This is a genomic window from Pseudomonas cavernicola (genome assembly GCF_003596405.1).
Classification (GTDB): domain Bacteria; phylum Pseudomonadota; class Gammaproteobacteria; order Pseudomonadales; family Pseudomonadaceae; genus Aquipseudomonas; species Aquipseudomonas cavernicola.
Window position 1 is genome coordinate 512,501 of the sequence record NZ_QYUR01000002.1, and the last position, 57,671, is coordinate 570,171.

Below are 57,671 nucleotides of genomic sequence, written 5' to 3' on the forward strand. Positions count from 1 at the left end.
GCCAAGACGGATAAAGGTTTTGCCTTCAAGCGTGAGCTGACCAAGCCTGCCGTGCGCGCTACCTATGCTCACGGCGTGATCGACAGCTCACTGTTTCTTTCGGCTAAACGCGCCGGTATGTCGCACAACCTGACCATGGATCTGGCCAACGTGTTTGGCTACGACATCGACTTCGCCCAAGACATCCGCGAAGGCGACGAATTTGAGGTGATCTACGAAGAGAAAGTTATCAACGGCAAGCAGGTCGGCGCCGGCAACATCCTCGCCGCACGCTTTATTAACCGCGGCAAACCCTTCACCGCCGTGCGCTACACCAACAAACAAGGCACAACCAGTTACTACACCGCTGACGGCAACAGCATGCGCAAGGCCTTTATCCGCACGCCCGTAGATTTCGCCCGCATCAGCTCACGCTTTTCCATGGGCCGCCGCCACCCGATTCTGAACAAGATTCGCGCACACAAAGGTGTCGACTACGCTGCGCCGCGCGGTACGCCAATCAAAGCTGCCGGTGATGGCAAGGTACTGCTAGCCGGCCGCCGTGGTGGCTACGGCAATGCCGTGATCATCCAGCATGGCAATAGCTATCGCACCCTTTATGGGCACATGCAGGGTTTTGCCAAAGGCATCCGCACTGGGGTAAACGTCAAGCAAGGGCAGCTCATCGGCTACATCGGCACCACCGGTCTATCCACGGGGCCGCACCTGCACTACGAATTCCAGGTCAACGGTGTACACGTAGATCCGCTCGGCCAGAAAGTGGCCATGGCTGACCCGATCTCGCGCAATGAGAAGCAGCGCTTCCTGCAAATGAGTAAACCAATGATGGCACGCATGGACCAGGAAAAAGCCACCATGCTGGCCCTGAACAAGCGTTAAACACGATGCCGCGCTATTTAGGGGTGATGTCCGGAACCAGTCTGGATGGCCTGGACATTGCCCTGATCGAACAGAGCGACCACCCCACCCTGCTTGCGACCCATTACCTACCCATGCCTACCGAGCTGCGTGCTGAGCTGCTCGCCTTATGCGCATCGGGTCCGGATGAACTGGCACGCGCCGCCATCGCTGAGCAGCACTGGGTACACCTGGCCACGCAAGGCATCAAGACACTACTTCGCCAATCAGGCCTGCAGCCCAGCGATATTCGCGCCATTGGCAGTCACGGTCAGACCGTGCGCCATGAGCCGGCGCGCGGCTTCAGTATCCAGATCGGCAACCCGGCGCTCCTCACCGAGCTGACGGGCATCAGCGTGATTAGTGACTTTCGCCGCCGCGATCTGGCGGCCGGCGGCCAAGGTGCCCCCTTGGTACCCGCCTTCCATCAAGCATTGTTCGATGACGGTCGCAGCCGGCGGGCCGTTCTCAATATCGGCGGTTTCAGTAACCTCAGCCTGCTCGAACCCAAGCAGCCGGTACGCGGCTTCGACTGCGGGCCAGGCAATGTGCTGCTGGATGCCTGGATTCAGCGCCAGCAGGGCCAGAGTTTCGACCGCGACGGTGCCTGGGCGGCCAGCGGCCAAGTAGCGCCGTTATTGCTGCAGGCATTGCTCCGTGATCCGTTCTTCCAAACCCAGGGCCCGAAAAGCACTGGCCGCGAACTGTTCAACCTAGACTGGCTGGATCGGCATCTGACGAGCCTGCCAGCCTTTGCACTCGAGGATGTACAGGCGACCCTGCTGGAGATGACCGCACACAGCATTACCGACGCCCTGAAAGCCGCACAGAAAGACACCGAACAGCTGCTGGTGTGCGGCGGCGGTGCACATAACGGTGCGTTGATGGCGCGTCTGGCCCAACTGTTGCCCGCCTGCAAGGTCAGCAGCACCGCCGACTATGGCGTACCGCCGGACTGGGTCGAAGCCATGGCCTTCGCCTGGCTCGCGCATTGCTGCCTGGAAGGCATTCCGGCCAACCGCCCGAGCGTTACCGGTGCGAGCGGCCTGCGAGTGCTCGGCGCAATTTATCCCGCCTGACTCGGCTGCCAGTTTTCCAGCATGCAGAAACGACAACGCCGCGCATTAGGCGCGGCGTCATGCTGTACAACCAATCGCTTAAATCGAGAAGGATGACCCACAGCCGCAGGTGGTGGTCGCATTCGGATTCTTGATCACGAAACGCGAACCTTCCAGCCCTTCCTGATAGTCCACTTCGGCACCCGCCAGGTACTGGAAACTCATCGGGTCGACCACCAGGCTCACGCCTTCGCGCTCGACGATGGTGTCATCATCGGCCACTTCTTCATCGAAGGTGAAGCCGTACTGGAAACCCGAGCAACCACCGCCCGTGACGAACACACGCAATTTCAGACGTGGATTGCCTTCTTCATCGACAAGGTTCTTAACCTTGCTCGCCGCGCCCTGCGTGAATTGCAAGGGAGTGGGTGTGAAGGATTCGACGCTCATGCTGCCTATCTCCCGGCTTTAAGCCGTCACGGTACGTTGGGACGCTGCATTATCCGCTTCCCCTAGAAAAACGGTCAACTATTGTGCAGTTTCTGCGCCGACCGGCAACTCCAATGATTCACGCCGAACCACTGAAAAGACCGCACGTTCACCATTCCGCCGTCATGCAGCGCCAGCCATAGGGCTCGCGCGACATGCTCTGCGGATGATTGCAGCGCCTCTAGCCTTGCCTCAAGGCAGCAATGCTGCGTGGGACAGACCGAGGCGCTCATCCAGGCCAAAGAGGATGTTCATGTTCTGCACAGCCTGCCCGGAAGCGCCTTTGACCAGGTTATCGATGACTGACAGCACCACCACCAGATCGCCACCCTGTGGCCGATGCACCGCAATCCGGCAGACGTTGGCACCGCGCACGCTGCGGGTTTCTGGGTGACTGCCGGCCGGCATCACATCAACGAAAGGCTCATTGGCGTAGCGCTGCTCGAAGAGTTGCTGAAGATCGACGGACTTGTCAGCCACTGTGGCGTACAGCGTGGAGTGGATGCCGCGGATCATCGGCGTCAGGTGCGGCACGAAGGTCAGCCCCACTTCACCACCCGCCGCGCGGCGCAGGCCTTGGCTGATTTCCGGCAGATGACGATGGCCATTCACCGCGTAAGCCATCATGCTTTCGCCGGCCTCACAGAACAGCGAACCGACCTTGGCACCACGGCCAGCGCCACTGACGCCCGATTTGCAGTCGGCAATCAGCCGCGAGGTGTCGGCCAGACCGGCTTCCAGCAACGGCAAGAAACCCAGTTGGGTCGCGGTCGGGTAGCAGCCAGGCACGGCGATCAAACGCGCCTGCTTGATCTGCTCACGATTGACTTCCGGTAGACCGTAGACCGCTTCCGCCAGCAACTCTGGCGCGCCGTGCGGCTGGCCGTACCATTTTGCCCACTCCTCGGCATCTTGCAGACGGAAGTCAGCGGACAAGTCGATCACCTTGGTACCGGCGGCCAGCAACTCACCGGCCAGCGCATGGGCGACGCCATGAGGCGTGGCGAAGAACACCACATCGCAAGCAGCCAGGGTTTGCGTATCCGGCACGCTAAAGGCCAGCGAATCGTAGTGGCCGCGCAGGTTCGGGTACATCTCGTCGACCTTCATCCCGGCCTCGGAGCGCGAGGTAATCACTACAACCTCAGCCTGCGGATGCTGAGCCAACAGACGCAGCAGCTCTACCCCGGTGTAGCCCGTGCCGCCGACGATACCGACCTTGACCATAACGCGCCCCTTCAACAAGCCATTGGAAAGCTGTCGATGATAAGGCCGCATCGACCATGGGCCAACTGCCAGGATGACGTACGGGCATAACAGCCACTACTATCGGAGCACTTTTAGTTGGGATGCACGTAATGCTCTACCTATGGATTAAGGCACTGCACATCATCGCCATGGTCTGCTGGTTCGCCGGTTTGTTCTACCTACCCCGTTTGTTCGTTTACCACGCCATGAGCGGGGACAGCGCCAGCCGCGAGCGCTTCTGTGTGATGGAACGCAAGCTCTACCGCGGCATCATGCTGCCGTCGATGCTCGCAACCGTGCTCTTCGGCATCTGGTTGCTACTGCTCAACCCAAGCTTGCTGAGCCGGGGCTGGATGCATGCCAAGCTGACGTTAGTGTTGCTGCTGATCGGCTATCACCACGCCTGCGGCGCCATGCTCAAACGCTTCGCGCAGGGCGAGCAAACCCGCAGTCATGTGTTCTATCGCTGGTTCAACGAAGTACCGGTGCTGTTGCTGCTCGCCATCGTGATCCTGGTGATTGTGCGGCCGTTTTGACCCTGCCGACTTAACTACTGCATGAGGTAACGCCATGTCCCTGCCCGCCCTACTCGACCAACGCTTGCGTTTACCGGTGGTCGCTGCGCCGATGTTTCTGGTCTCCAACCCGCAACTGGTACTCGCCTGCTGCCAGACCGGAATCGTCGGTAGCTTTCCGGCGCTTAACCAGCGCGAGAGCAGCGGCTTCAAGGCCTGGCTGGAAGAGATCGAAGCCGGGCTGCAGGCGGATTCTGCGCCCTATGCGGTCAATCTGATCGTCCATCAGAGCAACCCGCGCCTACAGGCCGACCTGGCCATCTGCGTCGAACGCAAAGTGCCAATCGTGATCACCAGCCTTGGCGCGGTGAAGGAAGTCGTGGATGCCGTGCATAGCTACGGCGGTCTGGTATTCCATGACGTCACCACCCGTCGGCATGCCGAGAAGGCCGCCGAGGCTGGCGTCGACGGTTTGATCGCCGTGGCCGCTGGCGCCGGCGGGCATGCCGGGACCTGGAGCCCGTTCGCACTGATCGCCGAGATCCGTCAGTTCTTCGACAAGACCCTGCTGCTGGCTGGCTGCCTGAATCACGGTCACGAAATCCTTGCCGCCCAGTTGCTCGGCGCCGACCTCGCCTACCTCGGTACGCGCTTTATCGCCACCCAGGAAAATGACGCATCACTGGCCTACAAGCAGATGATCCTTGACGCCAAAGCCGCCGATATCGTGCACACCCCAGCCGTTTCCGGGGTACCGGCCAGCTTTATGCGCCAGAGCCTGGCTCAGGCCGGCTTCGACCTGGCGCGCCTGCAGGACAAGGGCGAGTTGAACTACGGAGAGAAACTCAAGCCAATCAGCGACGAAGCCAAGGCCTGGAAAACCGTGTGGTCGGCCGGTCAAGGGGTCGGCAATATCCGCGACTTGCCCACAGTGGAGGAGTTGGTGAGCCGTCTCGACACCGAATACCGCGCCGCCCAGACACGCTCCGCTCAGCTTGGCCAGCGCTGGCCGCGATGAACCGACGCCGCCTACTCGGCCTCGGCGCGCTGGATCTGCTGGGACTCTGGGCGGCCCGACCGAACGATCACGGCCGCCCCCCACAGTGACTGCTTCGCCCAGCTGAATAGCCTGCTCAGACGCGAAGGCGGTACCGCCCCCTGCTGGTCGTCGACCTACAACGCCTGGACGGCAACGCCGAGGGGCTTGGCTACGATGATTTATACGGCCGCAGCGCAAACCAAGAGCGGCTGATTGGCCCGGCCGGCACCGCCCTGGCAGCCGACGACTGGGTGTTCCTTCGCCCACAGCTGTCGGAAGGCTTGCTCGACGATTTCAGCGAACTGCGGTTATTGCGCCATAATCGCCTGGTCGGTCGCTGGTTGCCTCAGAGCATTGGCTAAAGCATCGGTTGAGTTTATGCCGCAGGCCGCTTGTCTCGTAGCCTGCGCGCCTATTACGCTGTGCCCGACCGTCTTTCTCTCGCTGACAAGGAAGCCCGCATGACTGATGCCCGATTCAAGATCGTCTTCACCGGCGAACTAATGCCCGCGGTGACACTCGACACCGTCAAAGACAACCTCGCCCGCCTATTCAAGAGCGATCGCAGCAAGATTGACGGGCTATTTTCTGGTAACGCCGTGGCGCTCAAGCGCGATCTAACTGAGAGCGAAGCGGATAAGTATCTGGCCGCGCTCCAGAATGCGGGGGCTAAAGTCCGCAAGGAGCCCGATCTTGCCGCCAGCCTGAGCCTGGTGGAAACCGATGGCCACCGCACCAGCGCGCCAGAAAGTGTGCCGGGCAGTGACAGCATGACCTGCCCCAAGTGCGGCCACGAGCAACCCACGTCCGTTGACTGCGAGGCCTGCGGCATCGTCATCGAGAAATACCTCGCCCGCCATGCGCAACTGGCCGGAACCACCACTGCACCCTCCAGCCAGGCCGTCCCGGTCGTCGCCAGCACTACCGACCCTTCGCCGTACGCCACGCCGCAAGCCCAGGTTGGCGAAGTGCTACCGGAGTTTGGCGAGCTCAATGTCTTCACCACCGATGGCCGGATCGGCCGCCTGCGCTATTTGGCCTGGTACCTGCTGCTGTCCCTGGGCGCTGTCGCCCTGTTCGCCATCGCCGCCATGGGGTTCGCCATGTCGCAGATCATCGGTGGCGTGCTGATCGCGGCAGTGACTATCGGGATGGTCGTAGTTGCGGTGCAAATGAGCGTGCAACGCTTGCACGATATCGGTTGGTCGGGTTGGCTCTTACTGCTCAGCATCGTGCCGATTATCGGTAGCGTGTTCTCCCTGTTGATGCTGGTGGTTCCCGGCAGCACAGGCGCCAACCGCTTCGGCCCGCCACAACCAGCGAATAGCACGGCCGTCAAAGTGCTGGCCGCGCTCTGGCTGGTGCCGATCCTGGCACTGCTGATTGCAGTTTTTGTCGGCGGCATTGGCATGTTCAGCGAGTTGGGCGGCGAACTCGGCCTGCCCAGCAGCTACAGCGAATCGGCCAGCGACACCGCCGAGGGCTACAGCGATTACAGCGATGCGGCTGAACCCGCCACATCTGCGGATGCAGCCGATGCTGAAGCGGCCGGCGCTGCAAGCGACTCTAGCGAAGAATAAACGCCTCGTCTGGCAACCCGACACGACCGGCGCTAACAAGGCCGGTTCGGTCACGGAGAACCCGCATGCCCCGTTATGCCCTGATTACCGGCGCCTCCAGTGGCATCGGTCTAGCCCTGGCCGAAGCGCTGGCCCGTCGCGGCCGCAACTTGATTCTGGTGGCCCGTCAGCGCGACGCCCTGGAAAGCATTGCCTGCGAGTTGACTCAACGGTTTGGCGTTGAGGTGCTGTTTCGCGTGTGTGACCTAGGCGAACCGATGCAACTCTCCGGTCTGCTGCATGAACTGGGGCAGGGCGAGCGGCAGATCGACTTGCTGATCAACAATGCCGGGGTCGGCACCTCCGGCCCCTTCCTCGACCAGGACTGGGGTCGTGAACAGCAGTTGATCGAGGTGAACATTCTGGCCCTGAGCCGCCTCTGCCACGCCCTGGGCAATGCCATGGCACTACAGGGTGGCGGGCAGATCCTCAACGTTGCGTCGGTAGCCGGCTTCCAGCCCGGCGCCTGGATGAGCAACTACTACGCCAGCAAGGCCTATGTACTGCACTTCTCCGAAGGCTTGCGTGAAGAGTTGAAGAGTCGGGGCATCAAGGTCTCGGTACTCTGCCCCGGCCCCACTCGCACCGCATTCTTCCGTGGTGCGCAGATGGATGTCAGCAGGCTTGAGGACAGCAAATTGATGATGGGCGCAGAAGAGCTCGCGCTGTTCACCGTCAAAGCGCTGGAGAAAAATCGCGCGATCATTATTCCCGGCTGGCGCAACCGTCTGCTGGCACTCAGCCCGCGCCTGGCGCCGCGCTGGCTGGTGCGAAAACTCTCGGCCGCGATCAACAAACCCTTCGCCGGGCGCTAAGCCCAGCGCTCCTCCAAAGGTGCCTGGTTCTTTAACCAGCCGGCACCGTACGCCCAGCCGCCCACGCCCGTAGCTCCGCCAAGTCCTCCACCATCACCACCGACAGCGGTGCCGTGCTCTTGATGTTGCGTAGCAGCAAACTCTGATCCACCGTCTGCTGCTGGGCTTGCCCGGCGTACAACGCACTGACCACCACCTGCTCGATTTCCGCCCCAGAGAAACCTTCGCTGGCTTCGGCCAGCTGCGTCAGATCGAAGCTCGTCGGCTCCAGTTCACGACGCGCCAGATGAATACGGAAAATCTCCGCCCGCACAGTCACATCCGGCAAATCGACGAAGAACAGCTCATCGAAACGCCCCTTACGCACCAACTCCGGCGGCAGCCGGTCGATGGCATTCGCGGTCGCCACCATGAACACCGGCGCCTTGCGCTCGGCCATCCAGGTCAACAGCGTGCCGAGGACGCGCTGACTGACGCCGCCATCCTGCTCGCCGCTGGCCAGCCCCTTCTCCACTTCATCCATCCACAACACACAAGGCGCCATCTGCTCGGCCAACTTGAGCGCTTCGCGCAAATTGCGCTCAGTCTCGCCAAAAAACTTGTTGTACAGGCAGGCGAAATCCAAGCGCAGCAACGGTAAGCCCCACAGCCCGGCCACCGCTTTCGCCGCCAGACTTTTACCGCCGCCCTGCACGCCCACCAGCAGCATGCCTTTGGGCAAGTCGGCACCTTTGCCTTCGAGGAAGATGTCTTGCCGCTCGGCCAACCAGCGCTTGAGGTTGCTCAGCCCGCCAACCTCGGCGAAACGCGCGGTGTCGTACTCGAAACTGAGCACGCCTTCCAGATCGAGCAACTGGAACTTGGTCTTGTTCAACTCCGGCAAGTCTTCCTGGGTGATCGCGCCATCGTCGCAAATCACCCCGCGCGCCAAGGCTCGTGCTTCCGCGTGGCTCATGCCGCGCAGGTTTTTCACCACCTGCTGCAACGTGCGATTGTCGGTGCGCACCCGTGCGCCGCGATTGCGCTCGCTCCAGCGCGTCGCCTCCTCACGCACAATTGCCAGCAACTCATCTTCCGCAGGCAACGCCAGGGTGAAACGCGCGGCATAACGCTGTACTTCCGCCGGCAATTTCAGCGCATGCGAGACCAGCACCACGGTTGGCTTGTGCTGCGCCTCGGCCATGGCGATTTCCTTGAGCAGGCGCACCAACTTGGGGTTATCCACCAGAAACGGATGCAGGTCGCAGAGCACATAGAGGTTCGGTTGCGGGTCGTGCTTGATCAGCTTGAGCGCCGCTTCCGGCTCGGTGGTCGGCTGCTCCCCATGCTGCTCAGCACCGAAGCCCAGGCGCTGCATACCCTCGGTCACCGCCCAAGTGAACAGGCCTAGGCCGCGCTTGACCGCCAGACTGGTGAGTGTCTCCAGCACCCGCGGCTCATCCCAGGACTCGATCACCACCAGCTTGACCTTGGAGTCGAGCACCAAGCCCAGATCATGAATATCGTTTTTCACACCCACTCCTTGTGAATACCGGCTAAGGCTGGCCGGGCTTACCACGCACCGTTAAACTCGGCGCTTCTTATCGCAAGCCGGAGAGCTGTCCGTGGACTGTCTGTTCTGCAAGATCGTCGCTGGGGATATTCCCGCGCGCAAGCTTTATGAAGACGACCAGGTGTTCGCCTTCCACGATATCGGCCCGCAGGCCCCCGTGCACTTTCTGGTGATCCCGAAACGCCATATCGCCACTCTCAACGACCTGACCGAAGCGGACAAGGCGCTGACCGGCCATATGCTCTTCACCGCCCAGCGCCTGGCCAAGGAACTGGGCTGCGAGCCCGGCTTCCGCGTGGTGATGAACTGCAACGCGCAAGGCGGGCAAACCGTTTACCACATTCACATGCACGTGCTCGGTCAGCGCCAGATGCACTGGCCGCCGGGCTAATGCGACGGATTTTAACCCTCTCGCTCACAATGCTGCTGTCGCTGCCGGCCTTCGCTTATAAGGCCGGCGAGACTTTTCACGATGTCCTCACGGATATCGGCCCGGGCCCGGAACTGGTCGTGGTGCCGGCCGGGCGCTTTCTGCTCGGTGATAGCAGTGGCCGTGGCAACTATAACGAGCGCCCGGCGCAGCCCATCGAGATCCGCCACTCCTTCGCCATTGGCCGCTTCGAACTGACCTTCGCCGATTGGCAGCGCTATGCCCGCGCAACCGGCAAAGCATTACCGGATAACGAAGGCTGGGGGCTGTCCGAACACCGCCCCGTCATCCATGTCTCCTGGTTCGAGGCCCAGAGCTACTGCCAGTGGCTGTCCAACGTCAGCGGCCAGCACTACCGCCTGCCCACTGAGGCGGAGTGGGAATATGCCGCCCGCGCCGGCAGCACCAGCTATTACTGGTGGGGCGAACAGCTGGACAGCCCGGAAGATCAGCCGCGCGCACATTGCCGCGGCTGCGGCGCACCACGCAGCATTCAGCACAAGAGCGCACAGGTTGGCCAGTTCGCCGCCAATGCCTTTGGTCTCTACGACACCGCCGGGAATGTCTGGGAATGGACGGCTTCACGCTTCGTCACGCCCTTCGATGGCAGCGAACAGCGCTCGGCCACGTTGCTCGAACAAAGCCCCAGGGTGGTGCGCGGTGGCGCCTGGAATAGTGGCCCGGCTTACTTGCGCAGCAGCCTGCGCGACCTCAAGCAGCCACAGCACAAGGACTACGCCGTGGGCTTGCGGGTGCTGCGCGAGCTGCCCTGAGCTGAGGCTCTGTTGACGTTTACGAGTGCACCGCGTTGCCGCGCCAAAGCCCGCCAAGCTAGGCGCGGGCCCCAGGCCGCAGGCCGCAGGCCGCAGGCAATGGTCATTCCCTTGGCAAGGCCCGCAACGACGCATGGCGGGCTTTGACGCACAACCCGAAGGGACGGGGCTGTCTTGTCGCAGGCCTGCGTTTCTCGTCGTTCATTTGGAATAACCAAACTTCTCTCCTCGCGCCTTGCCCTGCGACAAGACAGCATCCGTCGCGGCATGCTCGTAAACGTCAACAGAGCCTTCCCAAGACCGCTCCAGGGGATTGGGGTAAACTGCCCGCGTAGACTTTTCCGGAGGCGCCTTTATGGCTACCGAACGCCACTACTCACCCGTCGACCGTCTGTTGCTGCAAGCCGATGCGGCGCTGCGCACGCTGCTGCCATTCAGCGGCCAGCCCTACCGTCCGTCACCGGCCCTGGTGCAACCCGAAGCCGAGCTGAATGCCGAAGACGCTCGGCATGTCGCCGGGCTGATGCGCATCAACCATACCGGCGAGGTCTGCGCCCAGGCCCTCTATCAAGGCCAAGCGCTGACCGCCAAGCTGCCGCATGTGCGCACCGCGATGGAACATGCGGCCGATGAAGAAGTGGATCACCTGGCTTGGTGCGAGCAACGTATCCGCCAGCTGGGCAGCCATCCGAGCGTGCTCAATCCGTTGTTCTATGGCCTGTCCTTTGGCGTCGGCGCAGTCGCCGGCCTGATCAGCGACCGAGTCAGCCTGGGCTTTGTCGCCGCGACTGAAGATCAAGTGTGCAAACACCTGGACGAGCATCTGACCCAACTGCCGATCAAAGATGAAAAGTCCCGCGCCATTCTCGAACAGATGCGCAGCGATGAAGCGCAACACGCCGCTAGCGCACTCGAGGCCGGCGGTTTTCGTTTCCCGGCGCCGATCAAGTTCGGCATGAGCTTGCTGGCGAAGGTGATGACCAAGAGCACCTACCGTATTTGACTACTCAGTCGGGGCAAAACCTACCCCGGCGGCCCTACTCCACGGTGCCCCCGACACCTTCCTTAGCTAGCCATATAGCGCCTAGGAAAATTCTGATTTTCAGGTAAGAGCGCTTAGCCATCTCTGGCGAACACTACAATTCCCCTCCGGCTTCACAACCCCTTCCGGAGGCTTACCTTGTCATCTTTTCCGTTTACCCGAAAACTTCTGCTTCCTCTGCTGCTCGCCCTCCCCCTGCAAACCTTCGCCTCATCCGATGCGCATTGGACCTATCAAGGCGATAACGGCCCCGACCATTGGGGCGAACTGGGAGGCGCGCTTGAAAACGCCCAATGCGCCAAGGGCCATGCCCAGTCGCCGATCGACATCAACATGCAGCAGGTACAGCACCAGAAAGTTGTCGCCGACGACCTGCACATCAACTACGAACGCAGCTCGCTCAAGCTGGCCAACAATGGCCATACCATCCAGGCCACTCTCGATGTGAACAATACCCTCACCTATAAAGGCGAGGCCTATCGCTTGCTGCAGTTCCACTTCCACACTCCGAGCGAACACCAGTTCAACCACCAGAGCTACCCGATGGAAATGCATCTGGTGAATCAGGGCAAAAACGGGCAGCTACTCGTGCTCAGCCTTCTCATCGAGGAAGGCAAGAAAAACCACGAACTGGCCGCCTTGTGGGAAGCCCTGCCGAGAATCAAAGGGAAAACCGCCGTCCTTAATGAGAAGACCGCGCCCGACCTCGGCAAATTACTGCCAGAACACAGCAAGCATGCGTTCTATCAAGGCTCGCTTACTACCCCGCCTTGCACCGAAGCCGTGCAATGGGTGCTGTTCGAACAGCCGATCGAACTGTCGCACCAGCAGATAGAGCAATTCCGCCAGCTGTTCCCGGACAACCATCGCCCAGTACAACCGCTCAATGGGCGGGAAGTGGACGAGGACTGATTACCCCGACCGAACCCTCGCTCACAAAAAAGCCCGCTCTCGCGGGCTTTTTTGTGAGCGGAAAACGGGAAACTCAGCGCGGCATGTTGCGCGCGGATACTATCTCCAGCATTTCGTGCTTGACCCGAGTCGTCACCAGCTCGCGTTGCTCGCTGGAAAGATTCTGCGTGGCGTCGCCGAACAGGTAGTTATCCAGCTCGAACTCCTTGAGCAGCATCTTGGTGTGGAACAAGTTCTCTTGGTACACGTTGACGTCGGTCATTTGATAGGCCGCCTGCGTGTCCTCGGACAGGTAGTTCTGGATCGAGTTGATCTCGTGATCGATGAAATGCTTCTTGCCTTCCACGTCACGGGTAAAACCACGCACCCGATAGTCGACCGTGACGATGTCCGAATCGAACTGGTGGATCAGATAGTTCAGTGCCTTCAGCGGCGTGATCACCCCGCAGGTGGACACGTCGATATCCACCCGGAAGGTCGCGATGCCTTCCACCGGATGGATCTCCGGGTAGGTGTGCACGGTGATATGGCTTTTATCCAGGTGCGCCAGAATGGTTTCCGGCAGCGGGCCTGGCGACTCCTCGATCTGGCTGTCGGTCGGGGTGACCGGCTGCTCAGAGATCAGAATGGTCACGCTAGCGCCTTGCGGGTCGTAATCCTGGCGGGCGATATTGAGGATATTGGCACCGATAATGTCGACAACATCGGTGAGAATCTGCGTCAGGCGCGCGGCGTCGTACTCTTCATTGATGTACTGGACGTAGGCCTGCTGGTCTTCCGGCGTTTCCGCGTAGCAGATGTCATAGATGTTGAAGCTCAAGGTCTTCGTCAGGTTATTGAACCCGTGGAGCTTGAGTTTGCTTTTCACCGTAGGTAACTCTCTTTAGCTATGCGGCACTGCCGCGTGATCGAGCATGCCCGTCAGATGCGAACGACGCGTCTGCGTAGGACGGTTAACACCTCTTCGCGATGGCGATTTTGGTTGTTTGTTCGAGGCCCTGACCCGATGACCAGCAGCCCCTGAAAAAGGGGCGCCATTATGCAGAGGTCAGTAACCTGCTGCCAGAGTGTGCGCCACTTTTGTGATGCTAGGATGTCGGCCGCCAAGTGGCGACTCAAGCGAGTTCGATGATCTCGTAATCGTGGGTGATCTCTACACCACCGCGACCAAGCATGATCGACGCCGAGCAGTACTTCTCCGCCGACAGTTCGACGGCGCGCTTCACCTGCGCCTCTTTGAGGCCACGGCCCTTGACCACGAAATGCACGTGAATCTTGGTGAAAACCTTCGGCTCTTCGCTGGCGCGCTCGGCTTCGAGAAACGCTTCGCAGCTTTCCACCGGCTGGCGGGATTTTTTCAGGATACTGACCACATCGAAATTGGTGCAGCCACCCAGGCCGATCAGCAGCATTTCCATCGGGCGCACGCCGAGATTGCGCCCACCGCTCTCCGGCGGGCCATCCATCACCACGGCGTGACCGCTGCCAGACTCACCGAGAAACAGAGCTTCGCCAGCCCACTGAATGCGTGCTTTCATTGCCACGACTCCGCTGTTAAAAAGAGCGGCCAGCTTAGCACAGCGCTATAGACGAACTTAGTCACAGCAGAGCGCCTGATAGTCATAACGCAGATGTTAGCTACGTCGCAAAACCGATCAACGGTCATGAGTGTCTGTTAAGCTGACGCCGGATTACTGGCACACTTGGCCTGATAACTTATAAGAAATTGCCGGCTAGACAAAGGCTTACATTTATTCTTTCGGGGCTTGGGCATGGTAGCGATAACACTTACACCTAAAATAAAAAATCTCGACAAACTTCTCGCTCACTGTCACCGCCGTCGCTACACCGCCAAAAGCACCATCATCTATGCCGGCGATCGCTGTGAAACCCTATTCTTCATCGTCAAAGGCTCGGTCACTATCCTGATCGAGGATGACGATGGCCGCGAGATGATCATCGCCTACCTCAACTCCGGGGATTTCTTCGGCGAGATGGGGCTGTTTGAAAAAGACGGCAGCGAGAAAGAACGTAGCGCCTGGGTGCGTGCGAAAACCGAATGTGAAGTGGCCGAACTGAGCTACGCCAAGTTTCGCGAGCTGACCCAACAAGACCCGGACATCCTCTATGCCCTCGGCAGTCAGATGGCCGAGCGCCTGCGCAACACCACGCGCAAGGTCGGCGACCTGGCCTTCCTCGACGTCACCGGGCGCGTCGCCCGCACCCTGCTGGACCTGTGCAAACAGCCGGATGCCATGACCCACCCGGACGGCATGCAGATCAAGATCACTCGCCAGGAAATCGGCCGTATCGTCGGCTGCTCGCGCGAAATGGTCGGTCGCGTGCTCAAAGCCCTGGAAGAACAAGGGCTGGTCAACGTCAAAGGGAAAACCATGGTGGTGTTCGGCACGCGCTGAACCCTCCAGGCATGAAAAAGCCGGCGCATGCGCCGGCTTTTTCATGGGCGTGGCTTAACCCTTCAATCGACGTCGGGACTGGTCAGCACGCGATTACGCTCGGGGAAGAACAAGCGCTGCAGCTCGGCACCGGGGTTATCCGCACGCATAAAGGCCTCGCCGACCAGGAAACCGTAGACCTCGCTGATTTCCATCAATTCGACATCCGCACGGTTCATGATCCCGCTTTCGGTCACCACCAGACGCTCACGAGGAATCCGCGGCAGCAGATCAAGGGTGGTTTCCAGACTGACTTCGAAGGTATGCAGATTGCGGTTGTTGATGCCGATCAGCGGTGTGTCGAGGGTCTTTAGCGCCCGCTCCAGCTCATCGCCATCGTGCACCTCGACCAGCACATCCAAGCCAAAACTTTTCGCCACCGCGGCCAATTCGGCCATCCGCACATCGTCCAGCGCTGAAACAATCAACAGCACGCAATCAGCTCCGAGGGCTCGTGCCTCGACGATTTGATAGGGATCGATCATGAAATCCTTGCGGATCACCGGCAGGCTGCAGGCGGCACGCGCTTGCTGCAGATAGCGATCGGCGCCCTGGAAGAAGTCCACGTCGGTCAACACCGACAGGCAGGTTGCGCCGCCGGCCTCGTAACTTTTAGCGATCTCTGCCGGCACGAAGTGTTCACGCAGCACGCCCTTGCTCGGCGAGGCTTTCTTGATCTCGGCGATCACCGCGGGCTCTTTGCGCCTGGCGCAAGCCAGCAGCGCATTGGCAAACCCGCGCGGCGCATCGGCCGCTCGCGCCTCGCGCTCGAGCTCCGCCAGGCTGACCAACGCACGCCGGGCAGCCACTTCCTCAACTTTGCGAGCGAGGATATTTTCGAGGACGGTGGGCACGCTCACGCTTCATTCTCCTGGCGGAACACCGCGGTCAAGGACACCAGCTCTTCCAGTTTTTCGCGGGCCAGCCCTGTGTGCAGCGCATCGTGAGCCAGGTGTACACCTTCCCTCAAGCTGCTGGCATGATCCGCGGCATAGAGTGCGGCGCCGGCATTGAGGACGATCATGTCGGCAGCTTTCTGACCGCTCTCGGTCTTGCGTCGGCCGAGAGCATCGCGGATCAACTCCAACGACGCTTTCGGGGTGTCCACCGTCAAACCGATCAGACTCTGGCTCTTGATGCCGAAGTCTTCCGGCTGGATGCGGTACTCGCTGATCACACCGTTGTTCAGTTCCGCAACGAAGGTTGGCGCCGCCAAGCTGATCTCGTCGAGCCCATCCTGCGCATGCACGACCAACACATGCTCGCTGCCCAGACGTTGCAGCACTTCGGCCATCGGCCGGCACAGCGCCTGGCTGAACACACCGATCACCTGGTGCTTCACCGCAGCCGGGTTGGTCATCGGCCCGAGCATGTTGAACAAGGTACGCAAGCCCAGTTCACGGCGCGGGCCGATCGCATGCTTCATCGCGCCATGATGGGCCGGCGCGAACATGAAGCCCACACCGACCGTCTCGACACAACGGGCCACCTGTTCAGGGGTGAGACTCAGGTAAACCCCGGCGGCCTCGAGCAAGTCGGCACTGCCGCTCTTGCCGGACACCGCACGGTTGCCATGTTTGGCCACGTTGCCGCCCGCCGCCGCGACCACGAAAGCCGCCGCAGTGGAGACATTGAACACGTTCATGCCGTCACCACCGGTGCCGCAGGTGTCGACCAAGTGTTCGGCGTTGATATGCACCGGCGCGGCCAGCTCGCGCATGACTTGGGCGGCACCGGTGATTTCGTCGATGGTCTCACTCTTCATGCGCATGCCCATCAGGAAGGCACCGATCTGCGCGTCAGTGCACTGCCCGGTCATGATTTCGCGCATGACGTCCTGCATTTCTTCTGTCGTCAGGCTCAGTTGGCTGACTACCCGATTGAGGGCTCCCTTGATATCCATCTCAGCGCACGCCCCCACTCTGCTTCAGGAAATTGGCAAACAATTCGTGACCTTGCTCGGTAAGGATAGATTCCGGATGGAACTGCACCCCCTCGATGTTCAAGGTTTTATGCCGCAGCCCCATGATCTCGTCCACAGAGCCGTCTTCATGTTGAGTCCAGGCGGTCATTTCCAGGCAGTCCGGCAGGGTTTCGCGCTTGACCACTAAGGAATGGTAGCGGGTTACCGTCAGCGGGTTGTTCAGCCCACTGAATACGCCCTGGTTTTCGTGAACTACCGGGCTGGTCTTGCCGTGCATCACCCGGCGCGCACGCACCACATCGCCGCCAAAGGCCTGGCCGATGCTTTGATGGCCAAGGCAAACGCCGAGGATCGGCAGCTTGCCGGCGAAGTGCTCGATCACCGCCAGCGACACGCCGGCTTCGGTCGGCGTGCAGGGGCCGGGCGAAACCACAATGCGCTCAGGGTTCAGCGCGGCGATTTGCGCCACCGTCAACTCGTCGTTGCGGATGACTTTCACCTCTGCACCGAGCTCGCCGAGGTACTGCACGACGTTGTAGGTGAAAGAGTCATAGTTATCGATCATTAACAGCATGTCAGTGCTCCTCAGGCGTCGGTCTTGGTGGTTTGTTCGGCCAAAGCCACGGCGCGGAACATCGCGCGACGTTTATTCAGCGTTTCTTCCCACTCCAGCGCCGGCACCGAGTCGGCGACGATGCCACCGCCGGCCTGTACATGCAGTTCGCCGTTTTTAATCACCGCGGTGCGGATCGCAATCGCGGTGTCCATATTACCGTTCCACGCCAGGTAGCCCACGGCACCGCCGTAGACCCCGCGCTTGACCGGCTCCAACTCGTCGATGATTTCCATCGCGCGGATCTTCGGCGCGCCGGACAAGGTGCCCGCAGGCAGAATCGCCCGTAGCGCATCCATCGCCGTCAGGCCGCTTTTCAATTGGCCGGTGACATTGGAGACGATGTGCATGACGTTGGAATAACGCTCGATGACCATTTTCTCGGTGAGCTTCACCGAGCCGATTTCCGAAACCCGACCGGTGTCGTTACGGCCCAGGTCGATCAGCATCAGGTGCTCGGCGATTTCCTTGTCATCGGACAGCAGATCCTCCTCCAACGCCAAATCGGCCGCTTCGGTGGCGCCGCGTGGACGGGTGCCGGCGATCGGGCGTACGGTGATCAGATTGTCCTCGACCCGCACCAGCACTTCCGGCGAGCTGCCCACCACGTGGAAGTCGCCGAAGTTGAAGAAGTACATATAGGGCGTCGGGTTGAAGCAGCGCAGCGCCCGGTACAAATCGATCGGAGCCGCCTTGAAGTCGATGGACATGCGCTGCGACGGCACCACCTGCATGCAGTCACCGGCGAGGATGTATTCCTTGATGGTATCCACCGAGCGCTCGTAGTCCTCACGGGTGAAGCTGGAGCGGAACAATGGCTCGGCGCCCGACTCCTTGCTGAAGTCCAGGCCACGCCGGGGGGTGATCGGCTGACGGAGTTTTTCCAGCAGCGCTTCCAACTGCGCCAGGCCGTTTTCGTAGGCGCTTTCCTGCGCGGGGTCTGCCAGGACGATTGCGTGCATCTTGCCCGCCAGATTGTCGAACACCACCACGGCATCGGAGACCATCAGCAGGATATCCGGAACGCCCAGCGGATCGGGGTTCGGGCACTTGCTCAGGCGTTTCTCCACATAACGCACGCAGTCATAGCCGAAGTAGCCGACCAGTCCACCGTTGAAGCGCGGCAAACCCGGAATGCTCGGCACCTGGTAGCGCGCCTTGAACTGCTCGACGAAGGCCAGCGGATCTTCGGTCTCAAGCCGCTCGATCTCGACACCATCGTGGCTCACGCTGATCTGATGCTCATGCACGCGCAGCACGGTGCGGCACGGCAGGCCAATGATCGAGTAGCGCCCCCATTTCTCGCCGCCCTGGACGGATTCAAGCAGGTAGGTGTTCGGTTGATCGGCCAGCTTCAGGTAAATCGACAGCGGGGTGTCGAAGTCGGCCAGGGTTTCGCAGGCAAGCGGGATACGGTTATAGCCGGCAGCGGCTAAACGCAGGAATTCGTCGCGGGTCATGAATCAGCCTCGTGGCTTGAGGGTAAAAACCTATCTAATATCTGCTGCGCTTGGTGGGGCGGCGTTGAAACCAGGCTCGGACTGCTCATTTACAACTCGTAAACTCCGCGTCCTCGCCTGGTTTCGCCTTGCCTGACCTGCGCTCGCGACGATCTTAGATTAGGTTTGGGTCGAATAGGCAAACGCACCGGCGAACCGGCCAGGATCAAATCAGGCGCGCCAACGCCAACGGGCCAAGGTCTTGAGGATGTTCATCCCAGACTTTATGAACCCTGATTTTACGAACCAATGTTTGCGGGTGACCACCACGATGGAATCTCTTTGGCGGGGGGATTGAGTAGTGTCGGGCAACGTTAGCGCAGCGGCTGGCTCGAAGCAACCAGGCAGCAGCTCGCGCAAATCATCGATCACCAGCGCCGGCGACTCTTCGGCGATCGGCCGGCCATGGTTATAACCGTAGCTCAGGGCCACGCAGAGCACGCCGGCGGCTTTGGCGGCCAGCACGTCGTTACGCGAGTCGCCGATAAACAGGGCGTCTTGCGCCTCGACCTCGGCCATTTTCATCACATGCAGCAGCGCCGTCGGGTCGGGTTTCTGCTGCGGCAGGGTATCGCCGCCGATGATCCAGCGGAAATAGCGGCCGATGCGCATTTCATCCAGCAGCGGTGCGACAAAGCGCTCCGGCTTGTTGGTGATCAGCGCCATTTCGACGCCCTGCTTCTTCAGCCATTTCAGGGTTTCGCGTACGCCGGGATAGACCACCGTTAACCCATGGCTGTCGGCGTATGCCTCCATAAACACCGCCAGGGCTTGCTCGGTGTCGGCTTCGCCCACCGCCGCATGCTGCATATCGTCGGCCAGGGCACGCCGCACCAGCACCCGTGCGCCATTGCCGACCCAGTTGCGCACCCGCTCGATACCGGCGACCGGCCGGCCGAGGGTCAGCAGCGTCTGGTCGATAGCCGCCGCCAAATCCGGCACCGAATCGACCAAGGTGCCGTCCAGATCGAACATCACCAGCCGCGGCAGGCGACCGGGGAGCAACTGCTCGAAACCGCTCATCCGTGTGCGAGCGCCAGTTGTTCACGCATTTGTTGGATAACTGCGGCGTAGTCCGGCGTATTGAAGATGGCTGAACCGGCGACAAAGGTGTCGGCGCCGGCGGCGGCGATTTCGCGGATGTTCTGCAGATTCACCCCTCCGTCGATTTCCAGGCGAATCTCACGCCCGGAGGCGTCGATCAGCGCCCGCGCCTCACGCAGTTTGTCGAGGGTGCCGGGAATGAACTGCTGCCCGCCGAAGCCAGGGTTGACGCTCATCAACAGGATCATGTCGACCTTGTCCATCACGTATTTCAGGCTTTCCAGCGAGGTGGCCGGATTGAACACCAGGCCGGCTTTGCAACCGCCATCCTTGATCAACTGCAGCGAGCGATCGATATGGAAGCTGGCGTCCGGATGGAAGGTGATATAGCTGGCACCGGCCTCGATGAAGTCGCCAATCATGCGGTCGACCGGCGCAACCATCAGGTGCACGTCGATCGGCGCAGTGATGCCGTACTTGCGCAGCGCCGCGCAGACCATCGGGCCCATGGTCAGGTTGGGCACGTAGTGGTTGTCCATCACATCGAAGTGGACGATGTCGGCGCCGGCGGCGAGGACGTTGTCGACGTCCTCGCCCAGGCGGGCGAAGTCGGCGGAGAGAATCGACGGAGCAATAGCGAAGGGCTGCATGGCGCACCTCAGAGCAAAATCACGGTGGCGCACATTGTAGCCTGAGTCGATCGATCAGGCGGTTGTCATGTGTCAGTGGCGGGCCTGCAACTTTGCTCGCAGACCAGCCCCTGACACAGGCAAGCCCCAACAACGGCGGGCTCAGGCGTCACTCGGGCGGCGCGATACGCAGCTGCTCGCTACGCCCACGCAGCCATTCCAGGGTCAGCAACAGCACCACGGAGAAGCCGATCAGCAAGGTCGCCGCCGCGGCGATGGTCGGGCTGAGATTCTCGCGGATGCCGCTGAACATCTGCCGTGGCAAGGTGGCTTGCTCGGGGCCGGCGAGGAACAGCGTCACCACCACCTCGTCGAACGAGGTGGCGAAGGCAAACAGCGCCCCGGAGATCACCCCGGGGGCGATCAGCGGCAAGGTCACCCGGAAGAACGCCGTCAGCGGCGAGGCGCCGAGGCTGGCCGCCGCGCGCACCAGGTTGTAGTTGAAGCCCTGCAAGGTGGCCGACACGGTGATGATCACGAACGGCACGCCGAGCACGGCATGCACCAGAATCAGCGATATATAGCTGTTGCCCAACCCCAGCGGCGCGAAGAACAGATAGCTGGCCACCCCGACGATCACCACCGGCACCACCATCGGCGAAATCACCAGGCTCATCACCAGTGCCTTGCCGCGAAAATCGCCGCGGGTCAGGCCGATCGCCGCCAGAGTGCCGAAGACCATCGCCAGCACGGTCGCTGCCGGAGCGACGATCAGGCTGTTCTTCAACGAGCGCATCCATTCGGCCGAGGCGAAAAAGTCCTGGTACCAGTGCAGCGAGAAGCCCTGCAGCGGATAGACCAGGAAACTCCCGGAGTTGAATGACAGCGGCACGATCACCAGTACCGGCAAGATCAGGAACAACAGCACCAGGCCACAGAGGCTGCGCAGCGTGTAGAACCAGACGCGCTCGATGGGGGACATGTAAGGACTGAGCATTTCGACTTCTCCTTGAACAGACGGCTTAGCTCAAGCGCAGGCGGCTCGCGCCCACCAGCCAGCTGTAAACCACGTAGAGCACCAGGGTGGCGAATAGCAGCAGGCCGCCGAGGGCCGTGGCCATACCCCAGTTGATGCTGGTGTTGGTGTAGAACGCGACGAAGTAGCTGACCATCTGGTCGGTCGGGCTGCCGAGCAGCGCCGGGGTGATGTAGTAACCAATCGCCAGGATGAACACCAGCAGGCAGCCGGCACCGACACCGGCCAAGGTCTGCGGGAAGTACACCCGCCAGAAGCTCGCGAACGGGTGGCAGCCGAGGGAAATCGCCGCCCGCATGTAGGTCGGCGAGATGCCCTTCATCACGCTGTAGATCGGCAGGATCATGAACGGCAGCATGATGTGCACCATCGAGATGTACACCCCGGCACGGTTGAACACCAACTCCAGCGGCTTATCGATCACCCCCAGGCTGAGCAACGCACCGTTGATCAAACCGCCCGACTGCAAGAGCACGATCCAGGCGGCCACCCGCACCAGGATCGAGGTCCAGAACGGCAGCAGCACCAGGATCATCAGCAGGTTGCTCTGGCGTGCCGGCAGGTTGGCCAACAGATAGGCCAGCGGATAGGCCAGCACCAGGCAGATGGCGGTAATCACCAGGCCCATCCAGAAGGTGCGGGCGAAGATATCCAGGTAAATCGCCTGATCCGGCGTGGCCGGTGCCAATTCGCCGAGGTCGTCGATGCGATGATCGACCGCCGCCAGCAGGTAAAACGGGGTGACGCTGCTGGTGTTGCGGCTGATCGCCTGCCAATAGGCAGGGTCGCCCCAACGCTCATCTAGGGCTTCCAGCGCCTCTTTATAAGACGCCGGCTCCGTTTTGAACGGCAGCGCCCGCGCGGTTTTCGCCATCAGGCTACGGTAACCGGCCAATTCCATATTCAGCCGTTTGGACAGATCGCCCAGGGTCTGATTCTTCCGCGCCTCAGCCAGGTCCAGGCTCAGCGCCTTATAGACGGGCTCGCCAGGCAACGCCTTGCCATCCCAACTGGCGACCGCCTCGAGGGTGCGTGGCATTGTGCCGACCACCTCGCTGTTGCCGACGCTCTTGTAGAGCAGCGCGACAATCGGCACCAGGAAGATCAGCAGCAGAAACAGCACCAGCGGCAAAATCAGCGCCTGGGCTTTCAAGCGGTTCAGCCGCTCGGCACGCGCCAGACGTTGTTTCAGGGTGGGGCCGGCGACCTCGGTCAAGGGCACTGCGATGGCCATAGCGAACTCCGGAAAAAAAGGCCGCGCGGGCGCGGCCAAAAGCTAAAGCGTTTGAACTCCCCTCTCCCACTTGCGGGAGAGGGGACTACTGGTCTTACTTGGCCGCCCAAGAGTTGAAGCGCTGCTCCAGCTGCTCGCCGTAGTCGGCCCAGAAGGTCACGTCGATGGCCACTTGGTTCGCGATGTTTTCCGGGGCGGTCGGCATGTCTTTCAGCAGCGACTTATCCAGCAGCGCGATGGCCTTGGTGTTGGCGGGGCCGTAGGCGATGTTTTCCGAATAGGTCTTCTGCTGCTCGGGCTTGACCGAGAAGGCGATGAACTTCTGCGCTTCGTCGGCATTCTTCGCGCCTTTCGGGATGGCCCAGGCGTCGAAGTCGTAGATGCCGCCGTTCCACACCACCTTCAGGTTGCTTTCTTTCTGTACGGCAGCGATGCGGCCGTTGTAGGCCGAACTCATCACCACGTCACCGGAAGCGAGGTACTGCGGCGGCTGGGCGCCGGCTTCCCACCACTGAATGCTCGGTTTCAGTTGATCGAGCTTCTTGAACGCGCGGTCGACCCCGTCTTTGGTCGCCAGCACGCTGTAGACATCCTTCGGCGCCACGCCATCGGCCATCAAGGCGAATTCCAGGGTGTACTTGGCGCCTTTACGCAGGCCACGCTTGCCAGGGAATTTCTTCGTGTCCCAGAAATCCGCCCAGCTGGTCGGAGCGCTTGTCAGCTTGTCGGCGTTGTAGGCGAGTACCGTGGACCAGACGAAGAAGCCTACGCCGCACGGCTGGATAGCCCCCGGCACGTAGTCAGCGGGATTACCGAACTGAGCCGGGTCGAGCTGCTCGAACATGCCCTCGTCACAGCCACGGGCCAGCTCCGGAGATTCCACTTCGACGAGATTCCAGGACACGCTCTTGGTGTCGACCATGGCTTTCACCTTGGCCATCTCGCCGTTGTACTCACCGGCGATGATTTTGCCGTTGCCGGCCTGTTCCCAGGGTGTGTAGAACGCTTTGACCTGGGCGTTCTTGTTCGCCCCGCCAAAGGACACCACGGTCAGGTCGGCCGCCATGGCCTGAGCGGCGCAAGCCAACCCGAGAGCCAGGGCAGTGAGTTTGAGAGATTTATTCATTGTTGTTTTCTCCACTGTGCAAAGTTGATAAAGCGCGGATTCGATCAGACGGTTTCCAATAACGGGTCGAGCGCGCGGACGTGCTCTACTTGCCAGCCGAGCGGCACCACATCACCCACCGCGAGGGCCGGATCCAGTTCGGCAATCGGTTGTTTGACGAAGAAGTTGGCCTTGCCACACACCTCCAGACGCACACGCACGTGGTCGCCCAGGTAGATGAACTCCTCCACCCGACCGGAGAAGCGATTGGTGCAAGCCTCGCTGGAGCCGTTCAACAGCACCCGTTCCGGACGGATCGACAGGGTCACCGGCTCGCCGGTCTGACCGACGTTGACCGCCAGCGCCTCGACCTTCTCACCGCGCGCCAGCTCGACCACGCAGCGATCACCGGTGCGGCTGAACAGGCGCCCGCTGATGCGGTTGTTCTCGCCGATGAAGTTGGCGACGAAGGTGTTCTTCGGCTCTTCATACAAGGTACGCGGGGAGGCGATCTGCTGGATCTCGCCCTGGTGGAACACCGCCACCCGGTCGGACATGGTCAGCGCTTCGCCCTGATCGTGGGTGACGTAGACCACAGTCACGCCGAGACGCTTGTGCAGGTGTTTGATCTCCATCTGCATGTGTTCGCGCAGCTGCTTGTCCAGCGCGCCGAGCGGCTCATCCATCAGCACCAGTTGCGGCTCGAACACCAGCGCACGGGCCAGCGCCACACGCTGCTGCTGGCCGCCGGAGAGCTGGCCGGGATAGCGGTTGCGAAAGCTATCGAGCTGCACCATCGACAGCGCGCGCTTGACCCGCTCGCTGATGTCGGTCTTGCTCAGGCCGCGTACCGACAGCGGAAACGCCAGGTTCTCCGCCACGGTCATGTGCGGGAACAAGGCGTAGTTCTGAAAGACCATGCCGATGTCGCGTTTGTGCGGTGGGACGTTGTTGATCGAGCGCCCGGCGAGGAGAATTTCCCCGGCGGTGGGCGTCTCGAAACCGGCCAGCATCATCAGGCTGGTGGTTTTGCCGGAGCCGGACGGCCCGAGCAGGGTGAGGAATTCGCCTTTGCGAATATCCAGGTTGAGGTCTTTGACGATGAGGTTCTCGCCGTCGTAGCTCTTCTGTACGCCACGGAAGCTGACCAGCACATCGTTCGTTTGCTTCTCGACCATAACCACACCTTTGATTTTTTTGTATGTCGTGCCTAGAGACTAGAGAAGCCTGCAAGCAGCGCAAATCGGGGGGTATGAGAGATTGCTATAAGAACAGTGGACGACTGCATGTAGGGATTGCCCTACACGGACGGCGCGCATAGGCATGGACAGGCAGAGCGTATACGGCCAGCGGTCCCGAGCGGACAGCGGCAGAGTCGTAAACAGCTACGCCGACAGGAAAGTGCAGAGGTAGGTTGACGCTGAGCCGTAGGCGATGCCCAACAACCGGCCTGCAAGGCCGGGCTTTCAAGTTCAAGACCGAGCAGAGGGAGTCGCTAAGCGACTCCTTGTTGGGCATCACTTCGTTCAGCGCCAACCTACGCTCAGCACCTACACCCGCGCCAACCGGCCGTCCCCTCAGATCAGCTTGTGCTCCATGGCATAACGCACCAGATCCGCCACCGAACTGGCATTCAACTTCTGCATCAAGCGCGCTTTGTGGGTACTGATGGTTTTGTTGCTGAGCGCCAATTGCTGGGCAATATCGTTGACGTTGGCGCCCTGCACCAGGCGCTCGAATACCGAGAACTCACGCTCGGACAGCCGCGCGTGCAGCGGCCGCGAATCTGTCAGGCCGACCTCGAAGACCATCCGGTCGGCCAGCTCCGGGTCGATGTAGCGCCCACCGGCGGCCACCTTGCGAATCGCCGTAAGGAGCAACGCCGGGTCGCTGTCCTTTGTCGCGTAACCCGCCGCCCCGACCTTCAAGGCCCGCGCGGCCATCTGGGCTTCATCGTGCATCGACAACACCAGAATCGCCGGCGCATGCTGCAACGCGCGAATCCGTGGAATCGCCTCCAGGCCATTGACGCCGGGCATGGAGATATCCAGCAGCACCACCTCGCACTCAACCTGCCGCAGGGTTTCCAGCAATTGCTCGCCGTTGCTGGCTTCACCGACCACGCAGAGATCCTTGGCCAGGCCGATCAGTTGCTTGATGCCCTCACGGACGATGGTGTGATCTTCGGCAACCAGTACACGAATCACTCAGGTGTCTCCTTAGGTTGAGGCCTGTTAATCCAAGGGGATGCGCACGCTCAGGTTAGTGCCTTCGCCAAGCCGACTGTCGATGCTCAGGCTGCCACCCAGCATCAACACGCGCTCACGCATACCGACCAGCCCGAAGGAGTTGGAGCGACCCGGCGCGACGACGAAACCGCAACCATCATCGCTGACCGTCAGGCACAACTCGTCCTCTTCCAGCGTCAGGCGCAGTTCGACAGTATGCGCCTGCGCGTGCCGCATGACGTTGGTCAGCGCCTCCTGGAGGATGCGGAACAGGCCGACCGCCTTGGCGTCCGCCAGCGCCGGCAAGCTCTCCGGGACCTGGACCAGACAGGGAATCTGCGTGCGCGCCTCGAAGCGCTGGGCCTGCCATTCGATCGCCGAGCCAATGCCCGCGTCGAGGATTGGCGGACGCAAGGCGGTAGCCACATCACGCACCAGTTGGAACAGATTGGCGATCAAGCGCTTCATGCTGTTCAGGCGCTCCTGCAGGCCCGGGTCAAGCTCGGCATAGGCCAGCTCGCACATCGAGGTTTCCAGCTTGAGCACGGTCAACACCTGGCCCAGCTCGTCGTGCACCTCACGGGCGATACGGGCTTTCTCCTCTTCGCGCACGCTCTCCAGGTGCGCCGACAACTCGCGCAGTTGCGCGCGCGACTCGGCCAGCTCCAGCTCGATGCGTTTGTTCTCGCTGATGTCCCAGACGATACCGTCCCAGACCACCAAACCATCCTGCAGGTGCCGCGCAATCGCCTTGATATCCGCCCAGCGCTGTGAACCATCGCGGGTCAATATGCGGCCCTGCCAATGCCAGTCACTGTCGCTGGCGAGCGCCAGATCCTGGCTGTGGTGATAGCTGGCTTTATCGTCCACATGCACCAGGCTGCGCAGGCCGCGGTCGGCGGCCAGCAGCGTGGTGGCGGAATAGCCGACCAGGCTTTCGCTGCCTTCGCTGATAAAGGCGAAGTCCACCGGCGCATCGGGCCGCGGGCGCTCCAGGCGAAACACCAGGCCCGGCACATTGGCGGCGATGCCCTGTAGGCGCGCCTCGCTTTCCTGCAAGGCGGCCAAGGCCCGCCGCCGCTCGGTGACGTCGGTGATGAACACCACCAGGTACTCGGCCTGGCGAAAGCGCAGGAAACTCAGCGACACGTCGGCCGGCAGCGCACTGCCATCGGCGCGGCGGCAATTGGTCTCGAAGCTCAACGGCCCTTCCTCGCTCGAACGCGCCCGCTTCCACAGCGCGAGCCAGCGATCCATGTGCAGGCTCGGTTCGAACTCGATCAGCGGCCGATCGACCACGCCCCCCGGCAGGTAGCCGAGCATCTGCTCCGCGGCACGGTTGGCATAGCGCACGTGACTGTCCCAGTTGACCCAGAGAATGCCGACGGTGCTTTGATCGATGGAGAATTGGGTCAGGCGCAGCGCCTCTTCCGCCGCCTCGCGCAACTCGATAGCGTGCCGCGCCGCCAGCAAACTGCGCTCCAGCGTATGCAGTTGGCGGCGCAGCCAGAACAGGCCGGCCAGCGCCATCAGCAGCAAAACGGCGAACAACAAACTGAGGTTCTGCCAGAAGCCCGGCGACTCGGCGAGCCGCGGATACTTGAGCTGCAACCAGCGGCCATGCAGTTGATCCAGCTGCTTTGGGGAGATCGCCCGCAGCGCGCTATCGATGATCCCGGACAGTTCCGGCCAGTCGCGCCGCGAGGCGATACGCAGCAGTTGCGGTAGACCGATATCTCCGACCACGGCGAGCCCGGCGAACTCGCCCTCACGGGATAAGCGGCTGAGCTGCGCCTGATCGACCACCGCATATTTAACCTGCTGGCTGAGCAGACTCTGCAACGCCTCACGCTCGTTAGCCGCAGCTTGTAGGTTGAGGTTCACATAGGTGCCGTGCAGGTAATCGGCCACCGCGCTGGGCATGCGCACGGCGACCGGGTCTTGCGCGCCGAGCTGCTCCAGATCGACCGCCGCGCCACCATTGCGCACCCCCACGATCAGCTGTGGCACGCGCATATAAGGGTCGGAATACAGCCACAGCCGCAGCCCGGCCGGTGTCTGGCTAAGGCCCGGAGCCAGGTCGACATGCTTGGTCCGCACCGCGGCCTCCAGCGCCGCCTGATCGACATACTGCTGCCAGACCAGCTCGACCTGCAGCGCCGCCGCCAGCCAATTCATCAGCTCGACATTGGCCCCGGACAGCTGCTGCAGGCGCCGATCGAATTGCGCATAAGGCGCCTGCAAGACCACTCCGACGCGCAACTGCCGATGCTCAGCCAACCAGGCGCGTTGCTGCTCATTCAGCGGCAACGCCACCGCTGTCGCGCTGAGGACCGGCGTCGGCAGCAACAGCCAGCAGGCAAAAAAGCAAACAGACAACAAACGAATCATCCAGCGCACACCGCACAGCCCCAGGTGGAAGACAACCGCCATACCTTACTCCAGCCCACATGGATCAGGCGAAGGCTCGGCCTGACAAATAACCGGCAAGCCATTAGGCTGCACCCATCGTTCCTGGCCTGGACTGTTCCAATGCCCAATCTGCAACGCCCGCGACTGCCTGCGCTGTGCCTGCTGCTGTTGCTACCTCATGCCCTAACTCTGCAAGCTGCCGATGCGGCTACACCAACAGCGGCCAGTGCGGCAGCCATTGAGCGACCCGTCATCCCCGAGCGCAGCCAGGCTGAAGCCGTCGCCCTCGAGCGGCAGCTGCCACAAACCGAGCAGCAACAATTAACCGCGGCTGGCGAACAGTTCCTCGCCCTGTGGAAACCGGCCAATGCCGCTGAGCCGAGCGGGGTGGTGATTCTCATCCCCGGCGACGCGGAAAGCGCCGATTGGCCCAAGGTTGTCGGCCCGCTGCGCAAAAAACTGCCGGATGCCGGCTGGCACAGCCTGAGCCTGAGCCTGCCCGACCCGCAGGGCGATGCGCCGCCCATACGACTGGCAGAGGCCGCAGCCAGCCCCAACGCAACGCCAGAGGCAAAAGAGCCTGCCGCCACAACAGCGCCCGTGGCCGACACTGCCGACGCCAACGCAACGGCCGCAGAAGCGCCCGAGCCCAGCGCTGTTGCCGAGGAGCAATACCAGGCCCACACCGCACGGGTACTGGCGCGCATCCAAGCCGGCATCGCCTTTGCCCAGCAACAGAAACCCAAGGCCATCATCCTCCTGGGCCATGGCAGCGGTGCTTACTGGGCGGCCCGCTATCTGGCGGAAAACCATCCCGCAGAGATTCAGAACCTGCTGCTGGTCGCCGCGCAAATGCCGGCGGGCTTTAGCCCGGCGTTAGACGAGCTCGTCCCCGGCCTGCAACTGGCCACCGGCGATTTCTACTACAAGGATCAAACGGCCGACCGCACCGCCGCACTGCAGCGCGCCCAGGCCGGCAAACGCCAGCAACATCCGGCCTATATCCAAATCGCGATGAAAGCGCTGCCGGGCAATCCCGCCACGGAGCAGGAACAGCTCTATCGGCGGGTTCGCGGCTGGCTCAGCCTGCATCCACAAGCCGCGGCGCCGCAGCCCACTATCCCCGGCGCAGCCATCACACCGGCAGCCACTACCGCGCCGGGCGGCTAGCGGAAACCGCGGCGCTCACGGATCAACCCGTAAGCGCTGTGCAGTTCGCGAGTCTTCTCCGTGGCCTCTCGTACCCGAGCGGGATCGGCTCCGGCACCAACCAGTTTGTCCGGATGGTGCCTGCTCAGTAGCCGCCGGTAAGCCCGCTTGATCGCGGCGGGTTCGCTCTCGGCTGTCACATCGAGTAAGCGCAAAGCGTTCTGATAGGCTGCCGCCCCCTGCAGCAACGCCCCCTTGCGCGGTTCATATTCACTGGCCAGTGCGACAACCTGGTCACTGCGCCAACCCAGCCACTTGCCCCATAGCAGAATCAGCTCGCGCTCACGCGCGGTCACCCGCCCATCGGCCCAGGCCATCCGCCAGCACGCCCGCAGCAGAGCCGCAACACTAGCTTCACGGTTGCGCAGCCGGCGCAATGGCATGCGCAAGCCCTCTCGCCCAGCCTTGCCACGACTGAAGGCGTCAATGGCACGCCGCTGCCCCGCATCATCCAAATGCAGCCGGCACATCTCGGCGCGCGCCAGCTGGATGTGCGCTTCCAGCACCTGCCCTTCACTCTTGGCCAGACGCCCGAGCAGCACAAACAGCAGCTCCTCATCACTCGGCATGGGCGCCGCGCCTAAGTGCTCACGCAGGCTCGCCCAGCTCTGCAACCCCATACGACGATCCAGCACCTGCCCAAGCAGCGTACCGAGCAACGCGCCGGGGATGCTGGCCAGCGCCAGACCCGCAGCCGCACCGAGCAGCGTGGCCGGCCAAAGCATCTCAGCCCTCCACCGCGAGCAGGCGCTCGACTTCTGCCAGCCGCTCGTGGGTGCCGACATCCACCCAGCGCCCGCCGAAACGCTCACCGCTGACTTGGCCCGCCGCCATCGCCTGACGCAGCAACGGAGCCAGCTTGAAAGCGCCCGCCTGACAATTGGCAAACAGCGCTGGATCGAGCACCGCTATCCCGCTGTAGGTCAGGCTCGGCGCACCGTCCTGGCCATCGGTGACCTGGCCATCCGCCAGACAGAAGTCACCGCGAACGTGATGCGCAGGGTTATCCACCAGCACCAGATGGGCCAAACCATTTAGCGGTTGCTGCAGCGTCGCAAAGTCGTAATCGGTCCAAATATCACCGTTGACCACCAAGAACGGCGCATCACCGAGCAGCGACAAAGCCTGGAATATCCCGCCGCCGGTCTCCAACGGCTCACCTTCGGCGGAGTAACGGATGCGCAGACCAAAGCGCACGCCATCACCCAGGTAGTCCTCGATCTGCTGGCCGAGCCAGGCATGGTTGATAACCAGCTCGCGAAAGCCCGCCGCCGCCAGCGCTCGCAGGTGATACTCGATCAACGGCACGCCAGCCACCTGCATCAAGGGCTTTGGCGTGTGCAGGGTCAAAGGCCGCAAGCGCTCGCCTTTGCCAGCGGCCAGGATCATCGCCTTCATGCCGGGGCGACCTCGGCCTGCGGCAGGCGGGCAAGGAATTCACCGAGTTCGGCCAACTCCGGCCGACGCGCCAATACCGCGTCGATATAACGAAAGAAGCGCGGCACATCGCCGAGGTACTTCGGCTTGCCGTCTCGATGGCAGATGCGCGCGAAGATGCCGATGACCTTGAGGTGACGCTGCACCCCCATCAAATCACTGGCCCGCAGGAAGTCCTCCAACTCAGGCTGAACCGGGATACCGGCCTCGCCCGCCAGTTGCCAATAACGCGCCAACCAGCCACGCACCTGTGCTTCCGGCCAACTGAGGAAGGCATCCTTGAACAGGCAGGTAACGTCATAAGTGACCGGGCCGTAGACCGCATCCTGGAAATCCAGCACCCCCGGCTTGGGCTCACTGTCCATCAGGTTGCGTGGCATGTAGTCACGGTGCACCAACACTTGCGGCTGAGCCAATGCGCTGTCGATCAACAGCTCGCAGACGCGCTGCCAGGCCGCCAGTTGCTCGCCACTCAGCTCGACACCAAGCTGGCGCCGCAGATACCAGTCCGGAAACAGCTGCAACTCACGGCGCAGCAAGGCCTCGTCATAGCTGGGCAGTTGAGCGTCCAGTGGCAGCTGCTGGAACGCCAACAACGCCTGCAACGCATCGGCGAACAATGCGTCGGCATTATCCGGGTTGATCACCTCGAGGTAGGTCTGCCGGCCCAGATCGGAGAGCAACAGAAAGCCCCGCTCCAGATCGGCCGCCAATACCTGTGGCACGTTTACCTCGGCCTCGGCCAGTAAGCCCGCGACCTTGACGAAGGGGCGGCAATCTTCCTGCGGCGGCGGAGCATCCATCACGATTAAACTGCGCCCCGCCCCCTCCCAGCGAAAGTAACGACGGAAACTCGCGTCACTACTGGCCGACGTCAGCGTCGCGGGTGGAACGGTGCCCCAGCCCTTGGCGGTAAACAGGGCGGGCAAATGCTGGTCGAGCCAACCAGTCAGCTGTTGCAGGCGTACATCTTCATCAAGCATTACAAGGGTCTCCGACGGCGCTAGCCGTTGTGCGGGTCATGCTTTATTATCCAGCATCTTTTTCAGCCCATCGAGAGGCGTGCGGTCCTAGCGGGCCGTTGGCGCGCAGGAAGCCCGGACTACAAGATGGCAGTAAAATACCCCGCGTTTCGCAAAAAATTTCCGCTGCTGGTCACCGGCAGTCTATTGGCACTGCAACCCGTTGCCACTCAATATGTGGTCGCCGCCGAGCAGTATGACTGCCAGGTGTCCGCATCTGGCGGCTGGGCCTGTACCCCGAAAGCGGATGCCACCGCGCTCCCACCACGCCCAGTGCATAGCACTGGCGCGGTGAGCTCGACGGTTGGCACTGTCGCGGAAAAGCCGAGCACAACAGGTGCGGCCACCGAAGGGCAACCCACTCAGTTGGTTACCGAGAGCGAGGGCAAAGGCCTGGCTACGCGTAGCGCTGATTTCAGTCATCTGGACTGGGTGCCCCGCGACAAGCTCACCGCCGCCCAGCTGGCTGAAACCGGGCCCTACTGTGCCGGCGCCTATATCGAGCCGACCCGCCCCGAGATGAACGACAAGACGCCGCTCGATGAAGCGCCGATGTTCGTCTCAGCCAAAGCCTCGCGCTATGAGCAAGAACAGCAAGTCGCCACCCTGGCCGGCGATGTGGTGGTACGTCAAGGCAGCATGCAAGTCGAAGCCGATGAGGCCAGGCTGCTCCAAGCCGAGAACCGCGGCGAACTTAACGGCAACGTCAAGCTGCGCGATAACGGCGCCCTGGTAGTCGGTGATCACGCCGAGCTGCAGCTGGACAATGGTGAAGCCAAGATCGACAACGCCGAATACGTGCTGCATCAGTCACATACTCGCGGCAACGCCCTGTACGCCAAGCGCCAGGAAGACGCCATCATCCGTCTCAAGGATGGTACTTACACCACATGTGAACCAGGCAGCAATACCTGGCACCTTAAGGGCAACAACATCACCCTGAACCCGGCCACCGGTTTCGGCTCCGCCACCAACGTGACGCTGCGGGTGAAAGATGTTCCAGTGTTCTACACCCCGTACATCTATTTCCCGATCGACGACCGGCGCCAGTCCGGCTTCTTGCCGCCGAGCCTCGGTAGTTCTAGCGATACCGGCTTTTTCCTGGAAACGCCGTACTACTTCAACCTGGCGCCCAACTACGACGCCACGCTGTACCCAACCTACATGGCCAATCGCGGCCTGTTGCTGGAAGGCGAAGGACGCTACCTGACCAAGAGCAGCGAAGGCCAGCTCGGCGCCGCCTATCTGGATGACCAGGAAGACGAGCGCAAACTGCAGTCCGAATACCAAGCCGAACGTTGGCTCTACCACTGGAAACACACGGGCGGGCTGGATTCGCGCCTACTTGCCGAGGTCGACTACACCGACATCAGCGACCCGTACTACTTCCAGGATCTGAAAACCGATCTAGGTATCGAATCGACCAGCTATGTAAACCAGCGCGGCACCCTGACCTATCGTGGTGACAGCTACGTCGCACGACTCAATGCGCATGCCTATGAATTGGCCACGGTCACTGACATCACGCCATACGACCGCCTACCGCAAATCACCTTTGATGGCGCCCTGCCGTTCCAGCCGGGCGGACTGAACCTCACCTACGGCACCGAGTTCGTCCGTTTCGACCGCGATCTACGTGAAGGCAACTTCATCGACGAAAATGGCGCGCCAACCCTCTGGCTGGATAACAACATCACCGGCCTGGCCCGCGCCAACGGCGATCGCGCCCATCTGGAACCGGGCGTCAACCTGCCGTTGAACTGGACCTGGGGCTTCCTCACGCCCTCGGTCAAGTACCTCTATACCGATTACAAGCTGGACCTGGACAGCCTGGGTAAGAGTCAGGTGACCTCTTTCGATGACGCTCCGGATCGCGGCGTGCCGATCTATAGCGTCGACAGCGGCCTGTACTTCGATCGCGACAGCCAATGGTTCGGCAAGAACTACCGCCAGACCCTGGAACCGCGCCTGTTCTATCTCTACGTGCCGGAAAAAGACCAAACCGACATCCCGATCTTCGACAGCGGCGAGAGCACCTTCAACTATGCCTCGCTGTTTCGCGAGAACCGTTTCAGTGGGCACGACCGCGTCGGTGACGAGAACAAGCTGTCCCTCGGCGTGACCAACCGCTGGATCCAAGCCGACGGGTTCGAGCGTCAACGCTTCAGCATCGGCCAAGCCGCGTACTTCACCGATCGCAAAGTACAGATGCCCGGCATCGACTTCCGCACCCGTAAAGATGCGCAGTCGTCGGTTTCGCCCTATGCACTGGAATACCTGTACCGCTTCAACCGCGACTGGCGCCTCTCTTCGGACTTCAACTGGGATCCGGACAGCCACAGCACCCGCTCCGGCAGCGCAATGTTCCACTACCAGCCGGAAGACAACCCGAACAAGGTGGTCAACCTCGGCTATCGCTACAATAACGACACCATCATCTACAACTCCACGACTGGCGAATGGCAACAGGGCGGCGACTACACCGACCCGGTGACCGGCAAGGTCATCAAGGACTACTACAAGATCGTGCAGCACGACTTCTCGACCATCTGGCCGATCGTGCCGCAATGGAGCGCCATCGCCCGCTGGCAATATGACTACAACCGCAACCGTACTCTCGAAGCCTTCGGTGGTTTCGAGTATGACAGCTGCTGCTGGAAGCTGCGCCTGGTCAACCGTTACTGGGTCGATTATGACGAGACCAGCCTCTCTCCCGATCTGAACGAGAAAGGCGACCGCGGGATCTTCCTGCAAATCGTGCTGAAGGGCCTCGGTGGCGTCGTCGGCAATAAGGTTGAGGGTTTCCTCGACCAAGGCATTCAAGGTTACCGTGAACGTGAAGACCAAGCTTACTGATTGTCTGCGCCCGCTGTTGCTGGGCGCACTGTTTCTGGGTAGTGCGGCGCATGCCGAAGTGCAATCCATCAACCGCGTCGTGGCCATCGTCGATAACGACGTCATCATGCAGAGCCAGTTGGATAGCCGCCTGCGCGAGGTGCAACAAACCATCGCCAAGCGCGGCGCCGCCTTGCCACCGGAGCATGTGTTGAGCCAACAGGTGCTGGAACGGCTGATCATCGAGAATATCCAGCTGCAAATCGGTGATCGCTCGGGAATCCGCATCACCGACGAAGAACTGAACCAGGCGATCGGCACGATCGCCCAGCGCAATAACATGAGCGTCGAACAGTTCCGCGCCGCGCTGGCCCAGGACGGCCTGTCCTACGACGATGCCCGCGACCAGGTACGCCGGGAAATGGTCATCAGCCGCGTGCGGCAACGGCGAGTGGCCGAGCGTATTCAAGTGACCGACCAGGAAGTGCAAAACTTCCTCGCTTCCGATCTTGGCAAAATGCAGCTCTCGGAAGAGTTCCGCCTGGCCAACATCCTCATTCCAGTCCCGGAAAGCTCGTCGCCAGAGACCATTCAGGCCGCCGACCGTCAAGCCAAAGAGCTCTATCAGCAACTGCAGCAAGGCGCCGACTTTGCTCAGCTGGCGATCGCCCGTTCGGCCAGTGAAACCGCTCTGGAAGGCGGCGAAATGGGCTGGCGCAAAGCCGCACAGATGCCACCGCCGTTCGACGGCATGATTAGCGCCCTATCCGTCGGTGAAGTGACCGAACCGATGCGCACTCCCGGCGGTTTTATCATTCTCAAGCTGCTGGAAAAGCGCGGTGGCGGCTCCCAGGTGCGTGACGAAGTGCATGTCCGGCACATCCTGATCAAGCCGAGTGAAATCCGCAGCGAAGCGGAGACCCAGCGTCTGGCCGAGCGTCTCTATGAGCGCATTCTGGCAGGCGAAGATTTTGCCGAACTGGCCAAAAGCTTCTCGGAAGACCCAGGCTCTGCGCTGAATGGTGGCGATCTGAACTGGATCGACCCGAACGCCCTGGTTCCGGAATTCCGCGCGGTTATGGCGCATACCGCCAGTGGTGATCTGTCCAAGCCGTTCAAGAGCCCCTACGGCTGGCACGTGCTGCAGGTCATGGGGCGGCGCGCCACGGATAGCAGCGAAGAGTTCCGCAAACAGCAGGCTTTGAATGTGCTACGCAACCGCAAGTACGACGAAGAACTGCAAGCCTGGTTGCGCCAAATCCGCGACGAGGCCTATGTAGAAACCAAGCTGTGACTCCACAACGCTTCGCTCTAACGCCTGGCGAGCCGGCCGGTATCGGTCCTGACCTATGCCTGCTACTCGCCCAACACGCCCAGCCCCATCCCCTGATCGCGATTGCCAGCCGTGACCTGCTCGTCGAGCGGGCCGCGCAGCTGGCGCTAGACGTACGCTTGTTGGCGGTCACGCCAGACGCCTGGCCGGATACTCCGGCAGCGGCCGGCAGCCTGTACGTCTGGGATACGCCCTTGCGCTCAGCGGTGGAGCCCGGCCAGCTAGCCCCTGCAAATGCCACCTATGTGCTGGAAACCCTGACGCGGGCTGGCCAAGGGTGCATGAACGGGGACTTCGCCGGGATGATCACCGCCCCGGTGCACAAAGGCGTGATCAACGAAGCGGGCATTGCCTTCTCCGGTCACACCGAGTTCCTTGCCGAGCTCACCCACACCGCACAAGTGGTGATGCTCTTGGCTACCCGCGGCCTGCGCGTAGCCCTGGTGACCACGCATCTGCCACTTAAAGACGTGGCTGCCGCCATTACTGCCGAACGCCTGGAGCGGGTCACCCGCATCCTGCACGCCGATCTGGTCAGCAAGTTCGGCATCGCCGCGCCGCGCATCCTAGTCTGCGGCCTTAATCCACATGCAGGTGAAGGTGGTCATCTTGGCCGCGAAGAGATCGACGTCATTGAACCCACTCTGGAACGCCTGCGCAGCGAAGGCTTGAACCTGATTGGCCCGTTGCCGGCCGACACCCTTTTCACCCCCAAATATCTGGAGCACTGCGACGCAGTGCTGGCGATGTACCACGACCAGGGCTTGCCGGTGCTGAAATACAAAGGCTTCGGTGCCGCCGTCAATGTGACCCTGGGCCTACCGATCATCCGCACCTCGGTCGATCACGGCACCGCGCTGGATCTCGCCGGTAGCGGCAAGATCGACACCGGCAGCCTGCAGGTCGCGCTGGAAACCGCCTACCAGATGGCAGAACACTTATGACTGAGCACTACCAGCACCGCGCCCGTAAGCGCTTCGGCCAAAACTTTTTGCATGATGCCGGGGTGATTCACCGCATCTTGCGCGCCATCTACGCCCGCCCAACTGAGCGTTTACTTGAGATTGGCCCAGGCCAGGGTGCACTGACAGAAGGTCTGCTCGCTAGCGGCGCACACCTCGACGTGGTCGAATTGGATTTGGATCTGATCCCACTGCTCAAGCATAAATTCGATAGCAACCCCAACTTCACCCTGCACCAGGGCGATGCGTTGAAGTTCGACTTCGCCAGCCTGAATCCCCCGCCTCACAGTCTGCGCGTGGTTGGCAACCTGCCGTACAACATCTCTACGCCGTTGATTTTCCATCTGCTCGAGCATGCTTCGCTGATCCGCGACATGCACTTTATGCTGCAGAAGGAAGTGGTCGAGCGCCTGGCGGCAACGCCCGGTGGTGGCGACTGGGGCCGTCTGTCGATCATGGTGCAGTACCACTGCCAGGTGGAGCATCTGTTCAATGTCGGCTCTGGCGCCTTCAAGCCTGCGCCCAAGGTCGACTCGGCCATCGTTCGCCTGGTCCCGCATGAAACCCTGCCGCACCCGGCGAAAGACCATCGGCAACTCGAGCGCGTGGTCCGCGAGGCATTTAACCAGCGCCGCAAAACGCTGCGCAATACGCTGAAAGCCCTACTCAGCAGCGACGCGATCGAAGCCGCCAATGTCGATGGCAGCCTGCGCCCAGAGCAACTGGATTTGGCCGCCTTTGTCCGTCTGGCGGACAAACTGTGTGAGCAGACAAGCGCCGAGTAGGCGCCCTAGTGTGCTGTCTCGGAAATACGCTGAAGACGTTGGCGAGTGTATTTTGTTGCCAGGCAAGGAGCGGCAACGAGGTAATACGGCAAATGACACCGCCAAAATTGAACAGTTATTTTTGAGACAGCGCACTAAACTCGACTCCCGGCTGTTCCGCTATCAGAGCCATTCGCATGTCCGATCCCCGTTACCAGGTCGACGTCAGCGTCGTCACCCGTTTTCTCCCGGAGCAGTCGCAGCCGGAGCAGAACCGCTTTGCTTTCGCCTATACCGTGACCATCTACAACCACGGCCAGCTACCGGCCAAGCTGCTGTCGCGTCACTGGCTGATTACCGATGGTGACGGCCGCGTACAGGAAGTCCGCGGCCCTGGCGTGGTTGGCCAGCAGCCGCTGATCGAGCCGGGCGAAAGCCACACTTACAGCAGCGGCACGGTCATGGGCACCAGCGTCGGCAATATGCAGGGTAGTTACCAGATGCTCGCCGATGACGGTAAACGCTTCGACGCGATCATCGCGCCGTTTCGCCTGGCCGTGCCCGGAGCCCTGCACTGATGACGGTGTATGCTGTCGGCGATCTGCAAGGCTGTCTGGAACCACTGCAATGCCTGCTGCACCGCGTCGCCTTTGATCCCGCCAAAGACCGCCTATGGCTGGTCGGCGACTTGGTCAATCGCGGCCCGCAGTCACTGGAGACCCTGCGTTTTCTCTACGCCATGCGCGGCTCACTGGTTTGCGTACTCGGCAATCATGACCTGCACCTGCTGGCGGTGGCGCACAATATCGAACGGCTGAAGAAAGCCGACACCCTGCGCGAAATCCTTGAGGCGCCGGATCGCGACGACCTGCTCGACTGGCTGCGTCGGCAAAAGCTCCTGCACTACGACGCCGAGCGCGACATCACGCTGGTACATGCCGGCATCCCACCGCAGTGGACACTGAAAAAAGCGCTCAAATGTGCCGCTGAGGTCGAAGAAGCCCTGCTCGACGATGCCCGCCTGCCACTGTTCCTCGACGGCATGTATGGCAACGAGCCGACCAAGTGGGACAAGGACCTCAAGGGCGTGACGCGCCTACGGGTGATCACCAACTACTTCACCCGCATGCGTTTTTGCAAAGCCGACGGCACACTAGACCTGAAGAGCAAAGAAGGGCTCGACAGCGCACCGCCCGGCTATGCCCCCTGGTTCAGCTACTCAGAGCGCAAAACCCGCGGGCAAAAGCTGATCTTCGGCCACTGGGCCGCCCTGGAAGGCCAGTGCCACGAGCCCGGCCTGTTTGCCCTCGACACCGGTTGTGTGTGGGGCGGCGCCATGACTTTATTGAATGTCGATAGCGGCGAGCGCCATCGCTGCGACTGTACGGAGAACCGTCCATGAGTGATTTCAAACGCATCCCCCCCGAACAGGCCCACGCCCTGCGCGAGCAAGGTGCAGTGGTGGTCGACATTCGTGACCCACAGAGCTTTGCCCTCGGTCATATCAGCGGCTCACGGCATCTGGACAACCACTCGCTACATGACTTCATCGCCAAGGCCGACCTCGATAAGCCGCTGATCGTCACCTGCTACCATGGCAATTCCAGCCAAAGCGCCGCAGCGTATCTGGTCAACCAGGGCTTCTCCGAGGTTTACAGCCTGGATGGCGGCTTCGAGCTATGGCGCACCACCTTCCCGGCCGAGACCGCTACCGAGCAGGCCGAATAAAAATTTTCTGGATGGCGACCCCGCGCCATCCCTGGGCTTGCGCCCTGCTCTGACGAACGGTAATTCGCACTTATCGTTCGTTGCCCCTTGATCTTGCCAATTCCGAACTATCCTTACCCCAGGCCATCCAAAATAGGGGAGAGCCGGCACACCGGCTTCCGGGCTATCGGCAGTGACCTTTAGGTGTTCTGGGGGATTCTCATCCGCCGACTCGTCGGCTGATTGCCAGCACCCGCACGACCGATCCCGCGCCGGCTCCGAGTATCAAGCGAGGTGACGTCATGAGTATTTTCAGCCACTTCCAACAACGTTTCGAAGCGACCCGCCAGGAGGAGTATTCCCTTCAGGAGTACCTCGAACTGTGCAAGCAGGACCGCAGCGCCTATGCCACCGCGGCCGAACGCCTGCTGCTGGCCATCGGCGAACCGGAGCTGATTGATACCTCCCACAACTCCCGACTATCGCGGATCTTCTCCAACAAGGTGATCCGCCGCTACCCGGCCTTCGCCGACTTCCATGGCATGGAAGAGTGCATCGACCAGATGGTCTCCTTCTTCCGCCATGCCGCCCAAGGCCTGGAAGAGAAGAAGCAGATCCTCTATCTGCTCGGCCCCGTCGGTGGCGGCAAATCGTCACTCGCGGAAAAGCTCAAACAACTGATGGAGAAGGTGCCCTTCTACGCGATCAAGGGCTCACCGGTATTCGAGACGCCGCTGGGGCTGTTCAATACCGCCGAGGACGGCGCGATTCTCGAAGAGGACTTCGGCATTCCACGGCGCTACCTGAGCACAGTCATCTCGCCGTGGGCGACCAAGCGCCTGATCGAGTTCGGTGGCGACATCAGCCAATTCCGCGTGGTCAAACTCTACCCGTCGATCCTTAATCAGATCGCCATCGCCAAGACCGAACCAGGCGATGAGAACAACCAGGACATCTCCGCCTTGGTCGGCAAGGTCGACATCCGCAAGCTGGAAGACTTCCCGCAGAACGACGCCGACGCCTACAGCTACTCCGGCGCCCTGTGCCGCTCCAACCAGGGCCTGATGGAGTTCGTCGAGATGTTCAAGGCACCGATCAAGGTGCTGCACCCATTGCTGACAGCCACCCAGGAAGGCAACTACAACAGCACCGAGGGCCTCGGCGGCCTGCCGTTCAGCGGCATCCTGCTGGCCCACTCGAATGAGTCGGAATGGCATAGTTTCCGCAACAACAAGAACAACGAAGCCTTTATCGATCGGATCTACATCGTCAAGGTGCCCTACTGCCTGCGCGTCAGCGACGAGATCAAGATTTACGACAAGCTGCTGTTCAACAGTTCCCTGTCCAAGGCCCATTGCGCCCCAGACACCCTGAAGATGCTGGCGCAGTTCTCGGTACTCTCGCGCCTGAAGGAGCCGGAAAACTCCAACGTCTACTCGAAGATGCGCGTCTACGACGGCGAGAACCTCAAGGACACCGATCCCAAGGCCAAGTCGATCCAGGAATACCGCGACAACGCCGGAGTCGACGAAGGCATGAATGGCCTGTCGACCCGCTTCGCCTTCAAGATCCTCTCCAAGGTCTTCAACTTCGACCCGCACGAAATCGCCGCGAATCCGGTGCACTTGCTGTATGTGCTGGAACAACAGATCGAGCAGGAACAATTCCCCGCCGAGGTACGCGAACGCTACCTGCGCTACATCAAGGAATACCTGGCGCCACGCTATATCGAGTTCATCGGCAAGGAGATCCAGACCGCCTACCTCGAGTCTTACAGCGAGTACGGCCAGAACATCTTCGATCGCTATGTGCTGTACGCCGACTTCTGGATCCAGGACCAGGAATACCGCGACCCGGAAACCGGCGAAATTCTCAATCGCGTGGCCCTTAACGAGGAGCTGGAGAAGATCGAAAAACCCGCCGGGATCAGCAACCCGAAGGATTTCCGCAACGAAATCGTCAACTTCGTGCTGCGTGCCCGCGCCAACAACAACGGCAAGAACCCGACCTGGCTCAGCTACGAGAAGCTGCGCGTGGTGATCGAGAAGAAGATGTTCTCCAACACCGAGGATCTGCTGCCGGTCATCAGCTTCAACGCCAAAGCGAGCAAGGAGGATCAACAGAAACACAACGACTTTGTCTCCCGCATGGTCGAGCGCGGCTACACAGACAAGCAGGTTCGCTTGCTGTCAGAATGGTATCTGCGGGTCCGGAAGTCGCAGTAACCCGCCACCGGCCTGGCCGGTCGTTGTTGTTGTTGCCGCAGAGCCTGTGCCCAGTAACGGCCGCAGGCTCGAAGGAGCGCCCATGAGCTATGTGATCGACCGCCGTCTGAACGGCAAGAACAAGAGTACGGTGAACCGCCAGCGCTTCCTGCGGCGCTACCGTGATCACATCAAGAAGGCGGTGGAAGAAGCCGTCAGCCGCCGCTCCATCACCGACATGGAGCATGGCGAACAGATCAGCATTCCCGGTCGCGATATCGACGAGCCGTTGTTTCATCACGGCCGTGGCGGCAAGCAGACCATCGTCCATCCAGGTAACAAGGAGTTCACCGCTGGCGAACGCATCCCGCGCCCAGCAGGCGGTGGCGGCGGCAAAGGCCCCGGCAAGGCCAGCAACACTGGCGAGGGCATGGACGAGTTCGTCTTCCAGATCACGCAGGAGGAATTTCTCGACTTCATGTTCGAGGATCTGGAGCTACCCAACCTGGTAAAACGTCACCTGGCTGGCAGCGACACCTTCAAAACGGTGCGCGCGGGGATCAGCAATCAAGGCAATCCCTCGCGGATCAATATCGTCCGCACCTTGAGGTCAGCCCATGCACGACGTATCGCGCTGTCCGGCAGCAGCCGCATTAAACTGCATCTTACAGAGCTCGAACTGGAACGGCTTAAACGCGAAGAACCCGACAACTTCGACGACATTCAACGCATTGAAGCCGAAGTAATTCGTCTGCGCGCACGCATCAAAAAAGTGCCCTTCCTCGACACCTTCGACCTCAAGTACAACCTGCTGGTCAAGCAACCGAATCCCAGCTCCAAGGCGGTAATGTTCTGCCTGATGGACGTCTCCGGCTCCATGACCCAATCCACCAAGGACATCGCCAAACGCTTCTTCATCCTCTTGTACCTGTTCCTCAAGCGGAACTACGAGAAGATCGAGGTGGTGTTTATCCGCCACCACACCAGCGCCCGCGAAGTCGATGAGGAGGAGTTCTTCTACTCCCGGGAAACCGGCGGCACCATCGTGTCCAGCGCCCTCAAGCTGATGCAGGAAGTCATGGCCGAGCGTTATCCGATCAACGAATGGAACATCTACGCCGCCCAGGCCTCGGACGGTGACAACTGGAATGATGACTCGCCTATTTGCCGTGACATCCTGCTCAAGCAGATCATGCCGTTCGTGCAGTACTTCACCTACGTCGAGATCACCCCGCGCGAACACCAGGCGCTGTGGTTCGAGTACGAGCAGGTCAGAGAGTCCTTCGACGACACCTTCGCCCAGCAGCAGCTGGTGTCCGCCGGAGACATCTATCCGGTGTTCCGCGAACTCTTCCAGCGCCGGCTCGTAACATGAGGTCTTTTGACATGACCGCTCGAGAGAAAAAAACCCAACCAATTTCCACCGGTTCGGAATGGACCTTCGAGCTGATTCGCGCCTACGACCGCGAAATCAGTCGGATCGCCGAAGGCTATGCGCTGGACACTTACCCGAATCAGATCGAAGTGATCACCGCCGAGCAGATGATGGATGCCTACGCCTCCGTCGGCATGCCGCTCGGTTATCACCACTGGTCCTATGGCAAACACTTTCTCAGCACCGAGAAGTCTTACAGCCGCGGACAGATGGGCCTGGCCTATGAGATCGTGATCAACTCCGACCCCTGCATCGCCTACCTGATGGAAGAGAACACCATGTGCATGCAGGCCTTGGTGGTGGCGCATGCCTGCTACGGGCACAACAGCTTCTTCAAGGGCAACTACCTTTTCCGCACCTGGACCGACGCCAGCTCGATCATCGACTACCTGGTGTTTGCCAAGCAGTACATCATGCAGTGCGAGGAACGCTACGGCATCGACGCCGTGGAAGACCTACTGGACTCCTGCCATGCCCTGATGAACTACGGCGTAGATCGCTACAAACGGCCCTACCCAATCTCCGCCGAAGAGGAACGGCGGCGGCAGAAAGAGCGCGAAGAGCACCTGCAAAAACAGATCAACGACCTCTGGCGGACCATCCCCAAAGGCGCCGGCAAGGGCAGTGATAAAGACAACAAGCGCTTCCCCGCAGAGCCGCAGGAAAACATCCTGTATTTCCTCGAGAAGCACGCGCCGTTGCTGGAGCCCTGGCAGCGCGAAGTAGTGCGCATCGTGCGCAAGATCGCCCAGTACTTCTATCCACAACGCCAGACCCAGGTGATGAACGAAGGCTGGGCGACCTTCTGGCACTACACCCTGATGAACGATCTGTATGACGAAGGCTTGGTCACCGACGGCTTTATCATGGAGTTCCTCCAGTCGCACACCAGCGTGATCTACCAACCGCCTTTCGACAGCCCCCATTACAACGGTATCAACCCCTACACCCTGGGCTTTGCGATGTATCGCGACATCCGCCGTATCTGCGAAGAGCCGACCGAAGAGGACAAACGCTGGTTCCCGGATATCGCCGGCAGCGACTGGCTGGCGACCCTGAAATTCGCCATGAATAGCTTCAAGGATGAGAGTTTTATCCTGCAGTACCTCTCCCCCAAGGTGATCCGCGACTTGAAGCTGTTCAGCATCATGGATGACGACCAGAAGGATGAGCTGCTGGTCTCCGCGATCCACGACGAACCGGGTTATCGCATCATCCGCGAAACCCTCGCCGCCCAGTACAACCTCGGCAACCGCGAACCCAACATACAGATCTGGAGCATCGATCGGCGCGGTGACCGCTCACTGACCCTGCGGCATCAGCAGCACGATCGCAAGCCGCTGGGCGATTCCACCGAGGAGGTACTGAAACACCTGCACCGCCTGTGGGGCTTCGACATCCATTTGGAAACCGTGCAGGGCGATAAAATCGTCCATACCCAGCATGTCCCCCCCAGATCCGAGCAAGAGAGCACAGGCGACTACCCACGGCTCGACTTGATCATCCCGCCCATTTGATCGGTTGACCGCTCGCCAGCGGCCGCCGAGCATGCGGTTATCGTCCGCGGAGCTTGCCGCCCATGCGTGTGTTTGCCGTTTTACTGCTCTGCCTGGCACTGGCCACCTGCGCCAGCCACATCCCCCAGATCCGCGTGGTGCAAGCCGCTGCGCCCGCCTTGGCAAGTCTCCATAGCTTTCAGTTGCTGCCCCCTGAGCAAGCGCTCAGCAGCGACCTGCCTTTGCGTGAGCATTACGCCCAGCTCGAATCGCTGCTGCACCAAGGCCTCGCCGAACGCGGTTATCACGAAAGCCAGCAGCCCGAGTTACGCGTGTATTACTGGCTGGCCCTGCGCGACACCCCATTGGAGTTTCGCGTCGACGCATCGCCACCCAACCCGCTCGGAGCCTACCAGGCCATCCACCGCCTGCACGATGAAACTGGCACCCTGCGCGTACGGCTAACCGACCTGAACGACCAGATACTCTGGGAAGGCCTGGCCAGCACCGGACTGAGCCCCGCCTGGGATAGCGCCGAACAGCTACAAAGTGCCGTAGTCGCATTACTGCAGCAAATCCCCGCCGCCCGCTGAGCCTCCGTTTTCAGGGCGCAGCGGTTATGCTGTCGCGCTAACGGAGGGGATTTTCCATGCAGATTTACAAGGTCGGCGGCGCTGTGCGCGACCGCTTGCTCGGCCGCCCAATCACCGACACCGATTGGCTGGTGGTCGGTGCCAGCGCCGAAGAGATGCAGGTCCAGGGCTTTCGCCCAGTTGGCGAAGACTTTCCGGTATTTCTCCACCCACAGAGCGGCGAGGAATATGCCCTCGCCCGTACCGAGCGCAAAAGCGGGCGCGGCTACGGCGGTTTTACCTTCTACGCCAACCCCGAGGTCACGTTGGAAGAAGACCTGATCCGCCGCGACCTGACGATCAACGCCATGGCCGAGGACGACCACGGCGAGCTGCACGACCCCTACGGTGGCCGGCGCGACCTTGCCGCCCGCCTACTGCGCCACGTGTCCCCGGCCTTTGCCGAAGACCCGCTGCGGGTGCTACGCGTCGCCCGCTTCGCCGCCCGTTATGCGCCATTGGGTTTTCGCGTCGCACCGGAAACCCTGGCATTGATGCGCCAGCTCAGCGAGTCCGGCGAGCTGTTGGCGTTGACCCCCGAGCGGAGCTGGAAAGAGATTTCCCGCGCCCTGCTGGAGCCAAGCCCGGAGGTGTTCATCGAAGTGTTGCGCGACTGTGGCGCGCTCAAGGTGTTGCTACCGGAAGTCGACACCCTGTTCGGCGTGCCGCAACCGGCCGCCCATCACCCGGAAATCGATACCGGCGCCCATGTGCTCAGCGTGCTACACCAATGTGCCGAGCATGCACAGCCTCTGACGGTGCGCTGGGCCTGCCTGCTGCACGACCTGGGCAAAGGCCTGACGCCGAAAAGCCAGTGGCCACGGCATATCGCCCACGAACGCAACGGCCTGCGCCTCATTCGCGCGGTCAATGAGCGCTGTAAAGCACCGCGCGATTGCCAGGAGCTGGCCCTGCTGGTCGGCGAGCACCACACCCACGGCCATCGTGCCCTGGAGCTGAAGCCATCGACCCTGCTGGAATTGCTGCAGAGCTTCGACATCTACCGCCGGGCGCAACGCTTCGAGGAGTTTATCGCCGCCTGCGAAATGGATGCCCGCGGCCGCTTGGGCCTGGAACAACGCGATTACCCACAGGCCGCCTACTTGCGCGGCGCCGCCGAAGCGGCGCGCGCAGTGACAGTTCAACCGTTACTGGCGCAAGGCTTCCAAGGCGCAGAGCTGGGGGAGGCGTTAAAGCGTGAGCGCCTGACGGCACTCAAAGCCTACAAGGCCGGTGCCGGGAAGGCCTGACGTAGCGACGACGGGGTCAGCTCGCTGTCGCGCCAGATAAAGGACACCGGCCACAGCGTTTGCTCAATCTGCGCCGCCTGCCAAAGCGCGGCGAAGGACTGATTCACACCCGGATGCAGCCTCTTCGGCACCAATAGCGCCAGCGGCCAGAGAACGAACGCGTTTTTGAGGATTTCCGCGCGCGGCAGCACCAGTCCGTCGAAATTGCCGACCTGCTCGCCATACAGCAGCACATCGATATCCAGCGGCAGGCCCTTGCGCTCGGGCGCGTAGCGGCCATTATCCGCCTCGATGAACTTCAACCGCCGATCCAGCTCGAGCAACGGCAGATCGGTTTGCGCGGCCACCACCAGGTTGAAGAAGGGACCGCTTTTGATCCCCACCGCCTGACTCTCGAATACTGGCGAGCAGTGCAACTCTTGCAAAAAGCCCGACAGCGCCTCGAGACCGGCAGTCAAATGCACCTCGCGCTCGATATTGCTACCGAGGCCAAGCAAGATCGGGGTTAGAGACATCCGCGCTCGATCTCCACACCGACCGCGCCACTGGCCGCCGGCACGGCGCCGGGCTTGGTCAGCTTCAAACGCAACCAGGGAATCTGGAATTCGCTCATCAGCGTCTCGGCCAGACGTTCGGCGAAGGTTTCCACCAGGATAAACTGCGCCTCGGCGGCAAACACCTGAATCCGCGCAGACACTGCGGCATAGTCGAGCGCCTTGGTGAGGTCATCGCCAGCCGCTGCCGGACGGTTATCCCAGCCAAAACTCAGATCCAGACGTAGGCACTGGCGAATCTCACGCTCCCAGTCATACGCACCAATCACAGTGTCGACTTCCAGACCCTCGATAAACACTCTGTCCAAGCACTCTGCTCCACCGCACGACAAGGGCGCAGGGCCCCGTTAGAATCGGGGCTTACCCGCCCCGGAATGGATACCATGTTTTGGTTGCTGGCGATCCTCGCCTACCTGCTCGGTTCGCTGTCCTTCGCCATTCTGCTCAGCCGTCTGGCTGGCGGCCCCGACCCCCGCGTCAGTGGCTCGGGCAATCCCGGAGCGACCAATATGCTGCGGGTCGCAGGCAAAAAACTGGCGCTCCTGACCTTGCTCGGCGATCTGCTAAAGGGCCTTCTGCCCGTCTTGGTCGCGCACCTACTGGGCTTTCATGTCCAACAACAAGCCTGGCTTGGCCTGGCCGCCGTGATCGGTCATCTCTATCCGCTGTACTTTCACTTCCGCGGCGGCAAAGGTGTTGCCACTGCCGCCGGTATGCTGCTCGGCCTCTATCCACCGGCCGCCTTGCTGGCTGTTGGCGCCTGGGCGCTGACCTTCCGGCTAACGCGCACCAGTTCGCTGGCCGCCTTGATCGCTACACCGCTAACCCTGCCGTTACTGGCCTGGCAGCAACCAGGGGCACTCTTACCGATGAGCGTGTTGACCGGCCTGATCGTCTGGCGGCACCGCGGCAATCTACGCGACCTGCTCGCCGGGCGCGAACGCCACTTCTGAATCGGCCACCTGAAGCCGGCTCAGATTCAGGCCAATCCATACTCGATGCACGTCAGAGCGGCGGCAGTTGCTCCATCGGCCAGCGCGCCTGCACCGCGATGCTTGGCCCTTCATGCTGACCGGCCTGCAAGCGCTGACAACCGGCATAGGCGATCATCGCGCCGTTGTCGGTGCAAAACGCCGGGCGCGCATAAAAGACATTGCCTTTGAGCTCCGCGAGCATTCTTTCCAGTGACTGGCGCAGCGCCTGATTGGCGCTAACACCACCAGCGATCACGAGACGCTTGAGGTCAGTTTGTTTAAGAGCACGCCGACACTTGATGGTCAGAGTCTCCACCACCGCATGCTGGAAGGCCAGGGCGATGTCGCAACGGGTCTGTTCGCCGTCGTCCCCAGCGCTGCGGCACTGCTGCCAGGTGTTCAAGGCAAAGGTTTTCAAGCCACTAAAGCTGAAATCCAACCCAGGCCGGTCAGTCATCGGCCGCGGGAAAACGAAGCGCCCTGGCGTGCCACTCTCCGCCAGACGGGCAATTTCCGGCCCACCGGGATAGCCCAGACCGATCAGCTTGGCGGTCTTATCGAAAGCCTCACCCGCGGCGTCGTCCAGCGACTCGCCGAGCAACTGATAACGGCCGATACCATCCACCCGCACCAACTGGGTATGTCCGCCGGAAACCAAGAGCGCGACAAACGGAAACTCCGGCGGCTGCTCTTCCAGCATCGGCGCCAACAAATGCCCCTCCATGTGGTGCACGCCCAGCGCCGGGATGCCCCAGGCAAACGCTAGCGCCTGCGCACAGGAAGCGCCGACCAGCAGTGCACCGACCAGGCCAGGGCCGGCGGTATAAGCGATAGCATTGATGTCTGTTGGCGCACTGCCAGACTCAGCCAGCACCTGACGGATCAGCGGCAACATGCGCTTGACGTGGTCACGCGAAGCCAGCTCCGGCACCACCCCGCCATAGACGCTATGCAGATCGATCTGGCTGAACAAAGCGTCCGCCAACAGACCGCGCTCGCTGTCATACAACGCGACGCCGGTTTCATCACAAGAGGTTTCTAATCCCAGTACGAGCATGGGTTTGTCCCTTCAGCCTGGGCAAATTCGAAGGCGCGCATAATAATCGCCACCCCAGGCCCCGGCCAGCGGTTTTCGATCAGAGGCTTTGCATTCCTGGCGATGAGGCGTTAACATCCGCAACCCTTAAAAACCGACGTCCTCCAGCGCGATTTGCCACGAGTACGTCTACCCCGGTAATGAATGAAGGTAGCTCTGGATGCCAGCCGTCAAAGTTAAAGAGAACGAACCCTTCGACGTAGCTCTGCGTCGCTTCAAACGCTCCTGTGAAAAAGCCGGTGTTCTGGCCGAAGTTCGCAGCCGTGAGTTCTACGAGAAGCCCACTTCCGAGCGCAAGCGCAAGGCTGCAGCCGCAGTTAAGCGTCACGCCAAGAAAGTGCAGCGCGAACAGCGCCGCGCCGTACGCCTGTATTAATCTACAGACGCACGCAGTCAGTTTTTGCCACGCCCGGCCCAAAGCCGGGCCGACGGCATGACCGAACCTAGCATCAAGACCTGCATCACCGAGGCAATCAAGGTCGCCATGCGCGCCCGAGACAAACCTCGACTGATGACGTTACGCCTCGCCATGTCCGATATTAAACGTATCGAAATTGACGAGCATATCGTGGTCGATGACGCCCGCACCCTGCTGATCCTCGACAAGATGATCAAACAGCGTCGCGACTCCTTGCGTCAGTTCAGTGACGCCGGTCGCAAAGACCTCGCCGATGTCGAAGCCGCAGAAATTGTCGTGCTTCAAGCTTTTATGCCGAAACCACTAGACGAGACAGAGATCAGCTCGCTGATCCAGCAAGCTATCGTCGACAGTGGCGCCCAAGGCATGCCAGACATGGGCAAAGTGATGGCAATATTGCGCCCCCTGGTGCAAGGCCGCGCCGACATGGCACTGGTTAGCCAGCAGCTGAAAGCCCGTCTGTCCTCCTGATACCGCCGCAGTTATGCTGGCGACTCGCCTGATTACGAGAACGCCATGGCCGGGCTGATACCCCAGACTTTTATTGATGACCTGCTGAACCGCACCGACATCGTCGACGTGGTCAGTTCGCGCGTTCAATTGAAGAAAACCGGCAAGAATTTCAGCGCCTGCTGCCCGTTCCACAAAGAGAAAACCCCCTCGTTCAGCGTCAGCCCAGACAAGCAGTTCTACTATTGCTTTGGCTGCGGCGCCGGCGGTAACGCACTGGGCTTTATCATGGATCACGACAACCTGGACTTCCCCCAGGCCGTCGAGGAACTGGCAAAAGCCGCCGGCATGGAAGTCCCGCGCGAGGAGAGTGGCCGCAGCCAGAAACCGCGGCAACCAACCGACTCGCCGCTCTACCCTCTTCTAACCGCTGCCGCCGACTACTACCGGCAAGCGCTGAAAAGCCATCCGACCCGCAAAGCCGCGGTGGATTACTTGAAGGGTCGCGGCCTGTCAGGCGAGATTGCCCGCGACTTTGGCCTTGGCTTCGCCCCGCCCGGCTGGGATCACCTGCTCAAACATTTGGGCAGCGACAGTCTGCAGCAGAAAGCCATGATCGACGCTGGCCTGCTGATCGAAAACGCCGAGAGCGGTAAACGCTACGACCGCTTCCGTGATCGAGTGATCTTCCCGATCCGCGACAGCCGTGGCCGCGTGATCGCATTCGGCGGCCGCGTCCTGGGTGACGACAAACCGAAATACCTGAACTCGCCGGAAACCCCGGTCTTTCATAAGGGCCAGGAACTCTATGGCCTGTTCGAAGCGCGCAAGAATAACCGCGACCTCGACGAGGTCATGGTGGTCGAGGGCTATATGGACGTGATCGCCCTCGCCCAACAAGGCTTACGCAACGCCGTCGCGACTCTCGGCACTGCCACCAGCGAGGAACACCTCAAGCGCCTGTTTCGCATCGTCCCGAGCGTCTTATTCTGCTTCGACGGCGATCAGGCCGGCCGTAGCGCAGCTTGGCGCGCACTGGAATCGACCCTGCCAAGCTTGCAAGACGGCCGCCGCGCACGCTTTTTGTTCCTTCCGGAAGGCGAAGACCCAGACACCCTGGTGCGCAGCGAAGGCACCGATGCATTTCGCGCGCGCATCAACCAGCAGGCGCAGCCGCTGGCCGACTATTTTTTCCAGCAACTCACCCAGGAAGCCGACCCGCGCTCACTGGAAGGCAAGGCTCATCTCGCCACCTTAGCCGTACCGCTGATCGACAAAATACCCGGCGCCAACCTGCGCACCCTGATGCGCCAGCGCCTCAGCGAAATTACTGGCCTCAACAGTCAAGCTCTCGGCCAAGCGATACAGAACGCACCCGCCGAGGAGCCACCAAGCTACGATCCGAGCGCGTACTACGACGTAGCTCCTGACTACGCCCACGAGGAATACAACCCTCAGCCCGAACAAAATTGGCAGAAGAAGTCCGGACAGAAAGGCAGCGGACAGAAGAAATGGGAGAAATCCTGGGACAAAAAAGGCAAACGCCCGGACTTCGAGCCCAGAGCGCCACGTGTCGCCGCACCGGTAGAGTCACCCACGCTGACCGCCTTGCGCACGCTACTGCACCACCCAGAACTAGCACATAAGGTCGAAGATGCCAGCCATTTCGCCGCAGAAAACGACACCTATGCGCAACTACTGGTCGCCTTGCTCGGGGCCCTGCAGAAGAATCCCAAGCTACGCTCATTGCAGCTGATCGCCCGCTGGCACGGCACCGAACAAGGCCGCCTGCTTAGGGCCCTGGCAGAAAAGGAATGGCTGATTCAGGCCGACAACCTTGAACAACAGTTTTTTGACACTATAACTAGTCTTGCAGCCCGCCAACGCGAGCGCAGCCTGGAACATTTGCTCCGCAAAGCACGTCAAAGTGAGTTAAGCGCAGAGGAAAAAGACCAACTGCGCGACTTGCTCAGCCGCACTATTACTCCCATCACCCCGACCTCAACTGGCGCGTGAGGTCCCTGCTCAGGTATAATCCTCGGCTTGTTTTTTTGCCCGCCAAGACCTTCAGTGGATAGGGTGTTATGTCCGGAAAAGCGCAACAGCAGTCTCGCCTCAAAGAGTTGATCAGCCGTGGTCGTGAGCAGGGTTACCTGACTTACGCCGAGGTCAACGACCACCTGCCGGAGGATATTTCCGATCCGGAACAGGTGGAAGACATCATCCGCATGATTAACGACATGGGGATCAACGTATTCGAGAGCGCCCCGGATGCGGATGCCCTGCTATTGGCCGAAGCCGATACCGACGAAGCCGCCGCTGAAGAAGCTGCTGCTGCGCTGGCCGCGGTTGAAACCGATATCGGGCGCACTACCGACCCGGTGCGCATGTACATGCGCGAAATGGGCACGGTGGAGCTGCTCACTCGTGAAGGCGAAATCGAAATCGCCAAGCGCATCGAGGAAGGCATCCGCGAAGTGATGGGCGCTATCGCTCATTTCCCGGGGACTGTCGACAGCATTCTCGCCGAATACACCCGAGTCACTACTGAGGGCGGGCGCCTCGCCGAAGTCCTCAGCGGCTATATCGACCCGGATGATGGCATTGCCGCACCGGCCGAAGCCCCCGTTCCGGTCATCAAAGACGGCGCAGCTGCCGAGGCCGAAACCGAAGATGAAGAAGCCGAAGGCGACAGCGAAGACGAAGAAGAAGGCGATGGCGGCCCAGATCCAGAAGTCGCACGCCTACGCTTCGGCGCGGTAGCCGAGCAGCTGGAAAAAGCCAAGAAAGTGCTGAAAAAGCACGGTCGCGACAGCAAGCAAGGCATTGCCGAGCTGAAGGCCTTGGCCGAGCTGTTTATGCCGATCAAGCTGGTACCGAAGCAGTTCGACGCCCTGGTTGTGCGGGTGCGTGACTCCCTGGAGCGTCTGCGCGCCCAGGAACGCGCCATCATGCAACTTTGCGTACGTGATGCCCGCATGCCGCGCGCCGACTTCCTGCGCCAGTTCCCCAGCCATGAAATCGACGAAAGCTGGACCGATCAACTGGCCAAAGGCAAGAGCAAATATGCCGAGGCCATCGGTCGCCTGCAGTCCGACATTCAGCGTTGCCAGCAGAAACTTGCGGCACTTGAGGCCGAGACCGGCCTGAAGCTGGCCGAGATCAAGGACATCAACCGTCGCATGTCGATCGGTGAGGCCAAGGCCCGCCGCGCGAAGAAAGAGATGGTTGAAGCGAACTTGCGTCTGGTGATCTCCATCGCCAAGAAGTACACCAACCGTGGCCTACAGTTCCTCGACCTGATTCAGGAAGGCAACATCGGCCTGATGAAAGCGGTGGACAAGTTCGAATACCGCCGCGGTTACAAGTTCTCGACCTACGCCACTTGGTGGATTCGTCAGGCAATCACCCGCTCGATCGCCGACCAGGCGCGGACCATCCGCATCCCGGTACACATGATCGAGACGATCAACAAGCTCAACCGCATCTCTCGCCAGATGCTGCAGGAGATGGGCCGCGAGCCGACTCCGGAAGAGCTTGGTGAGCGCATGGAAATGCCGGAAGACAAGATCCGCAAGGTATTGAAGATCGCCAAAGAGCCGATCTCCATGGAAACCCCGATCGGTGATGATGAAGACTCCCATCTGGGCGATTTCATCGAAGACTCCACCATGCAGTCGCCGATCGATGTAGCCACGGTCGAAAGCCTCAAGGAAGCGACCCGCGAAGTGCTGGCCGGCCTCACTGCCCGTGAAGCCAAGGTACTGCGCATGCGCTTCGGTATCGATATGAATACCGACCACACGCTGGAAGAGGTGGGTAAACAGTTCGACGTGACCCGCGAGCGGATTCGTCAAATCGAAGCCAAGGCGCTGCGCAAGCTGCGCCATCCGACGAGAAGCGAGCATCTACGCTCCTTCCTCGACGAGTAACAACAAAACCCCCGGCCCTGCCGGGGGTTTTGCTTTGCGCACTCCCATTACCCGCAGTCCGCAACCCGTCTACACTCGCCACTACACCCGAGTGGTAATGAGGCTGCTATGCCGCGACTGCTGGCCATTCTCCTGCTGTGTCTGGCGCACTGGGCAGCCCCGGCTGTTGCTTTGACGCTTAACCAAGAAGAACGCAACTGGCTTGCGGCGCTCCCTGAGTTGCGCTTGGGCACCGACACGTCCTGGCCACTGTTCGAGTTTCGCGGCACCCAGGGTCTCTACCAAGGCCTGACGGCCGACTACATTGCCCTGATCGAGCAGTGCCTTGGCATGCATGTGCGGCCAATCGAATCGACCAACTGGAATAAAACTCTCGCGCAAGCCAAGACTGCCGAGCTCGACCGGCTCGCGCTACCCAGTGTTAACCCAACGCTCCAGGCCTTGGCCAGCGGCCAGACGGACGCCCTGGCCGCCGGCGAACTGGATCGGCGCAGCCTCTGGCCAGAGTTCCTGCGCTATGGCCTGCCGGGACTGTTGGCCGGACTAGCCATATTCGCCGCGGCTGCTCGCATCAATCGCCGCCTGAGCGCCGAAATGGCTGGGCGCGCCACGCTGGAACGGCAACTGCGCAACAGCGAGCAGCACTATCGCGGTCTAGTCGAAAGCCTCTCGGCTATCGCCTGGGAAGCGCATGTGAGCGACTACACCTACGCCTATGTCTCGCCCCACGCCGAGAAACTGCTCGGTTACCCGCTTGCCGACTGGTTAGCACCAGGTTTCTGGCAACGCATACTGCACCCGGACGACCGCCAACAAGCATTCGACTACTGCAGAAGCGAGAGCGCGGCTGTTCGCGACCACAGCCTCGATTATCGGATGTACGCCGCCGATGGTCGCATCGTCTGGATCCACGACATCGTCACTCTCATCCAACACGGCGATACCGCCGTGTTACGCGGCCTGATGATCGACGTTACCGAAACCAAACAAACCGAGCAGGCACTACGCCTTTCAGAACAGAAGTTCGCCTCGGTGTTCCAGCAATGCCCTGACATGCTGGTCATCGCCCGCCGCTCCGATGGCTGCCTGCTGGAAGTGAACAACTCCTTCGAACAGCAGACCGGTATCCTCGTCGCCAACGCACTTGGCAAAACCGCAACCGAGCTCGACATCTGGGGCATACCTGGCATCGGCCCAAGCGTGTTGCAACGCCTGCAAAACGGCAGCCTACGCAACCTCGAGATGCCCTTTCGCAAGCATGACGGGCAACTGTTTACCGGCCTGATCTCGGCCCAACCCTTCCAACTCGATGACACACCGGCACTAGTAGTCGTGGTGCGCGACATCAGCCAACTGAAGGAGACTCAGCAGCAACTGCAGATCTCCGAAGAGAAGTTCTCCAAGGTCTTCCACTCCTCGCCAGACGGCTTACTGCTTACACGCATGAGCGATGGCCTGCTGCTTGAAGTCAACGAAGGCTTCACCCGCCTCAGCGGTTATAACAGCAGCGAAATCGCCGATCGCTCGACACTCGACCTGGGCCTCTGGGACAACCAGGAAGATCGCCAACGGATCATGCAACTGCTCAGCATCCATGGCGCCGTGCGCGACTTCACTGCGCCGATGCGCACCCGCACTGGCGAGTTGCGGCTCTGCGAACTGTCGACCCAGATCATGCACATCAACGGCGAAACCTGCCTGTTGACCATCGCCCGCGACGTGACCGAGCGCCTGCAAATACAAGAAAAACTACAGCAGGCCGCAACCGTATTCGAGAGCACGGCAGAAGGGGTAATGATCACCGACACCCAGCAACGCATTACTGCCGTAAACCGAGCCTTTAGCGAAATCACTGGCTATAGCGAACAGGATGCTCTCGGCCAGTCGCCGCGCATGCTCGCGTCCGGTCAGCACGACAGCGCTTTCTACACCGCCATGTGGCACCAACTGGGCGCCGAGGGACACTGGCAAGGTGAAATCTGGAACCGCCGCAAGAACGGCGAACTCTACCCAGGGTGGTTGACCATCAGCGCCGTGCGCAACAGCGAGGCACTGACTACACACTTCGTCGGCGTTTTCGCCGACATCTCCAGCCTCAAGCATGCCCAGGCCAGCCTTGACTATCAGGCTCACCATGATCCGCTCACCGGCCTGCCTAATCGCCTGCTCTTCGAAAGCCGCCTGCGCGCCGCGTTAACCGACGCCCAGACCGATGACCGCCAGGGCGCGGTACTGTTCCTAGACCTCGACCGCTTCAAACATATCAACGACAGCCTCGGCCACCCGGTCGGCGACCTGCTGTTGAAAGCCTCCGCCCTGCGCCTCAAGGAGCATTTACGCGATATCGACACCGTCGCCCGACTGGGCGGTGACGAATTCATCATCCTGCTGCCAGGCCTGCAGCAACCCAGTGACGCCGAACATGTCGCCAATAAGCTATTGGCGGGCTTCAGCGCCCCCTTCCAGGCTGACGAGCACGAGCTATTTATCAGCGCCAGTATCGGCGTCAGCCTATTCCCGCAAGATGGCAACGACGTCGCCACCCTCGTGAAGAATGCCGATGCTGCCATGTACCGCTCCAAAGCCAAGGGCCGCAACCGCGCCGAACTCTACACCCGTGACCTGACCTCCCAGGCCACCGAGCGCATGGCTCTGGAGCACGAGCTACGCCGCGCCTTGGAACGTCAGGAGCTAAGCCTCTACTATCAACCGAAGCTCTCCCTGGGCACGCAACGCTTGGTTGGTGCCGAAGCGCTGATCCGCTGGCATCACCCGTTTTTTGGCGAGATCCTCCCTGAGCGCTTTATTCCGCTGGCGGAAGAAAACGGCCTGATCCTGCCACTGGGTGACTGGGTATTGCAGGAAGCCTGTCGGCAAATGGGTGAATGGCAGACACAGCACGCCCCCTTCGGCTCACTGTCGGTCAACCTCGCAGGCGCACAACTGCGCCAGCCACAACTGGTCGAGCGCATCGACCGGCTACTGAAGGGTTACGGTCTGGAACCCGCCCTTTTACAACTGGAAATCACCGAGAACTTCATCATGAGCCAGACCGAAGAGGCCCTGACCATCCTCCACGAGCTGAAACGGCTCGGCGTACAACTGGCCATCGACGACTTCGGCACTGGCTACTCTTCCTTGAGCTACCTCAAACGTCTACCGCTGGACACGCTGAAGATCGACCAATCCTTCGTCCGCGGCCTCCCTGACGACCCGCACGATGCCGCCATCGCCCGCGCCATCATCGCCCTCGGGCGCAGCATGCAACTGACGGTGATCGCCGAAGGTGTGGAAACCAAAGCCCAAGAACAGTTTCTTGCCAGCGAGGGCTGCGAACAGATCCAAGGTTTCATCGTCAGCCGCCCCTTGCCAGCCGAAGTCTTTGCCAGCAA

53 protein-coding genes (2 of these 53 running past the window's edge) are annotated in these 57,671 nt (G+C 61.1%); 30 read left to right on the forward strand and 23 right to left on the reverse strand.

Annotated features, from left to right (window positions below):
- Together D3879_RS02760 and D3879_RS02765 are read left to right on the forward strand one after the other, a co-directional pair.
- A protein-coding gene (locus D3879_RS02760) for a peptidoglycan DD-metalloendopeptidase family protein (protein ID WP_119952570.1) crosses the window boundary here: on the forward strand, window positions 1–879 show its 3' portion. The gene continues 564 nt to the left of window position 1, outside the view; only the last 879 of its 1,443 coding nucleotides appear in the window; its start codon lies beyond the left edge, outside the window; the stop codon is at window positions 877–879.
- 5 nt (window positions 880–884) lie between these two features.
- The gene (locus tag D3879_RS02765; RefSeq protein ID WP_119952571.1) at window positions 885–1,976 is read left to right on the forward strand and encodes an anhydro-N-acetylmuramic acid kinase; all 1,092 of its coding nucleotides are present in this window, start codon (window positions 885–887) and stop codon (window positions 1,974–1,976) included.
- A gap of 78 nt (window positions 1,977–2,054) precedes the next feature.
- Here the strand turns inward: D3879_RS02765 and erpA are convergent, their stop codons facing one another.
- Together erpA and argC are read right to left on the reverse strand one after the other, a co-directional pair.
- Window positions 2,055–2,405: an iron-sulfur cluster insertion protein ErpA gene (gene erpA / locus D3879_RS02770; RefSeq protein WP_119952572.1), complete on the reverse strand. Its 351-nt coding sequence runs from the start codon at window positions 2,403–2,405 to the stop codon at window positions 2,055–2,057.
- A gap of 231 nt (window positions 2,406–2,636) precedes the next feature.
- Window positions 2,637–3,671 carry an N-acetyl-gamma-glutamyl-phosphate reductase gene (gene argC, locus D3879_RS02775; RefSeq protein ID WP_119952573.1) on the reverse strand — a complete coding sequence of 345 codons (1,035 nt, stop codon included), beginning with the start codon at window positions 3,669–3,671 and terminating at the stop codon, window positions 2,637–2,639.
- A gap of 131 nt (window positions 3,672–3,802) precedes the next feature.
- Here argC and hemJ point away from each other — a divergent pair, with 131 nt between their 5' ends.
- The 4 genes from hemJ (at window position 3,803) to D3879_RS02800 (ending at window position 7,680) form a co-directional block, all read left to right on the forward strand.
- The gene (gene hemJ, locus D3879_RS02780; protein ID WP_119952574.1) at window positions 3,803–4,228 is read left to right on the forward strand and encodes a protoporphyrinogen oxidase HemJ; all 426 of its coding nucleotides are present in this window, start codon (window positions 3,803–3,805) and stop codon (window positions 4,226–4,228) included.
- A 34-nt stretch (window positions 4,229–4,262) separates the two neighbouring features.
- A complete protein-coding gene (locus D3879_RS02785; RefSeq protein ID WP_119952575.1) occupies window positions 4,263–5,225 on the forward strand; it encodes an NAD(P)H-dependent flavin oxidoreductase in 963 nt (320 codons plus the stop codon).
- 482 nt (window positions 5,226–5,707) lie between these two features.
- Window positions 5,708–6,826 carry a DUF805 domain-containing protein gene (locus tag D3879_RS02795; RefSeq protein WP_119952576.1) on the forward strand — a complete coding sequence of 373 codons (1,119 nt, stop codon included), beginning with the start codon at window positions 5,708–5,710 and terminating at the stop codon, window positions 6,824–6,826.
- A gap of 65 nt (window positions 6,827–6,891) precedes the next feature.
- A complete protein-coding gene (locus D3879_RS02800) occupies window positions 6,892–7,680 on the forward strand; it encodes an SDR family NAD(P)-dependent oxidoreductase (RefSeq protein ID WP_119952577.1) in 789 nt (262 codons plus the stop codon).
- A gap of 31 nt (window positions 7,681–7,711) precedes the next feature.
- On the opposite strand, the gene D3879_RS02805 is transcribed toward D3879_RS02800, so the two are convergent.
- Entirely contained in the window at window positions 7,712–9,193 is a 1,482-nt protein-coding gene (locus D3879_RS02805) for an AAA family ATPase (protein ID WP_119952578.1), read from the reverse strand.
- A gap of 91 nt (window positions 9,194–9,284) precedes the next feature.
- Here D3879_RS02805 and D3879_RS02810 point away from each other — a divergent pair, with 91 nt between their 5' ends.
- From D3879_RS02810 to D3879_RS02825, 4 genes are all read left to right on the forward strand, one after another.
- Window positions 9,285–9,623: a histidine triad nucleotide-binding protein gene (locus D3879_RS02810; protein WP_119952579.1), complete on the forward strand. Its 339-nt coding sequence runs from the start codon at window positions 9,285–9,287 to the stop codon at window positions 9,621–9,623.
- Window positions 9,623–10,435, forward strand: coding sequence for a formylglycine-generating enzyme family protein (locus tag D3879_RS02815; RefSeq protein WP_119952580.1), 813 nt, complete (start codon window positions 9,623–9,625; stop codon window positions 10,433–10,435). Before D3879_RS02810 ends, D3879_RS02815 begins: the two co-directional genes overlap by 1 nt.
- Before the next feature lie 355 nt (window positions 10,436–10,790).
- Complete coding sequence (gene coq7 / locus D3879_RS02820) at window positions 10,791–11,438, forward strand: 2-polyprenyl-3-methyl-6-methoxy-1,4-benzoquinone monooxygenase (protein WP_119952581.1); 648 nt, start codon at window positions 10,791–10,793, stop codon at window positions 11,436–11,438.
- A gap of 177 nt (window positions 11,439–11,615) precedes the next feature.
- Complete coding sequence (locus D3879_RS02825; protein ID WP_177412349.1) at window positions 11,616–12,389, forward strand: carbonic anhydrase; 774 nt, start codon at window positions 11,616–11,618, stop codon at window positions 12,387–12,389.
- 73 nt (window positions 12,390–12,462) lie between these two features.
- Here the strand turns inward: D3879_RS02825 and speD are convergent, their stop codons facing one another.
- The gene (gene speD / locus D3879_RS02830; RefSeq protein WP_119952582.1) at window positions 12,463–13,257 is read right to left on the reverse strand and encodes an adenosylmethionine decarboxylase; all 795 of its coding nucleotides are present in this window, start codon (window positions 13,255–13,257) and stop codon (window positions 12,463–12,465) included.
- Window positions 13,258–13,504: 247 nt separating this feature from the next.
- Entirely contained in the window at window positions 13,505–13,927 is a 423-nt protein-coding gene (locus D3879_RS02835; RefSeq protein ID WP_119952583.1) for an OsmC family protein, read from the reverse strand.
- 234 nt (window positions 13,928–14,161) lie between these two features.
- Here D3879_RS02835 and crp point away from each other — a divergent pair, with 234 nt between their 5' ends.
- Entirely contained in the window at window positions 14,162–14,806 is a 645-nt protein-coding gene (gene crp / locus D3879_RS02840; protein ID WP_119952584.1) for a cAMP-activated global transcriptional regulator CRP, read from the forward strand.
- A 62-nt stretch (window positions 14,807–14,868) separates the two neighbouring features.
- On the opposite strand, the gene trpC is transcribed toward crp, so the two are convergent.
- The 12 genes from trpC to D3879_RS02900 all read right to left on the reverse strand — a co-directional run bounded on the left by trpC (window position 14,869) and on the right by D3879_RS02900 (window position 28,548).
- Window positions 14,869–15,705, reverse strand: a complete 837-nt coding sequence (gene trpC / locus D3879_RS02845) for an indole-3-glycerol phosphate synthase TrpC (protein ID WP_119952585.1) — start codon at window positions 15,703–15,705, stop codon at window positions 14,869–14,871.
- Window positions 15,702–16,748, reverse strand: a complete 1,047-nt coding sequence (gene trpD, locus D3879_RS02850; RefSeq protein WP_119952586.1) for an anthranilate phosphoribosyltransferase — start codon at window positions 16,746–16,748, stop codon at window positions 15,702–15,704. The genes trpC and trpD overlap by 4 nt, the downstream gene beginning before the upstream one ends.
- A gap of 1 nt (window position 16,749) precedes the next feature.
- Window positions 16,750–17,343 (reverse strand): aminodeoxychorismate/anthranilate synthase component II, encoded by a 594-nt coding sequence (locus D3879_RS02855; protein ID WP_119952587.1) that lies wholly within the window; start codon window positions 17,341–17,343, stop codon window positions 16,750–16,752.
- A gap of 11 nt (window positions 17,344–17,354) precedes the next feature.
- Window positions 17,355–18,842 (reverse strand): anthranilate synthase component I, encoded by a 1,488-nt coding sequence (trpE, locus tag D3879_RS02860; protein WP_119952588.1) that lies wholly within the window; start codon window positions 18,840–18,842, stop codon window positions 17,355–17,357.
- Between the two features lie 210 nt (window positions 18,843–19,052).
- Window positions 19,053–19,904, reverse strand: coding sequence for a phosphoglycolate phosphatase (locus tag D3879_RS02865; RefSeq protein WP_119952589.1), 852 nt, complete (start codon window positions 19,902–19,904; stop codon window positions 19,053–19,055).
- Complete coding sequence (rpe, locus tag D3879_RS02870) at window positions 19,901–20,575, reverse strand: ribulose-phosphate 3-epimerase (RefSeq protein WP_119952590.1); 675 nt, start codon at window positions 20,573–20,575, stop codon at window positions 19,901–19,903. Before rpe ends, D3879_RS02865 begins: the two co-directional genes overlap by 4 nt.
- A gap of 148 nt (window positions 20,576–20,723) precedes the next feature.
- The gene (locus D3879_RS02875; protein WP_119952591.1) at window positions 20,724–21,551 is read right to left on the reverse strand and encodes an ABC transporter permease; all 828 of its coding nucleotides are present in this window, start codon (window positions 21,549–21,551) and stop codon (window positions 20,724–20,726) included.
- Between the two features lie 25 nt (window positions 21,552–21,576).
- On the reverse strand, window positions 21,577–22,824 hold the full coding sequence (locus D3879_RS02880) for an ABC transporter permease (protein WP_119952592.1): 1,248 nt from the start codon (window positions 22,822–22,824) through the stop codon (window positions 21,577–21,579).
- Window positions 22,825–22,918: 94 nt separating this feature from the next.
- Window positions 22,919–23,950 carry an ABC transporter substrate-binding protein gene (locus tag D3879_RS02885; RefSeq protein WP_119952593.1) on the reverse strand — a complete coding sequence of 344 codons (1,032 nt, stop codon included), beginning with the start codon at window positions 23,948–23,950 and terminating at the stop codon, window positions 22,919–22,921.
- A 44-nt stretch (window positions 23,951–23,994) separates the two neighbouring features.
- Window positions 23,995–25,107, reverse strand: coding sequence for an ABC transporter ATP-binding protein (locus D3879_RS02890; protein WP_119952594.1), 1,113 nt, complete (start codon window positions 25,105–25,107; stop codon window positions 23,995–23,997).
- 399 nt (window positions 25,108–25,506) lie between these two features.
- Window positions 25,507–26,136: a response regulator gene (locus D3879_RS02895; protein ID WP_119952595.1), complete on the reverse strand. Its 630-nt coding sequence runs from the start codon at window positions 26,134–26,136 to the stop codon at window positions 25,507–25,509.
- Window positions 26,137–26,163: 27 nt separating this feature from the next.
- A complete protein-coding gene (locus tag D3879_RS02900) occupies window positions 26,164–28,548 on the reverse strand; it encodes a PAS domain-containing sensor histidine kinase (protein WP_119954865.1) in 2,385 nt (794 codons plus the stop codon).
- Between the two features lie 141 nt (window positions 28,549–28,689).
- Here D3879_RS02900 and D3879_RS02905 point away from each other — a divergent pair, with 141 nt between their 5' ends.
- Complete coding sequence (locus D3879_RS02905; RefSeq protein ID WP_119952596.1) at window positions 28,690–29,739, forward strand: alpha/beta hydrolase family protein; 1,050 nt, start codon at window positions 28,690–28,692, stop codon at window positions 29,737–29,739.
- Here D3879_RS02905 and D3879_RS02910 read toward each other — a convergent pair.
- Genes D3879_RS02910 through D3879_RS02920 form a run of 3 tightly spaced genes read right to left on the reverse strand, consistent with a single transcriptional unit; the run spans window position 29,736 to window position 32,198 of the window.
- On the reverse strand, window positions 29,736–30,503 hold the full coding sequence (locus D3879_RS02910) for a TerB family tellurite resistance protein (RefSeq protein WP_119952597.1): 768 nt from the start codon (window positions 30,501–30,503) through the stop codon (window positions 29,736–29,738). The two genes, D3879_RS02905 and D3879_RS02910, sit on opposite strands and share 4 nt — an antisense overlap.
- Window position 30,504: 1 nt before the next feature.
- Window positions 30,505–31,176, reverse strand: coding sequence for an N-acetylmuramate alpha-1-phosphate uridylyltransferase MurU (gene murU, locus D3879_RS02915; protein ID WP_119952598.1), 672 nt, complete (start codon window positions 31,174–31,176; stop codon window positions 30,505–30,507).
- On the reverse strand, window positions 31,173–32,198 hold the full coding sequence (locus tag D3879_RS02920; protein ID WP_119952599.1) for an aminoglycoside phosphotransferase family protein: 1,026 nt from the start codon (window positions 32,196–32,198) through the stop codon (window positions 31,173–31,175). Before D3879_RS02920 ends, murU begins: the two co-directional genes overlap by 4 nt.
- 126 nt (window positions 32,199–32,324) lie before the next feature.
- Here D3879_RS02920 and D3879_RS02925 point away from each other — a divergent pair, with 126 nt between their 5' ends.
- The 12 genes from D3879_RS02925 to D3879_RS02980 all read left to right on the forward strand — a co-directional run bounded on the left by D3879_RS02925 (window position 32,325) and on the right by D3879_RS02980 (window position 46,855).
- Window positions 32,325–35,093 carry an LPS-assembly protein LptD gene (locus D3879_RS02925; protein ID WP_119952600.1) on the forward strand — a complete coding sequence of 923 codons (2,769 nt, stop codon included), beginning with the start codon at window positions 32,325–32,327 and terminating at the stop codon, window positions 35,091–35,093.
- Entirely contained in the window at window positions 35,074–36,366 is a 1,293-nt protein-coding gene (locus D3879_RS02930) for a peptidylprolyl isomerase (RefSeq protein ID WP_177412351.1), read from the forward strand. Before D3879_RS02925 ends, D3879_RS02930 begins: the two co-directional genes overlap by 20 nt.
- Entirely contained in the window at window positions 36,363–37,349 is a 987-nt protein-coding gene (gene pdxA / locus D3879_RS02935) for a 4-hydroxythreonine-4-phosphate dehydrogenase PdxA (RefSeq protein ID WP_119952602.1), read from the forward strand. Before D3879_RS02930 ends, pdxA begins: the two co-directional genes overlap by 4 nt.
- The gene (gene rsmA, locus D3879_RS02940) at window positions 37,346–38,152 is read left to right on the forward strand and encodes a 16S rRNA (adenine(1518)-N(6)/adenine(1519)-N(6))-dimethyltransferase RsmA (protein WP_119952603.1); all 807 of its coding nucleotides are present in this window, start codon (window positions 37,346–37,348) and stop codon (window positions 38,150–38,152) included. Before pdxA ends, rsmA begins: the two co-directional genes overlap by 4 nt.
- A gap of 176 nt (window positions 38,153–38,328) precedes the next feature.
- Window positions 38,329–38,709: a Co2+/Mg2+ efflux protein ApaG gene (gene apaG, locus D3879_RS02945; protein ID WP_119952604.1), complete on the forward strand. Its 381-nt coding sequence runs from the start codon at window positions 38,329–38,331 to the stop codon at window positions 38,707–38,709.
- Window positions 38,709–39,533, forward strand: coding sequence for a symmetrical bis(5'-nucleosyl)-tetraphosphatase (locus tag D3879_RS02950; protein ID WP_119952605.1), 825 nt, complete (start codon window positions 38,709–38,711; stop codon window positions 39,531–39,533). Before apaG ends, D3879_RS02950 begins: the two co-directional genes overlap by 1 nt.
- Window positions 39,530–39,859 (forward strand): thiosulfate sulfurtransferase GlpE, encoded by a 330-nt coding sequence (gene glpE, locus D3879_RS02955; RefSeq protein WP_119952606.1) that lies wholly within the window; start codon window positions 39,530–39,532, stop codon window positions 39,857–39,859. The genes D3879_RS02950 and glpE overlap by 4 nt, the downstream gene beginning before the upstream one ends.
- Window positions 39,860–40,140: 281 nt before the next feature.
- Window positions 40,141–42,063 (forward strand): PrkA family serine protein kinase, encoded by a 1,923-nt coding sequence (locus tag D3879_RS02960; RefSeq protein WP_119952607.1) that lies wholly within the window; start codon window positions 40,141–40,143, stop codon window positions 42,061–42,063.
- An 82-nt stretch (window positions 42,064–42,145) separates the two neighbouring features.
- Complete coding sequence (locus D3879_RS02965) at window positions 42,146–43,417, forward strand: YeaH/YhbH family protein (protein ID WP_119952608.1); 1,272 nt, start codon at window positions 42,146–42,148, stop codon at window positions 43,415–43,417.
- Window positions 43,418–43,428: 11 nt separating this feature from the next.
- Window positions 43,429–44,994, forward strand: coding sequence for a SpoVR family protein (locus D3879_RS02970; protein ID WP_119952609.1), 1,566 nt, complete (start codon window positions 43,429–43,431; stop codon window positions 44,992–44,994).
- A 62-nt stretch (window positions 44,995–45,056) separates the two neighbouring features.
- Window positions 45,057–45,566, forward strand: coding sequence for a DUF4136 domain-containing protein (locus D3879_RS02975; RefSeq protein WP_119952610.1), 510 nt, complete (start codon window positions 45,057–45,059; stop codon window positions 45,564–45,566).
- Window positions 45,567–45,622: 56 nt separating this feature from the next.
- Window positions 45,623–46,855 (forward strand): multifunctional CCA addition/repair protein, encoded by a 1,233-nt coding sequence (locus D3879_RS02980; protein ID WP_119952611.1) that lies wholly within the window; start codon window positions 45,623–45,625, stop codon window positions 46,853–46,855.
- On the opposite strand, the gene folK is transcribed toward D3879_RS02980, so the two are convergent.
- A complete protein-coding gene (gene folK / locus D3879_RS02985) occupies window positions 46,828–47,370 on the reverse strand; it encodes a 2-amino-4-hydroxy-6-hydroxymethyldihydropteridine diphosphokinase (protein WP_119952612.1) in 543 nt (180 codons plus the stop codon). The two genes, D3879_RS02980 and folK, sit on opposite strands and share 28 nt — an antisense overlap.
- Entirely contained in the window at window positions 47,361–47,717 is a 357-nt protein-coding gene (folB, locus tag D3879_RS02990; protein ID WP_119952613.1) for a dihydroneopterin aldolase, read from the reverse strand. Before folB ends, folK begins: the two co-directional genes overlap by 10 nt.
- Before the next feature lie 75 nt (window positions 47,718–47,792).
- On the opposite strand from folB, the gene plsY reads away from it, so the two are divergent.
- Entirely contained in the window at window positions 47,793–48,362 is a 570-nt protein-coding gene (gene plsY, locus D3879_RS02995; RefSeq protein WP_119952614.1) for a glycerol-3-phosphate 1-O-acyltransferase PlsY, read from the forward strand.
- 52 nt (window positions 48,363–48,414) lie between these two features.
- Here plsY and tsaD read toward each other — a convergent pair whose 3' ends face one another.
- On the reverse strand, window positions 48,415–49,440 hold the full coding sequence (tsaD, locus tag D3879_RS03000; RefSeq protein ID WP_119952615.1) for a tRNA (adenosine(37)-N6)-threonylcarbamoyltransferase complex transferase subunit TsaD: 1,026 nt from the start codon (window positions 49,438–49,440) through the stop codon (window positions 48,415–48,417).
- 199 nt (window positions 49,441–49,639) lie between these two features.
- Here tsaD and rpsU point away from each other — a divergent pair, with 199 nt between their 5' ends.
- The 5 genes from rpsU to D3879_RS03025 form a co-directional block, all read left to right on the forward strand.
- Window positions 49,640–49,855, forward strand: a complete 216-nt coding sequence (gene rpsU, locus D3879_RS03005; protein ID WP_002551877.1) for a 30S ribosomal protein S21 — start codon at window positions 49,640–49,642, stop codon at window positions 49,853–49,855.
- Window positions 49,856–49,912: 57 nt separating this feature from the next.
- Window positions 49,913–50,368: a GatB/YqeY domain-containing protein gene (locus D3879_RS03010; protein ID WP_119952616.1), complete on the forward strand. Its 456-nt coding sequence runs from the start codon at window positions 49,913–49,915 to the stop codon at window positions 50,366–50,368.
- Between the two features lie 45 nt (window positions 50,369–50,413).
- Complete coding sequence (gene dnaG, locus D3879_RS03015; RefSeq protein ID WP_119952617.1) at window positions 50,414–52,363, forward strand: DNA primase; 1,950 nt, start codon at window positions 50,414–50,416, stop codon at window positions 52,361–52,363.
- A 68-nt stretch (window positions 52,364–52,431) separates the two neighbouring features.
- Window positions 52,432–54,279 carry an RNA polymerase sigma factor RpoD gene (rpoD, locus tag D3879_RS03020; RefSeq protein WP_119952618.1) on the forward strand — a complete coding sequence of 616 codons (1,848 nt, stop codon included), beginning with the start codon at window positions 52,432–52,434 and terminating at the stop codon, window positions 54,277–54,279.
- Between the two features lie 108 nt (window positions 54,280–54,387).
- On the forward strand, window positions 54,388–57,671 hold the 5' portion of the coding sequence (locus tag D3879_RS03025; RefSeq protein ID WP_119952619.1) for an EAL domain-containing protein. It continues 52 nt past the right edge of the window; the window shows 3,284 of its 3,336 coding nt (coding positions 1–3,284); it begins with the start codon at window positions 54,388–54,390; its stop codon lies beyond the right edge, outside the window.

Excerpts from the sequence above, each read along its gene's own strand:
- D3879_RS02975 (WP_119952610.1), top strand. The coding sequence starts at position 45,057 with ATGCGTGTGTTTGCCGTTTTACTGCTCTGCCTGGCACTGGCCACCTGC.
- D3879_RS02835 (WP_119952583.1), bottom strand. The coding sequence starts at position 13,927 with ATGAAAGCACGCATTCAGTGGGCTGGCGAAGCTCTGTTTCTCGGTGAG.
- trpE (WP_119952588.1), bottom strand. The coding sequence starts at position 18,842 with ATGACCCGCGACGAATTCCTGCGTTTAGCCGCTGCCGGCTATAACCGT.
- D3879_RS02800 (WP_119952577.1), top strand. The coding sequence starts at position 6,892 with ATGCCCCGTTATGCCCTGATTACCGGCGCCTCCAGTGGCATCGGTCTA.
- D3879_RS02865 (WP_119952589.1), bottom strand. The coding sequence starts at position 19,904 with ATGAGCGGTTTCGAGCAGTTGCTCCCCGGTCGCCTGCCGCGGCTGGTG.
- rpsU (WP_002551877.1), top strand. The coding sequence starts at position 49,640 with ATGCCAGCCGTCAAAGTTAAAGAGAACGAACCCTTCGACGTAGCTCTG.
- glpE (WP_119952606.1), top strand. The coding sequence starts at position 39,530 with ATGAGTGATTTCAAACGCATCCCCCCCGAACAGGCCCACGCCCTGCGC.
- D3879_RS03010 (WP_119952616.1), top strand. The coding sequence starts at position 49,913 with ATGACCGAACCTAGCATCAAGACCTGCATCACCGAGGCAATCAAGGTC.
- D3879_RS02950 (WP_119952605.1), top strand. The coding sequence starts at position 38,709 with ATGACGGTGTATGCTGTCGGCGATCTGCAAGGCTGTCTGGAACCACTG.
- hemJ (WP_119952574.1), top strand. The coding sequence starts at position 3,803 with ATGCTCTACCTATGGATTAAGGCACTGCACATCATCGCCATGGTCTGC.
- rsmA (WP_119952603.1), top strand. The coding sequence starts at position 37,346 with ATGACTGAGCACTACCAGCACCGCGCCCGTAAGCGCTTCGGCCAAAAC.
- D3879_RS02880 (WP_119952592.1), bottom strand. The coding sequence starts at position 22,824 with ATGGCCATCGCAGTGCCCTTGACCGAGGTCGCCGGCCCCACCCTGAAA.
- coq7 (WP_119952581.1), top strand. The coding sequence starts at position 10,791 with ATGGCTACCGAACGCCACTACTCACCCGTCGACCGTCTGTTGCTGCAA.
- D3879_RS02885 (WP_119952593.1), bottom strand. The coding sequence starts at position 23,950 with ATGAATAAATCTCTCAAACTCACTGCCCTGGCTCTCGGGTTGGCTTGC.
- D3879_RS02785 (WP_119952575.1), top strand. The coding sequence starts at position 4,263 with ATGTCCCTGCCCGCCCTACTCGACCAACGCTTGCGTTTACCGGTGGTC.
- rpoD (WP_119952618.1), top strand. The coding sequence starts at position 52,432 with ATGTCCGGAAAAGCGCAACAGCAGTCTCGCCTCAAAGAGTTGATCAGC.
- D3879_RS02855 (WP_119952587.1), bottom strand. The coding sequence starts at position 17,343 with ATGCTGTTAATGATCGATAACTATGACTCTTTCACCTACAACGTCGTG.
- D3879_RS02890 (WP_119952594.1), bottom strand. The coding sequence starts at position 25,107 with ATGGTCGAGAAGCAAACGAACGATGTGCTGGTCAGCTTCCGTGGCGTA.
- D3879_RS02900 (WP_119954865.1), bottom strand. The coding sequence starts at position 28,548 with ATGATTCGTTTGTTGTCTGTTTGCTTTTTTGCCTGCTGGCTGTTGCTG.
- D3879_RS02925 (WP_119952600.1), top strand. The coding sequence starts at position 32,325 with ATGGCAGTAAAATACCCCGCGTTTCGCAAAAAATTTCCGCTGCTGGTC.
- trpD (WP_119952586.1), bottom strand. The coding sequence starts at position 16,748 with ATGGATATCAAGGGAGCCCTCAATCGGGTAGTCAGCCAACTGAGCCTG.
- D3879_RS02875 (WP_119952591.1), bottom strand. The coding sequence starts at position 21,551 with ATGCTCAGTCCTTACATGTCCCCCATCGAGCGCGTCTGGTTCTACACG.
- D3879_RS02920 (WP_119952599.1), bottom strand. The coding sequence starts at position 32,198 with ATGCTTGATGAAGATGTACGCCTGCAACAGCTGACTGGTTGGCTCGAC.
- D3879_RS02965 (WP_119952608.1), top strand. The coding sequence starts at position 42,146 with ATGAGCTATGTGATCGACCGCCGTCTGAACGGCAAGAACAAGAGTACG.
- plsY (WP_119952614.1), top strand. The coding sequence starts at position 47,793 with ATGTTTTGGTTGCTGGCGATCCTCGCCTACCTGCTCGGTTCGCTGTCC.
- argC (WP_119952573.1), bottom strand. The coding sequence starts at position 3,671 with ATGGTCAAGGTCGGTATCGTCGGCGGCACGGGCTACACCGGGGTAGAG.
- apaG (WP_119952604.1), top strand. The coding sequence starts at position 38,329 with ATGTCCGATCCCCGTTACCAGGTCGACGTCAGCGTCGTCACCCGTTTT.
- D3879_RS02980 (WP_119952611.1), top strand. The coding sequence starts at position 45,623 with ATGCAGATTTACAAGGTCGGCGGCGCTGTGCGCGACCGCTTGCTCGGC.
- erpA (WP_119952572.1), bottom strand. The coding sequence starts at position 2,405 with ATGAGCGTCGAATCCTTCACACCCACTCCCTTGCAATTCACGCAGGGC.
- D3879_RS02765 (WP_119952571.1), top strand. The coding sequence starts at position 885 with ATGCCGCGCTATTTAGGGGTGATGTCCGGAACCAGTCTGGATGGCCTG.
- dnaG (WP_119952617.1), top strand. The coding sequence starts at position 50,414 with ATGGCCGGGCTGATACCCCAGACTTTTATTGATGACCTGCTGAACCGC.
- tsaD (WP_119952615.1), bottom strand. The coding sequence starts at position 49,440 with ATGCTCGTACTGGGATTAGAAACCTCTTGTGATGAAACCGGCGTCGCG.
- murU (WP_119952598.1), bottom strand. The coding sequence starts at position 31,176 with ATGAAGGCGATGATCCTGGCCGCTGGCAAAGGCGAGCGCTTGCGGCCT.
- D3879_RS02815 (WP_119952580.1), top strand. The coding sequence starts at position 9,623 with ATGCGACGGATTTTAACCCTCTCGCTCACAATGCTGCTGTCGCTGCCG.
- D3879_RS02795 (WP_119952576.1), top strand. The coding sequence starts at position 5,708 with ATGACTGATGCCCGATTCAAGATCGTCTTCACCGGCGAACTAATGCCC.
- D3879_RS02970 (WP_119952609.1), top strand. The coding sequence starts at position 43,429 with ATGACCGCTCGAGAGAAAAAAACCCAACCAATTTCCACCGGTTCGGAA.
- crp (WP_119952584.1), top strand. The coding sequence starts at position 14,162 with ATGGTAGCGATAACACTTACACCTAAAATAAAAAATCTCGACAAACTT.
- D3879_RS02905 (WP_119952596.1), top strand. The coding sequence starts at position 28,690 with ATGCCCAATCTGCAACGCCCGCGACTGCCTGCGCTGTGCCTGCTGCTG.
- rpe (WP_119952590.1), bottom strand. The coding sequence starts at position 20,575 with ATGCAGCCCTTCGCTATTGCTCCGTCGATTCTCTCCGCCGACTTCGCC.
- D3879_RS02960 (WP_119952607.1), top strand. The coding sequence starts at position 40,141 with ATGAGTATTTTCAGCCACTTCCAACAACGTTTCGAAGCGACCCGCCAG.
- D3879_RS02910 (WP_119952597.1), bottom strand. The coding sequence starts at position 30,503 with ATGCTTTGGCCGGCCACGCTGCTCGGTGCGGCTGCGGGTCTGGCGCTG.
- folK (WP_119952612.1), bottom strand. The coding sequence starts at position 47,370 with ATGTCTCTAACCCCGATCTTGCTTGGCCTCGGTAGCAATATCGAGCGC.